General features: G+C 64.9%; 49 protein-coding genes (1 of these 49 running past the window's edge). 26 read left to right on the top strand and 23 right to left on the bottom strand.

What is annotated here, in order from left to right; genetic code table 11:
• Positions 1-1,847: excinuclease ABC subunit UvrB (gene uvrB / locus ACLV8F_RS11015; RefSeq protein WP_411884261.1), on the bottom strand; the 1,847-nt coding region annotated here is incomplete at its 3' end.
• 207 nt (positions 1,848-2,054) lie between these two features.
• Between uvrB and ACLV8F_RS11010 the strand changes: the two genes are divergently transcribed.
• Both ACLV8F_RS11010 and ACLV8F_RS11005 read left to right on the top strand, forming a co-directional pair.
• Complete coding sequence (locus ACLV8F_RS11010; RefSeq protein ID WP_411884260.1) at positions 2,055-3,251, top strand: amino acid aminotransferase; 1,197 nt, start codon at positions 2,055-2,057, stop codon at positions 3,249-3,251.
• A 5-nt stretch (positions 3,252-3,256) separates the two neighbouring features.
• Positions 3,257-3,835 (top strand): nucleotidyltransferase family protein, encoded by a 579-nt coding sequence (locus ACLV8F_RS11005; protein WP_411884266.1) that lies wholly within the window; start codon positions 3,257-3,259, stop codon positions 3,833-3,835.
• A gap of 4 nt (positions 3,836-3,839) precedes the next feature.
• Here ACLV8F_RS11005 and ygiD read toward each other — a convergent pair whose 3' ends face one another.
• Positions 3,840-4,694, bottom strand: a complete 855-nt coding sequence (gene ygiD, locus ACLV8F_RS11000) for a 4,5-DOPA dioxygenase extradiol (RefSeq protein ID WP_411884259.1) — start codon at positions 4,692-4,694, stop codon at positions 3,840-3,842.
• Between the two features lie 267 nt (positions 4,695-4,961).
• Between ygiD and ACLV8F_RS10995 the strand changes: the two genes are divergently transcribed.
• Together ACLV8F_RS10995 and rsxB are read left to right on the top strand one after the other, a co-directional pair.
• Positions 4,962-6,332, top strand: coding sequence for a polyhydroxyalkanoate depolymerase (locus ACLV8F_RS10995; protein WP_411884258.1), 1,371 nt, complete (start codon positions 4,962-4,964; stop codon positions 6,330-6,332).
• A gap of 49 nt (positions 6,333-6,381) precedes the next feature.
• Positions 6,382-7,071: an electron transport complex subunit RsxB gene (gene rsxB / locus ACLV8F_RS10990; protein ID WP_411884257.1), complete on the top strand. Its 690-nt coding sequence runs from the start codon at positions 6,382-6,384 to the stop codon at positions 7,069-7,071.
• Here the strand turns inward: rsxB and ACLV8F_RS10985 are convergent.
• From ACLV8F_RS10985 to scpA, 7 genes are all read right to left on the bottom strand, one after another.
• A complete protein-coding gene (locus tag ACLV8F_RS10985; protein ID WP_411884256.1) occupies positions 7,063-8,586 on the bottom strand; it encodes a methyl-accepting chemotaxis protein in 1,524 nt (507 codons plus the stop codon). The two genes, rsxB and ACLV8F_RS10985, sit on opposite strands and share 9 nt — an antisense overlap.
• A 138-nt stretch (positions 8,587-8,724) precedes the next feature.
• Positions 8,725-9,201 (bottom strand): VOC family protein, encoded by a 477-nt coding sequence (locus ACLV8F_RS10980; protein ID WP_411884255.1) that lies wholly within the window; start codon positions 9,199-9,201, stop codon positions 8,725-8,727.
• A complete protein-coding gene (locus tag ACLV8F_RS10975) occupies positions 9,198-11,249 on the bottom strand; it encodes an acetyl-CoA carboxylase biotin carboxylase subunit (protein WP_411884254.1) in 2,052 nt (683 codons plus the stop codon). Before ACLV8F_RS10975 ends, ACLV8F_RS10980 begins: the two co-directional genes overlap by 4 nt.
• Positions 11,250-11,269: 20 nt before the next feature.
• A complete protein-coding gene (locus tag ACLV8F_RS10970) occupies positions 11,270-12,802 on the bottom strand; it encodes an acyl-CoA carboxylase subunit beta (RefSeq protein WP_411884253.1) in 1,533 nt (510 codons plus the stop codon).
• A 48-nt stretch (positions 12,803-12,850) separates the two neighbouring features.
• Entirely contained in the window at positions 12,851-13,879 is a 1,029-nt protein-coding gene (gene meaB, locus ACLV8F_RS10965; protein WP_411884252.1) for a methylmalonyl Co-A mutase-associated GTPase MeaB, read from the bottom strand.
• 4 nt (positions 13,880-13,883) lie between these two features.
• Positions 13,884-14,372, bottom strand: a complete 489-nt coding sequence (locus ACLV8F_RS10960) for a hypothetical protein (RefSeq protein ID WP_411884251.1) — start codon at positions 14,370-14,372, stop codon at positions 13,884-13,886.
• A 32-nt stretch (positions 14,373-14,404) separates the two neighbouring features.
• Entirely contained in the window at positions 14,405-16,567 is a 2,163-nt protein-coding gene (gene scpA / locus ACLV8F_RS10955; protein ID WP_411884250.1) for a methylmalonyl-CoA mutase, read from the bottom strand.
• 198 nt (positions 16,568-16,765) lie between these two features.
• On the opposite strand from scpA, the gene ACLV8F_RS10950 reads away from it, so the two are divergent.
• Positions 16,766-17,401, top strand: coding sequence for a GntR family transcriptional regulator (locus ACLV8F_RS10950; RefSeq protein WP_411884265.1), 636 nt, complete (start codon positions 16,766-16,768; stop codon positions 17,399-17,401).
• 11 nt (positions 17,402-17,412) lie between these two features.
• Here ACLV8F_RS10950 and ACLV8F_RS10945 read toward each other — a convergent pair whose 3' ends face one another.
• From ACLV8F_RS10945 to ACLV8F_RS10935, 3 genes are all read right to left on the bottom strand, one after another.
• Positions 17,413-18,315: a DMT family transporter gene (locus tag ACLV8F_RS10945; protein ID WP_411884249.1), complete on the bottom strand. Its 903-nt coding sequence runs from the start codon at positions 18,313-18,315 to the stop codon at positions 17,413-17,415.
• The gene (gene dusA / locus ACLV8F_RS10940) at positions 18,308-19,354 is read right to left on the bottom strand and encodes a tRNA dihydrouridine(20/20a) synthase DusA (protein WP_411884248.1); all 1,047 of its coding nucleotides are present in this window, start codon (positions 19,352-19,354) and stop codon (positions 18,308-18,310) included. Before dusA ends, ACLV8F_RS10945 begins: the two co-directional genes overlap by 8 nt.
• 72 nt (positions 19,355-19,426) lie before the next feature.
• Entirely contained in the window at positions 19,427-19,912 is a 486-nt protein-coding gene (locus tag ACLV8F_RS10935) for a hemerythrin domain-containing protein (RefSeq protein ID WP_411884247.1), read from the bottom strand.
• 254 nt (positions 19,913-20,166) lie between these two features.
• On the opposite strand from ACLV8F_RS10935, the gene ACLV8F_RS10930 reads away from it, so the two are divergent.
• The 5 genes from ACLV8F_RS10930 (at position 20,167) to ACLV8F_RS10910 (ending at position 24,680) form a co-directional block, all read left to right on the top strand.
• Complete coding sequence (locus ACLV8F_RS10930; RefSeq protein ID WP_411884246.1) at positions 20,167-21,993, top strand: M14 family zinc carboxypeptidase; 1,827 nt, start codon at positions 20,167-20,169, stop codon at positions 21,991-21,993.
• A gap of 260 nt (positions 21,994-22,253) precedes the next feature.
• A complete protein-coding gene (locus ACLV8F_RS10925) occupies positions 22,254-22,649 on the top strand; it encodes an RNA-binding protein (RefSeq protein WP_411884245.1) in 396 nt (131 codons plus the stop codon).
• Positions 22,650-22,737: 88 nt separating this feature from the next.
• Positions 22,738-23,259, top strand: coding sequence for a cupin domain-containing protein (locus tag ACLV8F_RS10920; protein WP_411884244.1), 522 nt, complete (start codon positions 22,738-22,740; stop codon positions 23,257-23,259).
• 35 nt (positions 23,260-23,294) lie between these two features.
• A complete protein-coding gene (locus ACLV8F_RS10915; RefSeq protein ID WP_411884243.1) occupies positions 23,295-24,014 on the top strand; it encodes a glutathione binding-like protein in 720 nt (239 codons plus the stop codon).
• Positions 24,015-24,059: 45 nt separating this feature from the next.
• Positions 24,060-24,680 carry a 2-hydroxychromene-2-carboxylate isomerase gene (locus ACLV8F_RS10910; RefSeq protein ID WP_411884242.1) on the top strand — a complete coding sequence of 207 codons (621 nt, stop codon included), beginning with the start codon at positions 24,060-24,062 and terminating at the stop codon, positions 24,678-24,680.
• Here the strand turns inward: ACLV8F_RS10910 and ybaL are convergent.
• The gene (gene ybaL / locus ACLV8F_RS10905; protein WP_411884241.1) at positions 24,677-26,389 is read right to left on the bottom strand and encodes a YbaL family putative K(+) efflux transporter; all 1,713 of its coding nucleotides are present in this window, start codon (positions 26,387-26,389) and stop codon (positions 24,677-24,679) included. The two genes, ACLV8F_RS10910 and ybaL, sit on opposite strands and share 4 nt — an antisense overlap.
• 234 nt (positions 26,390-26,623) lie before the next feature.
• Between ybaL and ACLV8F_RS10900 the strand changes: the two genes are divergently transcribed.
• Positions 26,624-27,466 carry a hypothetical protein gene (locus ACLV8F_RS10900; protein WP_411884240.1) on the top strand — a complete coding sequence of 281 codons (843 nt, stop codon included), beginning with the start codon at positions 26,624-26,626 and terminating at the stop codon, positions 27,464-27,466.
• Positions 27,467-27,538: 72 nt separating this feature from the next.
• On the opposite strand, the gene phbB is transcribed toward ACLV8F_RS10900, so the two are convergent.
• The 3 genes from phbB to phaC all read right to left on the bottom strand — a co-directional run bounded on the left by phbB (position 27,539) and on the right by phaC (position 31,391).
• The gene (phbB, locus tag ACLV8F_RS10895; protein ID WP_411884239.1) at positions 27,539-28,276 is read right to left on the bottom strand and encodes an acetoacetyl-CoA reductase; all 738 of its coding nucleotides are present in this window, start codon (positions 28,274-28,276) and stop codon (positions 27,539-27,541) included.
• A gap of 135 nt (positions 28,277-28,411) precedes the next feature.
• Positions 28,412-29,590 (bottom strand): acetyl-CoA C-acetyltransferase, encoded by a 1,179-nt coding sequence (locus ACLV8F_RS10890; RefSeq protein WP_411884238.1) that lies wholly within the window; start codon positions 29,588-29,590, stop codon positions 28,412-28,414.
• Positions 29,591-29,648: 58 nt separating this feature from the next.
• On the bottom strand, positions 29,649-31,391 hold the full coding sequence (gene phaC / locus ACLV8F_RS10885; protein ID WP_411884237.1) for a class I poly(R)-hydroxyalkanoic acid synthase: 1,743 nt from the start codon (positions 31,389-31,391) through the stop codon (positions 29,649-29,651).
• 106 nt (positions 31,392-31,497) lie between these two features.
• On the opposite strand from phaC, the gene ACLV8F_RS10880 reads away from it, so the two are divergent.
• Positions 31,498-31,788, top strand: a complete 291-nt coding sequence (locus ACLV8F_RS10880) for a hypothetical protein (RefSeq protein ID WP_411884236.1) — start codon at positions 31,498-31,500, stop codon at positions 31,786-31,788.
• Positions 31,789-31,795: 7 nt separating this feature from the next.
• Here ACLV8F_RS10880 and ACLV8F_RS10875 read toward each other — a convergent pair whose 3' ends face one another.
• Positions 31,796-32,698: a LysR substrate-binding domain-containing protein gene (locus ACLV8F_RS10875; protein ID WP_411884264.1), complete on the bottom strand. Its 903-nt coding sequence runs from the start codon at positions 32,696-32,698 to the stop codon at positions 31,796-31,798.
• Positions 32,699-32,826: 128 nt separating this feature from the next.
• Between ACLV8F_RS10875 and ACLV8F_RS10870 the strand changes: the two genes are divergently transcribed.
• From ACLV8F_RS10870 to ACLV8F_RS10850, 5 genes are read left to right on the top strand one after another with little or no spacing between them, the layout of a single operon-like run.
• Entirely contained in the window at positions 32,827-33,702 is an 876-nt protein-coding gene (locus ACLV8F_RS10870) for an amidohydrolase family protein (RefSeq protein ID WP_411884235.1), read from the top strand.
• Positions 33,699-34,532, top strand: a complete 834-nt coding sequence (locus ACLV8F_RS10865) for an SDR family NAD(P)-dependent oxidoreductase (protein WP_411884234.1) — start codon at positions 33,699-33,701, stop codon at positions 34,530-34,532. The genes ACLV8F_RS10870 and ACLV8F_RS10865 overlap by 4 nt, the downstream gene beginning before the upstream one ends.
• A gap of 42 nt (positions 34,533-34,574) precedes the next feature.
• Positions 34,575-35,558: a Bug family tripartite tricarboxylate transporter substrate binding protein gene (locus ACLV8F_RS10860; protein WP_411884233.1), complete on the top strand. Its 984-nt coding sequence runs from the start codon at positions 34,575-34,577 to the stop codon at positions 35,556-35,558.
• 14 nt (positions 35,559-35,572) lie between these two features.
• Positions 35,573-36,094: a carboxymuconolactone decarboxylase family protein gene (locus ACLV8F_RS10855; RefSeq protein ID WP_411884232.1), complete on the top strand. Its 522-nt coding sequence runs from the start codon at positions 35,573-35,575 to the stop codon at positions 36,092-36,094.
• A gap of 1 nt (position 36,095) precedes the next feature.
• Entirely contained in the window at positions 36,096-36,716 is a 621-nt protein-coding gene (locus ACLV8F_RS10850; RefSeq protein WP_411884231.1) for a hypothetical protein, read from the top strand.
• A gap of 5 nt (positions 36,717-36,721) precedes the next feature.
• Here the strand turns inward: ACLV8F_RS10850 and pgeF are convergent, their stop codons facing one another.
• Both pgeF and maiA read right to left on the bottom strand, forming a co-directional pair.
• Positions 36,722-37,501 carry a peptidoglycan editing factor PgeF gene (gene pgeF / locus ACLV8F_RS10845; protein ID WP_411884230.1) on the bottom strand — a complete coding sequence of 260 codons (780 nt, stop codon included), beginning with the start codon at positions 37,499-37,501 and terminating at the stop codon, positions 36,722-36,724.
• Positions 37,502-37,508: 7 nt separating this feature from the next.
• Entirely contained in the window at positions 37,509-38,147 is a 639-nt protein-coding gene (maiA, locus tag ACLV8F_RS10840) for a maleylacetoacetate isomerase (RefSeq protein ID WP_411884229.1), read from the bottom strand.
• 122 nt (positions 38,148-38,269) lie between these two features.
• Here maiA and ACLV8F_RS10835 point away from each other — a divergent pair, with 122 nt between their 5' ends.
• On the top strand, positions 38,270-39,304 hold the full coding sequence (locus ACLV8F_RS10835) for an NADP-dependent oxidoreductase (RefSeq protein ID WP_411884228.1): 1,035 nt from the start codon (positions 38,270-38,272) through the stop codon (positions 39,302-39,304).
• Between the two features lie 3 nt (positions 39,305-39,307).
• On the opposite strand, the gene ACLV8F_RS10830 is transcribed toward ACLV8F_RS10835, so the two are convergent.
• Both ACLV8F_RS10830 and ACLV8F_RS10825 read right to left on the bottom strand, forming a co-directional pair.
• Positions 39,308-39,796: a DUF1566 domain-containing protein gene (locus ACLV8F_RS10830; protein WP_411884227.1), complete on the bottom strand. Its 489-nt coding sequence runs from the start codon at positions 39,794-39,796 to the stop codon at positions 39,308-39,310.
• A gap of 271 nt (positions 39,797-40,067) precedes the next feature.
• Positions 40,068-41,021: a LysR substrate-binding domain-containing protein gene (locus ACLV8F_RS10825; RefSeq protein WP_411884226.1), complete on the bottom strand. Its 954-nt coding sequence runs from the start codon at positions 41,019-41,021 to the stop codon at positions 40,068-40,070.
• A 133-nt stretch (positions 41,022-41,154) separates the two neighbouring features.
• On the opposite strand from ACLV8F_RS10825, the gene ACLV8F_RS10820 reads away from it, so the two are divergent.
• The gene (locus tag ACLV8F_RS10820) at positions 41,155-42,357 is read left to right on the top strand and encodes an MFS transporter (protein ID WP_411884225.1); all 1,203 of its coding nucleotides are present in this window, start codon (positions 41,155-41,157) and stop codon (positions 42,355-42,357) included.
• 7 nt (positions 42,358-42,364) lie between these two features.
• The gene (locus ACLV8F_RS10815; protein ID WP_411884224.1) at positions 42,365-43,636 is read left to right on the top strand and encodes an SGNH/GDSL hydrolase family protein; all 1,272 of its coding nucleotides are present in this window, start codon (positions 42,365-42,367) and stop codon (positions 43,634-43,636) included.
• On the opposite strand, the gene ACLV8F_RS10810 is transcribed toward ACLV8F_RS10815, so the two are convergent.
• Entirely contained in the window at positions 43,633-44,355 is a 723-nt protein-coding gene (locus ACLV8F_RS10810; RefSeq protein WP_411884223.1) for a GntR family transcriptional regulator, read from the bottom strand. The genes ACLV8F_RS10815 and ACLV8F_RS10810 overlap by 4 nt on opposite strands.
• A gap of 90 nt (positions 44,356-44,445) precedes the next feature.
• Between ACLV8F_RS10810 and ACLV8F_RS10805 the strand changes: the two genes are divergently transcribed.
• From ACLV8F_RS10805 to ACLV8F_RS10790, 4 genes are read left to right on the top strand one after another with little or no spacing between them, the layout of a single operon-like run.
• Entirely contained in the window at positions 44,446-45,861 is a 1,416-nt protein-coding gene (locus ACLV8F_RS10805) for a Rieske 2Fe-2S domain-containing protein (protein ID WP_411884222.1), read from the top strand.
• Positions 45,804-47,339, top strand: coding sequence for a glutamine synthetase family protein (locus ACLV8F_RS10800; protein WP_411884221.1), 1,536 nt, complete (start codon positions 45,804-45,806; stop codon positions 47,337-47,339). Before ACLV8F_RS10805 ends, ACLV8F_RS10800 begins: the two co-directional genes overlap by 58 nt.
• 18 nt (positions 47,340-47,357) lie before the next feature.
• A complete protein-coding gene (locus ACLV8F_RS10795; RefSeq protein WP_411884220.1) occupies positions 47,358-47,681 on the top strand; it encodes a 2Fe-2S iron-sulfur cluster-binding protein in 324 nt (107 codons plus the stop codon).
• Positions 47,682-47,709: 28 nt separating this feature from the next.
• On the top strand, positions 47,710-48,012 hold the full coding sequence (locus ACLV8F_RS10790; protein WP_411884219.1) for an antibiotic biosynthesis monooxygenase family protein: 303 nt from the start codon (positions 47,710-47,712) through the stop codon (positions 48,010-48,012).
• A 72-nt stretch (positions 48,013-48,084) separates the two neighbouring features.
• Here ACLV8F_RS10790 and ACLV8F_RS10785 read toward each other — a convergent pair whose 3' ends face one another.
• Complete coding sequence (locus ACLV8F_RS10785; protein WP_411884218.1) at positions 48,085-48,528, bottom strand: MarR family winged helix-turn-helix transcriptional regulator; 444 nt, start codon at positions 48,526-48,528, stop codon at positions 48,085-48,087.
• 139 nt (positions 48,529-48,667) lie between these two features.
• Between ACLV8F_RS10785 and ACLV8F_RS10780 the strand changes: the two genes are divergently transcribed.
• Both ACLV8F_RS10780 and ACLV8F_RS10775 read left to right on the top strand, forming a co-directional pair.
• Positions 48,668-49,867: a 3-hydroxybenzoate 6-monooxygenase gene (locus ACLV8F_RS10780; protein WP_411884217.1), complete on the top strand. Its 1,200-nt coding sequence runs from the start codon at positions 48,668-48,670 to the stop codon at positions 49,865-49,867.
• 25 nt (positions 49,868-49,892) lie between these two features.
• On the top strand, positions 49,893-50,118 hold the 5' end (the start) of the coding sequence (locus ACLV8F_RS10775) for a Bug family tripartite tricarboxylate transporter substrate binding protein (protein ID WP_411884216.1). The gene runs 755 nt beyond the window's last position; only the first 226 of its 981 coding nucleotides appear in the window; it begins with the start codon at positions 49,893-49,895; its stop codon lies beyond the right edge, outside the window.

The following is a 50,118-nucleotide window of genomic DNA, read 5'->3' as shown; positions in this document are numbered from 1 at the left end:
ATGCGCTTGACCACGCTGCGCGGCGTGATGCCGTTCTCGAGGTTGAAGGCGATCTGCTTGTTGCGCCGCCGCTCGGTTTCGTCCATGGCTTTTTTCATGGAATCGGTGATGCGGTCGGCATAGAGGATTGCGCGGCCGTTCAGGTTGCGTGCCGCCCGGCCAATTGTCTGGATCAGGCTGCGCTCGGCGCGCAAAAAGCCCTCCTTGTCGGCGTCCAGGATGGCCACCAGCGACACCTCGGGGATGTCCAGGCCCTCGCGCAGCAGGTTGATGCCCACCAACACGTCAAAAGCGCCCAGCCGCAGGTCGCGCAGGATTTCCACGCGCTCGACCGTATCGACGTCGCTGTGCAGGTAGCGCACCTTGACGCCGTTGTCGCTCAGGTAATCGGTCAGTTGCTCGGCCATGCGCTTGGTCAGCGTGGTGATCAGCACCCGCTCGTTCTTCTCGACCCGGATGCGGATTTCCTGCAGCACGTCGTCGACCTGGTGCGTGGCCGGCCGCACTTCCACCTGCGGATCCACCAGGCCGGTGGGCCTGACGACCTGCTCGACCACCTGGCCGGAATGCTCTTTTTCGTAGGCGGCCGGCGTGGCCGACACAAAAATTGCCTGCCGCATCTTGGCTTCGAACTCCTCGAACTTCAGCGGCCGGTTGTCCAGCGCGCTGGGCAGGCGGAAGCCGTACTCCACCAGCGTGGTCTTGCGCGCGCGGTCGCCGTTGTACATGGCGTTGAGCTGGCCGATCATGACGTGGCTCTCGTCCAGGAACATCACCGCGTCCTTGGGCAGGTAGTCGCACAGCGTCGAAGGCGGCGAGCCGGGCGGCGAACCGCTCAGGTGGCGCGTGTAGTTCTCAATACCCTTGCAATGGCCGATTTCGCTGAGCATTTCCAGGTCGAAGCGGGTGCGCTGCTCGATGCGCTGGGCTTCCACCAGCTTGCCGTCGGCGACGAACTGGGCCACGCGTTCGGACAGCTCCAGCTTGATGGTCTCCACGGCCGTCATGACCTTGTCGCGCGGCGTGACGTAGTGGCTCTTGGGGTAGACCACAAAGCGCGGGATTTTCTGGCGGATGCGGCCCGTGAGCGGGTCGAACAGTTGCAGCGACTCGATCTCGTCGTCGAACAGTTCGATGCGTATGGCCAGTTCGGAATGCTCGGCCGGGAAGACGTCGATCACGTCGCCGCGCACCCGGAAAGTGCCGCGGGCGAAGTCCTGCTCATTGCGCGTGTACTGCATGCGGATCAGGCGCGCGATCACGTCGCGCTGGCCCATCTTGTCGCCTATGCGCGCGATGAAACGCATCTGCGTGTAATCCTCGGGCGCGCCTATGCCGTAAATCGCGCTGACCGTGCCGACGATGATGGTGTCGCGCCGCTCCAGCACGCTCTTGGTGGCCGACAGCCGCATCTGCTCGATGTGCTCGTTGATCGCCGAGTCTTTTTCGATGAACAGGTCGCGCTGCGGCACATAGGCCTCGGGCTGGTAGTAGTCGTAATAGCTGACGAAATACTCCACCGCATTCTTCGGGAAAAACTCGCGGAACTCGCTGTACAGCTGTGCCGCCAGCGTCTTGTTGGGCGCGAACACGATCGCCGGGCGCCCCAGGCGGGCGATCACATTGGCCATGGTGAAGGTCTTGCCGGAGCCGGTCACGCCCAGCAGGGTCTGGAACACCTCGCCGTCGTTGACGCCTTCCACCAGCAGGTCAATCGCCTTCGGCTGGTCGCCCGCCGGCGGATAAGGCTGGAACAACTCAAATGGGGAATCCGGAAAACGGACGAACTGGCCCTCGCTGGGGGCCGGATCCACCACCTCGGTTATGACTTCTATTGCTTCTGGCATAAAACCTCGATCAAGCCCCGTTAAAATTCAGGGCAACCAAGCAGAATACGACATTCGGCCGAAAATGGGAATTGCAATCCCCAATCGCCCCGTAATGAACTTTTGATACCTCTTGTAGCGCTTTTTCCGGTCAACTTGTGACCTGAATGGAGCCTCTGAATTCAACACACCGCTTTCGCCTTTTTTCACTTTTTCTGAGGATATTTCATGTCTTTGTTTACCGCTGTCGAAATGGCCCCGCGTGACCCCATCCTGGGCCTTAACGAGCAGTTCAATGCCGATACCAACCCCGCCAAGGTCAACCTGGGCGTAGGCGTGTACTACGACGACAACGGCAAACTCCCCCTGCTGCAGTGCGTGCAGGCGGCTGAAAAGCAGATGATGGCCGACCCCAAGGCCCGCGGCTACCTGCCGATCGACGGCATCGCCGCCTACGACGCGGCCGTCAAGGGCCTGGTCTTCGGCGCCGACAGCGAACCCGTCAAGAGCGGCCGCGTCGCCACCGTGCAAGGCATAGGCGGCACCGGCGGCCTCAAGGTAGGCGCCGACTTCCTCAAAAAGCTCAGCCCCAACGCCAAGGTGCTGATTTCCGACCCGAGCTGGGAAAACCACCGCGCGCTTTTCAGCCAGGCCGGTTTTGTCGTTGAAAGCTACCCTTACTACGATGCAGCCAAGCGCGGTGTCAACTTCGACGGCATGCTCGCCGCCCTGAATGCGGCAGCCGAAGGCACCATCATCGTGCTGCACGCCTGCTGCCACAACCCGACCGGTTACGACATCACCGCAGCCCAGTGGGACCAGGTCATCGCCGCCGTCAAGGCGCGCAAGCTGACGCCTTTCCTCGACATGGCTTACCAGGGCTTTGGCCACGGCATCGCCGAAGACGGCGCCATCATCGGCAAGTTTGTGGCGGCCGGCTTGAACTTCTTCGTCTCGACCTCGTTCTCCAAGAGCTTCAGCCTCTATGGCGAACGCGTGGGTGCCCTCTCAGTGCTCTGCGAGTCCAAGGAAGAGGCCGACCGCGTACTGTCGCAGCTCAAGCTGGTCATCCGCACGAATTACAGCAACCCGCAGATCCACGGCGGCATGGTGGTGGCCATGGTGCTCAACACGCCAGCGCTGCGCACCCAGTGGGAGCAGGAACTGGGCGAGATGCGTGTGCGCATCAAGGCCATGCGCCAGAAGCTCGTGGACGGCCTTAAGGCCGCCGGCGTCAAGCAGGACATGAGTTTCATCACCGCCCAAATCGGCATGTTCAGCTATTCCGGCCTCAACAAGGACCAGATGGTGCGCCTGCGCAATGAGTTCGGCGTCTACGGCACCGACACCGGCCGCATGTGCGTGGCCGCGCTGAACAGCAAAAACATCGACTACGTCTGTGCGTCGATTGCCAAGGTCGTCTGATTCCCCTGACGCCTTTTGAGGCCCCAAGCCCGGATGGCTTCATCCGGGACGCCCTGAAAAACCGCCACAACCAGCGCATCCTGGCGCAGCTGCCCGCCCTGGGCCTGCCGGATGCGTGGCTGGTTGCGGGTTGCCTTTTTCAGACCGTCTGGAATGTGCGCTCGGGCCAGCCGCCCGAGGCCCATATCAAAGACTACGACCTGTTCTATTTCGACCCCACCGATCTCTCGGAGGCGACTGAAGCCCACGTCAACGAGCGGGCCCAGTCCTGTTTTGCCGGCCACGGCATCACAGTTGAAGCAAAAAACCAGGCCAGGGTCCACACCTGGTACGAGGACTTCTTCGGTTTCCCCTACCCCGCCCTGCGCAGTTCCCGCGAGGGAATCGACCGCTTCCTGGTCCGCTGCACCTGCGTGGGACTGAAAGCGGGCGGCTCAGACGTGGAGCTTTATGCGCCCAACGGTGTGGATGATCTGTACAAAGGCAGGCTCAGCCCGAACCCGCTGTGCCACCACCTGCCGCTGTTTGAGAAAAAGGCAAAGGCCTACCAGGAGCGCTGGACCTGGCTGCAAATCTGCGCGTGAACGCCTAGCCCCACACCACCGAGCGCATCGAAATCGACCCAGCCTGGAAGCTGGTGTTGAAAAAGCGCATGGGCTCCTTCGCATCGACGGCGCCGGCCGCATACAGCAAGGGCAGGTAGTGCTCGTAGGTCGGGTGCGCCATTTTGGCGACCTGGCCCAGCTTCTGGAAATTCTGCAGCGCATCGAGGTTGCCCTGTTGCAGGTAGCCGCCCGTGATCTGGTCGAATTCCAGCGCCCAGTCGTAGGCTTGGCTGCCCGACGCGCCGCGCTGCATCTGGCGCAGGTTGTGCACGATGTTTCCGCTGGCCACAATCAACACGCCGCGGTCGCGCAGGGCCTTGAGTTGTTTTGCCAGCGCATAGTGGTCCTCGGGCGCGCGGCCGTAGTCCATGCTGAGCTGGAGGACGGGAATCTCCGCATCCGGGAACATGGGCTTGAGCACCGACCAGGTGCCGTGGTCCAAGCCCCATTCACCTTCGTCCAGCCCCAGCGGCGCCGAGGCACGCTGCCGCACCAGTTGGCTGATAGCCCGCGCGGCGGCCGGGTCGCCGGGCGCGGGGTACTGCTGGTCGAACAGCTCCTGCGGAAAACCGCCGAAGTCGTGGATGGTTTTGGGTTTGTCCATGGCGGTCAGCCACCAGCCTTCGGTCAGCCAATGCGCGGAGATGCACAGGATCAGCTGCGGCCTCGGGTATTTCGAGCCAAGTTCGGCGCCCAGCGCCTGCCAGCTGCGCCGGTATTCGTTGTCGCCAATGGCATTCATGGGACTGCCGTGGCCCACAAACAGCACCGGCATCCTGTCGGATTTCTTCAGGGCGGCCAGTTGGTCCAGCGCGGAGGCGTCAATCGTGGGGAGCATCTTGTTTTTTCCTGTTCAGGGCTGCTGCCGCAGTGCCGGCAAAAACCGCCGACTGTGGGCAGAATGGTAAGTGTTCGTTCAATTCCGCAGGTGGCGGCGGTTTATCGCCAAACAAGCCCCGCCCCACTGTGGCGATTTGGCACCAAAGCCGTGAAAAGCGCCCGGAATTGGTGGTTGTCCTCAAAACAGTGCAGCCTTACGCCTGTTATATTGCACTGCAACATACTACGATTTACCTCATAACGACATAACCAAGGTTGACCCCCGATGCTGTACCAAGTCTATGAAACCCAGCGCACCTTGATGGAGCCCTTTGTCGACTTCGCACAGGCCGCCGCCAAACTCTACGGCAACCCCCTGTCGCCCCTCGGCCAAAACCCCTTCGCCCAGCGCGTCGCGGCGGGCTACAGCCTGATCTACCGGCTGGGCAAGGATTACGAAAAACCAGCCTTCGACATCCAGACGGTGGACGTCGACGGCACCAGCATCGCCATCCACGAACGGGTGGAAATCGACAAGCCCTTTTGCGAACTGCGCCGCTTCAAGCGCTTTTCGGACGACACCGCGACGCTGGCCAAGCTCAAGGGCCAGCCGGCTGTCTTGATCGTGGCGCCGCTGTCGGGCCACTACGCCACCTTGCTGCGCGACACCGTCAAGACCATGCTCAAGGATCACAAGGTCTACATCACCGACTGGAAGAATGCGCGCACCGTGCCGCTGTCCGACGGCGCCTTCCACCTGGACGACTACGTCAACTACGTGCAGGAATTCATCCGCCACCTCCAGGGCATTTACGGCAACTGCCACGTCATCAGTGTCTGCCAGCCCACCGTGCCGGTGTTCGGCGCCATTTCGCTGATGGCCTCGCGCGGCGAAACCACCCCGCTGTCCATGGTCATGATGGGCGGTCCCATCGACGCGCGCAAATCACCCACGGCCGTCAACAACCTGGCCATGAACAAGAGCTACGAGTGGTTTGAGAACAATGTGATCTACCGCGTGCCCAGCAACTTTCCGGGAGCCGGCCGCCGCGTCTACCCCGGCTTTTTGCAGCACACCGGCTTCGTGGCCATGAACCCCGACCGCCACGCCAACAGCCATTACGACTACTTCAAGGACCTGCTCAAGGGCGACGACGCCAGCGCCGAGGCACACCGCAAGTTCTACGACGAGTACAACGCCGTGCTCGACATGGACGCCGACTACTACCTCGAAACCATCAAGACCGTGTTCCAGGAATTCAAGCTGGTCAACGGCACCTGGGACGTCAAGAACGTGGACGGCGAACTGGAGCGCGTGCGGCCCCAGGACATCAAGACCACGGCCGTGATGACGGTCGAAGGCGAACTCGACGACATCTCCGGCGCAGGGCAGACCGAGGCGGCCCTGGCCATGTGCAGCGGCGTGCCGGCCGGCCGCAAAAAACACCTGGAAGCCAAGGGCGCGGGCCACTACGGCATCTTCAGCGGCCGCCGCTGGCGCGACATCGTTTACCCGTCCGTCAAGGCCTTCATCCTTGAGCAAAGCAAGGCCGCTCCCGCAAAGCCTGCGGCCCGCGCCGCCGCAAAAACGCCCAAGGCCGTTGCCAAGCCGGCCCGCAAAACGGCAGCCGCCAAGAAGACCGCACGCGCCAAATAAGGTGCGGCCGTGCCTTATTTGGCGCGGCCTGCGGTAGGACAATAGGCGGGTGACGTCTCACTCCCATACCAGCCTGGCCGCGCGCCTCAACGCCGCCCTGCCCCAAACCCAGTGCACGCGCTGCGGCTATCCCGACTGCGCGGCCTATGCTGAGGCCATGGCCTCTGGCGAAGCCGCCATCAACCAGTGCCCGCCCGGCGGCGCTGAAGGCGTGCAGCGCCTCTCGGCCATCACCGGCCTGCCCGCCCTGCCCCTGAACCCTGCCAACGGCACGGAAGGCCCGCGCGCCCTGGCCGTCATCGACGAGAACTGGTGCATAGGCTGCACGCTGTGTCTCAAAGCCTGCCCGACGGACGCCATCATGGGCAGCAACAAGATGATGCACACCGTGATAGAGCCCTGGTGCACGGGTTGCGAGTTGTGCATCCCGGTGTGCCCCGTCGACTGCATCAGCCTGGAGAACATCACCGGCGAGCGAACCGGCTGGGATGCGTGGTCGCCGCAGGAAGCCGACACCGCACGCACCCGCTATGAATTTCACGTACTCCGCTATCCGGGAGAGGGCGCCGCAAATCCTCCCGCAAGCGAAAGCGCGCAACCGCCTCAAGCGCAACACCAGCCCACCCTTCCCGCTGCGGCCCCGCAAACCGACAACGACGCCGCCGAACGCAAGCGCGCCGTGATCGAAGCCGCACTCGAACGCGCGCGCGCCAAGCGCGGCCCCGCAGCCTCAGGCTGACACGATGTTTTTGTAGACGCCGCAGCCCACGAAGATATCGCCGGCCTGCTGCACGAAAGACATCTTGGTCTGGACTTTGCCCGTCGCCGGGTTGGTGATGTCGTATTCGACCCAGCCCGGCTCTTCACCGGCCTGCGCAACTATGGCGTCCAGCAGGCCCTGGCCGTCAATGCCGGGGATGTCCTGAACGCGTGTGCCCAGCTTGGCCGGGTTGCCGCCGAAGGCCAGGTAGGTGCCCCGGCAGTCCAGCGCAAAGACGTACATGTCGCGGTCATGAAAGCCCTTGGCGGGGTTGGTCAGGTCGCGTAGAAAGGCATCCCTGGGGATGTTGCGGCCATGCGCAATCGCGCGCGCCACCATGGCGCACGCTTCTTCCGCCGATCCCTGCTGCAGCCTGAAACCGGCCACCGACCGCACCAGCGTGCCGGCCCGCCCTTCAAGCTGGGCGGCCTGCGCCACGGCGCGCTCCACCATCTGCGCATTGTGCTGGGTGATTTTGTCCAGCTGCCGCACCGCCATCGTGATTTCACCGAGGCTGGCGCTTTGCTCGGTGCTGGACTTCGAAATCTGCGCCATATTCGCCGCCACATCGCGGATGCCGGACACGATGCGCGTGATGCTGCTGCCCGCGGTGCGTATGGTCTGCACGCTCGCCTCCACCTGGCGGGAAGACTCGGCGATCAGCTGGCGAATCTCTTTGGCTGACTCCGCCGAGCGCTTGGCCAGCGATCGCACCTCAGCCGCCACCACCGCGAAACCCCGGCCGGACTCACCCGCGCGGGCCGCCTCCACCGCCGCATTGAGCGCCAGGATATTGGTCTGGAATGCCAGGCCGTCGATCACGCCGACGATCTCGCCCATGCGTTTGGCGCCGCCGTGAATGGCTTCCACGGACGCGACGGCTTCCGTCATGGCCGCCGCGCCGGTCTCGGCCAGGTCCCGCACCTGGGCGGCCTGCACGTTGGCCTGGCCGGCCCTGCCCGCGTTGTCCTGGACGGTGGAAGACAGCTGCTCCACGCTGGCGGCCGTCTGCTCCAGGTTGGCGGCCTGCTGCTCGGTACGGTCCGACAGCTCGCGGTTTCCCCTGGCCATGCTCTGGCCCGAGTGCGCCACAAAGGCGGCGTTGCTGCGCACATTGGCCACCATGCCCGACAAGGTGTGGCTGAGCGCCGCCGTGGATACCAGCAGGCGGCCCAGCTCGTCCGCACCGCCGCCTGCCGGACCCTGGCGCAAATCACCGGCCACCATCTTGCCCGTGGCGATGGCCAGTTGGGCCATGCCGTCGGCCAGAACACAGCGAAGGGCGAGCAGAAAATAAACCAGCACCGCGAGGATCAGGCCGCACGCCGCCGCCAGCGCAGCGAGGCCCTCGGCAGGTTTGACGGACAGGGTCAGCTGCAGCACGACCAGCACAGGCGGCAGCGCCGCCAGGGCCGCAAGCCATGCGAGCTTTCCCCCCAGCTGCAGGCGACAGAGCAGCCGGACGCCGGGATTCAACAGCTTGCCGGGATTCATCAAATGGGTTTCTTCCAGTGGAAACGCAGGGTGCGCTTCTCTTGAAACCATTGTGAAGAATTGCGCCACGGCCAATTGGCGGATGAGGGGGCTGAAGCGGCCCCTCATCAAAGGGAGCCAAGCCCCGCTTACCCGCGTTTACCCGAGGGCCGAAAACGCCTTGATGACTTCAGGCGGCGCCTGCACCATCTCGATCAGCACACCCTCGCCCGACACCGGAAACTCCTCACTGGCCTTGGGGTGTAAAAAGCAGATGTCAAAACCCGCCGCGCCCTTGCGGATGCCGCCGGGCGCAAAACGCACGCCCTGGACCGTCAGCCATTCCACGGCCTTGGGCAGGTCGTCTATCCACAGGCCCACGTGATTGAGCGGCGTGGTGTGCACTGCGGGTTTTTTGTCCACGTCCAGCGGCTGCATCAAATCGACCTCGACCTTGAACGGGCCGCTGCCGATGGCGCAGATGTCTTCGTCCACATTCTCGCGCTCGCTGACGAAGTTGCCGGTGACTTCCAGGCCCAGCATGTCCACCCACAGGGTGCGCAAACGGTCCTTGCTGGTGGCGCCTATGGCGATCTGCTGGATACCCAATACCTTGAAAGGACGGCTGGTGCTCATGCCTGGAACTCCACGATGGGCTGATCCACGCTCAGCGATTCACCCTTGGCCGCCAGCACCTTGCCGACTACACCGTCGGCGACCGCGAACAGCACGTTCTCCATCTTCATGGCTTCAATCACCGCCACGCGCTCGCCGGCCTGCACCTTCTGGCCCACCTGCACCGCCACGTCCACCAGCAGGCCGGGCATGGGCGACAGCACATAGCGGCTCATGTCGGGCGGCGCCTTGTAAGGCATCAAGGCATGCAGCTGCGCCGCGCGCGGCGTCAGCACCAGCGCGTCCAGCCGTGTGCCGTTGTGGGCAATGCGGATGGCCAGCGGGTTGCTGCCCACGCCGCGCTCCACCTGCGCCATAAAAGCCTGGCCGTTGGCCGTGCCGCGTATGCGCGCACCGCCCAGGTGCCAGTTGCTGCAGATTTCATAACTCCGCGCGCCCACCTCCACCGTGCCGGATCCGGTCTGCGCCTGGTAGTGGCGCACCGTCACCGGGTGCGGCGTGTTGGCCCCCGCTGCGCCCAGCCCGACCACGACGAACTCTTCGCCCACCGTCACGCCATGGCCTGGCAGTTGCCCGCTGATGCCGGCCGCGCGGCCCAGCATGCGGCGGTTGACGTAAGCGGCCAGCGCCAGCAGGAATGACGGGTCTTCATGCGGCACGTCCTCGGCGTGAAAGCCTTTGCCGTAGTTCTCGGCAATGAAGCCGGTGTTGAAATCGCCCGCCACAAACTTCGGGTGCGCCAGCAGGGCCGCCTGGAAGGGGATGTTGCTGGAGATGCCGCGGATCACAAACCCGTTGAGCGCCTCGCGCATCTTGGCGATGGCCTCCTTGCGGTCCTTGCCGTGCACGATGAGCTTGGCGATCATCGAGTCGTAAAACATCGGGATCTCGCCGCCGTCCTGCACGCCGGTGTCCACGCGCACGCCGTACAGCTGCGAGGTATCGGACGCGAACATGGTTTCCTTGGGCGGCTGGAAACGCACCAGCCGGCCCGTCGAAGGCAGGAAGCTGCGAAACGGGTCTTCGGCGTTGATGCGGCACTCGATGGCCCAGCCATTGCGCTGCACGTCTTTTTGTGCGATCGGCAGCTTCTCGCCGGCCGCGACACGGATCATCAACTCCACCAGGTCCAGCCCGGTGATGCATTCCGTCACCGGGTGCTCCACCTGAAGCCGGGTATTCATCTCAAGGAAATAAAAACTCTGGTCCTTGCCGACCACAAACTCCACCGTGCCGGCGCTCTGGTATTTCACGGCCTTGGCCAGCGCCACCGCCTGCTCGCCCATGGCCTTGCGTGTCGCGTCGCTGATAAAGGGCGATGGCGCCTCTTCGATCACCTTCTGGTGGCGCCGCTGGATGGAGCATTCGCGCTCATTGAGATACAGCACATTGCCCTGGCTGTCGCCGATCAGCTGGATCTCGATGTGGCGAGGTTCCTCGACAAACTTCTCGATAAAAACCCGGTCGTCGCCAAAGCTGTTGCGCGCCTCGTTGCGGCAAGAGGTAAAGCCTTCAAAGGCTTCCTTGTCATTGAAGGCAACCCGCAAGCCCTTGCCGCCGCCGCCTGCGCTGGCTTTGATCATCACGGGGTAGCCAATGCCCTTGGCAATCTCCACCGCTTTTTCGGCCGTTTCAATCGCATCGTTGACGCCGGGAATGCAGTTGACCCCGGCCGCACCGGCCAGCTTCTTCGATTCGATCTTGTCGCCCATGGCGGCAATCGAATAATGCTTGGGGCCTATGAAGATGATGCCTTCTTCTTCCACGCGCTTGGCAAAACCCGCGTTCTCGCTCAGGAAGCCATAGCCCGGGTGAACCGCTTGTGCACCCGTCTGCTTGCAGGCCGCGATGATCTTGTCGGCCTGCAGGTAACTGTCACGGCTGGGCGCCGGGCCTATGTTGACGGCTTCGTCGGCAAGCTCGACGTGGCGTGCATCCTTGTCGGCGTCGGAATACACGGCGACGGTTTGGATGCCCATCTTGCGGGCGGTGAGGATCACGCGGCAAGCGATTTCGCCGCGGTTTGCAATAAGTATTTTGGTGAACATGGTTGTCGTGCTCCTGCCGATCACAGCGGAATATTCCCGTGCTTGCGCCAAGGATTCTCAATCTTCTTGTCCCGCAGCATCACCAGCGAACGGCAGATGCGCTTGCGCGTTTCGTGAGGCAGGATCACGTCGTCGATAAAACCGCGCGCGCCGGCCACAAAGGGGTTGGCGAAGCGGGCCTTGTATTCGGCTTCCCTGGCAGCCAGTTTTTCGGGGTCACCCTTGTCTTCGCGGAAGATGATTTCCACCGCACCTTTGGCGCCCATCACGGCGATCTCGGCGTTGGGCCAGGCAAAGTTGACGTCGCCGCGCAAATGTTTGGAACTCATCACGTCGTAAGCGCCGCCATAGGCCTTGCGCGTGATCACCGTGATTTTCGGCACGGTGCATTCGGCGTACGCATACAGCAGCTTGGCGCCGTGCTTGATGATGCCGCCGTATTCCTGGCTGGTGCCTGGCATGAAGCCGGGCACGTCGACAAAGGTGATCACCGGGATGTTGAAGGCATCGCAAAAGCGCACAAAACGCGCGGCCTTGATGGAGCTCTTGATGTCCAGGCAGCCGGCGAGTACCAACGGCTGGTTGGCGACGATGCCTACCGTCTGCCCTTCCATGCGGGCAAAGCCGATGATGATGTTCTTTGCGTACTCGGGCTGGATTTCGAAGAAGTCGCCGTCGTCCACCGTCTTGACGATAAGTTCCTTCATGTCATACGGTTTGTTCGGGTTCTCGGGCACCAGGGTGTCCAGGCTCAGGTCCATGCGGCCGGCCGGGTCGGCGCTGGGGCGGATCGGCGCTTTCTCGCGGTTGTTCAGCGGCAGGTAGTTGTAGAGACGGCGCAGCATCAGCAATGCCTCAACGTCGTTCTCAAAGGCCAGGTCGGCCACACCGCTGCGTGTGGTGTGCGTGGTGGCACCGCCCAGTTCCTCGGCCGTCACTTCCTCGTGCGTCACGGTTTTCACCACCTCGGGGCCGGTGACGAACATATAGCTCGAATCCTTGACCATGAAGATGAAGTCGGTCATGGCCGGCGAATACACCGCGCCGCCGGCGCAGGGGCCCATGACCATGCTGATCTGCGGCACCACGCCCGAGGCCATCACGTTGCGCTGGAACACGTCGGCATAGCCGCCCAGCGACGCCACGCCCTCCTGGATACGGGCGCCGCCCGAATCGTTGAGGCCGATGACGGGCGCGCCGACCTTCATGGCCTGGTCCATCACCTTGCAGATTTTCTCGGCATGGGCTTCGCTCAAGGCGCCGCCGAAGACCGTGAAGTCCTGGCTGAAGACAAACACCAGGCGGCCGTTGATCATGCCGTAGCCGGTGACCACGCCGTCGCCGGGCACCTTGTTGTTCTCCATGCCGAAGTCGGTGCAGCGGTGCTCGACGAACATGTCCCATTCTTCAAACGTGCCTTCGTCCAGCAGCAGTTCCAGCCGCTCGCGCGCCGTCAGCTTGCCTTTGCCGTGCTGCGCGTCTATGCGCTTTTTCCCGCCGCCCAGGCGGGCCGCGGCGCGTTTCTTTTCGAGTTGTTCAAGGATTTCTTGCATGGCTTGCTTTCTCTTCTTTGTGCTCTGTGCGTTCTGGTGGTTGGGTATTTACGGATTGGCGTCTTGCGGCCGCCCTGATTGGGACGCCAACAGGCTTCTTGCCGCGGTGGAAGCCGGCATGCGGCCATCGGCCACCTCGGCCACCAGTGTGGGCAGCAAGGCGCTTACCGACGGGTCACGGCGGAAGGCCTGCTTGAGGCCCGCGTCTATGCGCTCCCACATCCATGACAGCGACTGCTGCTGGCGCCGGGCGGCCAGCCGGCCGTTGGCCGTTTGCAAAGTCTTGAACTGCGTCACGGCTTTCCAGAACACGTCCACGCCCTTGTTGTGCAAGGCGCTGAGCTGGATGACTTGCGGGTGCCAGTTCTTGTCATAGCTGGCCGCCTGCGTGCTGTCCATGGCGTTGTTGACCAGGCCGAACAGGCGCATGGCGGAGGTGATCTGCGCTTCAGCCCGCATGGCCGCGTCGGCATCGATGTCGGCCTTGTTGATGATGACGAGGTCGGCCAGCTCCATCACGCCCTTTTTGATGGCCTGCAGGTCGTCGCCGGCATTGGGCAGTTGCATCAGCACAAACATGTCGGTCATGTTGGCGACGGCGGTTTCGCTCTGGCCCACGCCCACGGTTTCGACGATGACCACGTCGTAGCCGGCGGCTTCACAGACCAGCATGGCCTCGCGCGTTTTTTCGGCCACGCCGCCCAGGTTGCCGCTGGAAGGGCTGGGTCGTATGTAGGCACGCTCATGCACCGAGAGCTTTTCCATGCGGGTCTTGTCGCCCAGGATGGAGCCGCCCGAGACGGTGGAAGACGGATCGATGGTGAGCACCGCGACGCGGTGGCCCTGCGCGATCAGGTGCAGGCCCAGCACCTCGATAAAGGTGGACTTGCCGACGCCGGGAACGCCGCTGATGCCCAGGCGGAAGGCCTTGCCGGTGTGCGGCAGCAGGGCCGTCAGCAACTCGTCGCCCTGGGCGCGGTGGTCGGCGCGGGTGGATTCGAGCAGGGTGATGGCTTTGGCGATGGCGCGGCGCTGGGCCATCGCATCGCCGTTTAGCAGGGCGGTCAGGGTACTCATTGCTTTACCGGCAGGCCTGGCAGTCAACATCAACACTGGTGACCCGCCCATTTCTGTGCTCCAGCAGCAGACCGGCACATTCCCCCAGCAGTTTTATCGGGGAGGGCATTGCGGAACTGATCGTCACTCCGAATTTCCAGCTCGCGGATGAAAGCGTCTCGCCAATTTGAACCTGCCTGAAAAAATGCCAATGGGGTTCATTCACCTTGAAGGTCAGAACGCTGATGTCCTGCGACTTCTTCGTTACCAGCAACCTGGCGTTCAACCCCGAAAAATCGAGCGTCCTTATCTCGCAGGAATTTTCTGGTTCGCAATACTCCCCAGCAGGCTCGACAGTTTGACTTTTCACCTTGCCCAAAGCGACAGCCTCGCTCAATCTTTTAGGAAATGAGGACTGTAATTCGCTACAAATCAATGCTGGATCGGCTTTGCTTGTCCTGATCCACTCTTCCGGCGGGTTTGCATATGCATTGAGCGCACCGGCAAGCAGCATGATCGAACTGAGCCTCAGAAACACACCAAAAATCACTTCAACGCAGCCCGAATCTGTTCCAGCACATCCTTCGCACTCGCCGGAATCGGCGTGCCCGGGCCGTAAATGCCCTTCACGCCGGCTTCGTACAACATCTCGTAGTCCTGCCGCGGAATCACGCCACCGACAAACACAATGATGTCGTCGGCGCCCTGCTTCTTGAGTTCGGCGATGATGGCCGGCACCAGCGTCTTGTGGCCTGCCGCCAGCGTGGAGACTCCCACCGCATGCACGTCGTTTTCAATCGCCTGGCGCGCGCACTCTTCAGGCGTCTGGAACAGCGGGCCCATGTCCACGTCGAAGCCCAGGTCGGCGAAGGCCGTGGCCACCACCTTGGCGCCGCGGTCGTGGCCGTCCTGGCCCAGCTTGGAGATCATCACGCGCGGGCGGCGGCCCTGCTCTTCGGCGAAGGCATTGATTTCGGACTTGAGGGTTTCCCAGCCTTCGGCCGAGTCATAAGCGGCAGCGTACACACCGGTCACCTTTTGTGTATCGGCGCGGTGGCGCCCGTAGATTTTCTCGAGCGCATCGCTGACCTCGCCCACCGTGGCGCGCAGGCGCACGGCCTTGATGCTGAGGTCCAGCAGGTTGCCGCTGTTGTTTTCGGCGGCCGCCGTCAAGGCGTCCAGCGCGGCCTGCACCGCGGCGTTGTCGCGTTTGGCCTTGATGGCCTTGAGCCGGGTGATCTGCCCGTCGCGCACGGCCACGTTGTCGATGTCGCGCGATTCAATCGCATCTTCGGTCTTGAGCTTGTATTTGTTGACGCCGACGATGACGTCCTTGCCGCTGTCGATGCGTGCCTGCTTTTCGGCCGCGGCGGCTTCGATCTTGAGTTTGGCCCAGCCGCTGTCGACGGCCTTGGTCATGCCGCCCATGGCTTCGACTTCCTCGATGATGGCCCAGGCGGCGTCGGCCATGTCCTGGGTGAGCTTTTCCATCATGTAGCTGCCGGCCCAGGGGTCTATCACATGGGGAATGTGGGTTTCTTCCTGGATGATGAGCTGGGTGTTGCGGGCGATGCGCGCGCTGAATTCGGTGGGCAGGGCAATCGCCTCGTCAAACGAATTGGTGTGCAGGCTTTGCGTGCCGCCGAAGACCGCGGCCATGGCCTCTATGGTGGTGCGCACCACGTTGTTGTAGGGGTCCTGCTCAGTCAGGCTCCAGCCGCTGGTCTGGCAGTGCGTGCGCAGCATCAGGCTCTTGGGGCTCTTGGCATTGAAGCCCTTCATGATGCGGCACCACAGCAGGCGGGCGGCGCGCATCTTGGCGACTTCGAGGTAGAAGTTCATGCCTATGGCCCAGAAGAAACTCAGGCGCCCGGCGAACTCGTCCACGTCCAGGCCCTTGCCCAGCGCAGTCTTCACGTACTCTTTCCCGTCGGCCAACGTGAAGGCCAGCTCCAGCGCCTGGTTGGCGCCGGCTTCCTGCATGTGATACCCAGAGATCGAGATCGAATTGAACTTGGGCATGTTCTGCGCCGTGTATTCAATGATGTCGCCAATGATGCGTATGCTGGGCTGGGGCGGGAAGATATAGGTGTTGCGGACCATGAACTCCTTGAGGATGTCGTTCTGGATGGTTCCGCTCAATTTGTCCTGGGCGACGCCCTGCTCTTCGGCCGCCACCACATAGCCTGCCAGCACCGGCAGCACCGCGCCGTTCATGGTCATGGAGACGCTGACCTTGTCCAGCGGGATCTGGTCGAACAGGATTTTCATGTCCTCGACCGAGTCAATCGCCACGCCAGCCTTGCCCACGTCGCCGGTCACGCGCGGATGGTCGCTGTCGTAGCCGCGGTGCGTGGCCAGGTCAAACGCCACCGACACGCCCTGCCCGCCGGCGGCCAGCGCCTTGCGGTAGAAGGCATTCGATTCTTCGGCCGTGGAAAAACCGGCGTACTGGCGGATGGTCCACGGGCGCACCGCATACATGGTGGCTTGGGGGCCGCGGATGAAAGGCTCAAATCCCGGCAACGTGTTGGTATAGGCCAGGTCCTTGGTGTCTTCGGCGGTGTAGAGCGGCTTGACGCTGATGCCGTCCGGGGTCTGCCAGTTCAGCGCACCCACATCGCCGCCGGGCGCCGATTTGGCTGCCGCTTTGGCCCAGGCTTCCAGGCTGGCGGCGGGAAATTCAGGTTCAGGAGGGCGCTTGGACATGGGATGTTTACCGTAACAGGATCTGCCCGGGCTGGCGATACGCGCCGGCACCCTGGTAGATGGAATTCATGATCCGGCCAAGTTTACATCATTTATAATTATTGATACAAAATTCAGTTTCGAGTAAGATCCCCTTCAGCGCTGACAGGCAGCAGCGCCATTTGACGTTTTGCCCATTCCAAAAACACCCCTATGTCCATGGCCGCCGTGTCCCTGACCCCCCGAGCGCTTTATGAAGAAGTCGCCGAGCTTTTGCGCCAGCGCATTTTCAGCCGCGAACTGACGCCGGGCAGCTGGATAGACGAACTCAAGCTCGCCGAGGAATACGGCATCAGCCGCACGCCCCTGCGCGAAGCCCTGAAAGTGCTGGCCACCGAAGGCCTGGTCACGATGAAGGTGCGGCGCGGCGCTTACGTGACCGAGGTGTCGGAGCGCGACCTGGCGGACGTGTACCACCTGCTGGCGTTGCTCGAGAGCGATGCGGCCGGCGTGGTGGCCGCGCAGGCGACGCCGCAGCAACTCAAGGAACTGCAAAACCTGCACGATGAACTTGAAAAAGCCGCGGGCAGCCGCGAACGCTTCTTTGAGATCAACGAGGCCTTTCACATGCGACTGCTGGAAATCGCCAACAACCGCTGGCGCGACCAGATGGTGGCCGACCTGCGCAAGGTGATGAAACTGAACCGCCACAACTCTCTGCTCAAAAGCGGCCGCATCGAAGAATCCTTGGCCGAGCACCGCGCCATCATGCAGGCGCTGGCCGCGCGCGATGCCGACGCCACCGCGCAGCGCATGCGCGAGCATTTCATGAACGGGCTGGAAGCGGCGGCCTGACGGTTACGGGCTTAGGGGCGCCTGCCCGTCACCAGGAATACACCGGGAAGGATCAGCAAGGCGCCGACCGCGTGGTGCAAGCCCAGCGGCTCGCCCAGCACACCCCAGGCGGCCAGCCCCGCATAGAGCGGCCCCAGGTAAAGCGACACCGCGACGCGGCTGGCCCCGAGGATTTTTTGCGCCCAGCCGTAAATCCAGTAGGCGCCCAGCCCCGGCACAATCGCCGCCACCACGATCAGCAGCAAGCCGTAGCCGCTCAGCGGCAAGGCATCGGCTTGCGACATTTCCCATACGGTCAGAGGCATCAACACCAGCGTGCCGCCAATACAGATGGCCGCCAGCCGGGCCGTGGCGCCCAGCGGGCTAGGCCACTGCTTTTGCAGCAAGGCATAGGCCGCCCAGGACACGGTGGCCGCCACGATCCACAAATCGCCCGCCGAAAACTGCACGCCGGCCAGCGCCGTCCACTGGCCTTTGACCACCACGTGCACTACACCGGCAATCGCCAGCGCCACGCCCAGCCCCTGGCGCGGGCCAAAGCGCTCGCCGAGCCAGATCACCGCGCCCAGGCCTATCAACACCGGCGATGCGGCGTAAATCAGCGCGATGTTCATCGCCCCCGTGGAGCGCGCGCCCTGGTAAACCCAGGCGCCGCAGATCACCATGCCCAAGGTGCCCAACACCAGGTACTGCCACCAGACCTTGGCGATGTCGGCGCGCTGGCGCCACAGCTCGGAGCGCGTCAGCACCAGCAGGAACAGGGCCGCCAGGCCCCAGCGCCCAAAGGCCAGCATATAAGGGCCGATCACGCCAGGCGCCTTGCGCGCCACGATGTAGTTGACCGTCCAGAGCGCCGGCACCAGCCACAGCAGGGCCAGCGCCTGGCGCGCCTGCTTCTGCGCGGAATCAGGCATCGGCCGTTGCGGGAGAGTCGGCAAGCGCAGATGAAGAGGCCGGCATTTCATGCGCCAGCGCCATCACCGCATGCGGCGCCATGTCGCGCAGGCGGTGGTCACTCCAGACCTGGCGCCAGCGCCGCGCACCGGGCAGTCCGTTGCGCAAGCCCAGCATGTGGCGCGCGATGGCGCTTTTGGGTGTGCCGTGCTCGGCGGCTTCGCGCACCATGTAGTCGCACATCTGCGCCTCCACCGCTTCACGGGTCAGCGGGGTTTCGGCCTCCGCAGCGCCGAAGAAGGCGCTGTCCCACGAGGCCAGCCACCAGGGGTTGTGATAAGCCTCGCGGCCAATCATCACGCCGTCCAGCGCGGCCAGGTGCCCGGCCACTTCTTCCTGCGTGTTGATGCCGCCGTTGATACAGATCACCAGCTGCGGGAATTCCTTCTTGAGGCGATGCACAAGCTCATAACGCAGCGGCGGCACCTCGCGGTTTTCCTTGGGGGAAAGGCCCTTGAGCCAGGCATTGCGGGCATGCACGATAAACACCTTGCAGCCGGCCTCGCTGACCGTGCCGACGAAGTCGCGCACAAACTCATAACTCTCGCCCTTGTCGATGCCGATGCGGTGCTTGACTGTGACCGGCACGTCCACCACGTCGACCATGGCCTTGACGCAGCCGGCCACCAGTTGCGGCTCGGCCATCAGGCAGGCGCCAAAGGCCCCACGTTGCACGCGCTCGCTGGGGCAGCCGCAATTGAGGTTGATCTCGTCGTAGCCCCATTGCTCGCCGAGTTGCGCGCAACGCGCCAGGTCAGCCGGTTCGCTGCCGCCAAGCTGCAGTGCCACCGGGTGTTCTTCGGCGTTGAAACGCAGGTGGCGCGCGACGTCGCCGTGGATCAGCGCGCCCGTCGTCACCATCTCGGTGTACAGCAAGGCATGGCGCGACAGCAGGCGGTGAAAGTGGCGGCAATGCCTGTCGGTCCAGTCCATCATGGGGGCGACGCTGAGGCGCCAGGGATGGCCGGACGGAATGACAGGGGAAAACGGGACAGACATGCCCCATTTTCCCAGAAAGGGCGGCGCCGGCGGTGACGCGGGGTCTTGCCGCCTGGCGCCGCGCGGGTGCGCTCAGACCTCGGCGGTCTTGTACTCTTCCATCAGTTCCATTTTTCGCTGGCTCAGTTCGTCGGCCAGGGCCACCAGGTCCAGCTCGGACTTGCGGGCTTTGGGGAACATTTCCTCGCGCTCTTCCTTGACGTGGTGGTCGATGTATTCGCCCAGCACCGTCACGCGGGCGTCATACAGGTCGTCTTCGGGGTCCATGCCGGAAATCTGCGCGATCAGGTCTTTGGCCGTGCCGTGCTCCACCTCGGCTTCGTCCAGCAGCGGGTCGTCGTTGATGGCTTCGCGAACCTGGGGGTAGAAGATTTCTTCTTCAATCTGCGCGTGCACCGTCAGTTCCTGGCATATCTTCTCGGCGATTTCGCGCTTGTCTTCGGCGGGCGCATTGTTGTCGCACAGCTTTTTGTAGGCTGTGAAAAGCTTTTTGACCGCAATGTGGTCGGCATCGAGCAGGTCAACGGCGTCGTGTTTTTTGGCGGGTGCTTTGCTCATGGGGTTCCTCTTTGGGGTTGGTCATCGGTTTGTGGGGCTCTGTCAACAAGCGGTGGCTGAAACCCGACCGCTGGCTTCAATTTAGATTCGGCCCGGCGGCTGCGGTGTGGGACGTGCCGGGGGTGTCATGTAGGAATGCGCGAAGCGGCCTATTTGCGCCCTTGCGTCGGTAAAAGCAGACATACCGCGAGCCGGCAAGGCGGTAACATGGCAACTCATCCATAGCACCAGGCCATGCTCGAGGCGCAGAACCCATGACGACCACCATGCCGCGAACCCCCACAACCCCGCCCAACGCCGCGCGCCTGTATCGCGCGCGGCCGCTTGCCTTGCTGGCGCCGCTGGCCTTGCTGGCCGCCTGCGGCACCTCCGTTCCCTTGCCGCCGTGGACGCCGCCCGCCACGGTGACGCCCGCACCCACCGTGCAACGCCCCTCCACACCGGTGGCTCCGCCAACCACCGTGCAGGTGACGCCCGTGCCTCCGGCCGCCCTGCCGTCCTCACCGTCCTCGCCCGCAGCGCAGGCTGAACAAACCGCGCCTTACAGCGCCGCCGTCGCGGCCCGCTTCCCCGCGCCCTCCGTGGTGTACAACACCCCGGGCCTGCAAGCGGGCCGCACCAGCTTCACCACCCAGGCCGAGATCCAGGCCTGGCTGCGCGAGCAGGCCGCGGCCGCTTCGCGCACGCCTGGCGTGCGGGCCAGCGTGCTGCCCTTCGGCCGTTCGCAGCGCGGCGAAACGCTGGAGGCGCTGGTGCTGACGCGCGCCGGCGGCACCGATGCGGCCGTGCTGCAGTCGGCCGGCAAGCCCAGCGTGCTGCTGGTCGGCCAGCAGCATGGCGACGAGCCCGCCGGCAGCGAAGCACTGCTGGTAATCGCGCGCGAACTCGCGCAGGGTCTGCTGCAGCCGGTGCTCGAACGCATCAACGTGGTGATCGTTCCACGCGGCAATCCCGACGGCGCCGCCAGCGACCAGCGCGCCACCACCGGCGGGCTGGACATGAACCGCGACCACCTGCTGCTCAACACACCCGAAGCCCAGGCACTGGCCCGGCTGGCGCGCGACTACAACCCGACCGTGGTGGTCGACGCCCATGAATACACCGTGGTCGGCCGCTACCTGCAGAAATTCGGCACGGTGCAGAAGTACGACGCGCTGTTCCAGTACGCCACCACCGCCAACCTGCCTGAGTTCCTGACCAAGGCCGCCGAAGAGTGGTACCGACGCCCGCTGCTGGCCGCGCTCAAGGGGCAGAACCTCAGCAGCGAGTGGTACTACACCACCTCCAGCGACCTGGCCGACAAAAAAGTCTCCATGGGCGGCACGCAGCCGGACACCGGCCGCAACGTGAACGGCCTGAAAAACGCCGTCAGCCTGCTGATTGAAACGCGCGGCGTCGGCATAGGCCGGCTGCACATCCAGCGACGCGTGCATACCCAGGTCACGGCCATCACCAGCGTGCTGGCCAGCACAGCCCAGCGCGCCAACGAACTGCACCAGCTGCGCCCCTACCTCGACAAGGAAGTCAGCGCTCAGGCCTGCAAGGAACAAGCCGTCATCGAAGCCGGCCCCACCGGCGCCCAGTACGACCTGGTGATGCTGGACCCGGCCACCGGCGCGGACAAAACCATCAGCGTGGACTGGGATTCCGCGCTCGCGCTGCGCACCCTGAAGGCGCGGGCCCGCCCTTGCGGCTATTGGCTGTCGGCGGCTTCCACCACGGCCGTCGACCGGTTGCGCCTGCACGGCGTGCAGGTGCTGCGTGTGGCCGAGCAGGGCTCCATGCTGGGCGACAGCTACCGCGAAACCGCCAGCACCTCAGGCGAGCGCCAGGACGTGCGCGGCGCGATCGCCGACGGCAACGCCATCATCAAGGTGCAGGTCAGCCTGGCGCGCGGCGTGGTCGACGTGCCGCGCGGCAGCTACTACGTGCCCCTCAACCAGCCCATGGCCAATCTCGTGATCGCGGCGCTGGAACCCGACACCCAGAGCAGCTTCTTCGCCAACCAGATCGTGCGCGGCTTGCAAAGCACAGTGCGTGTGATGGCCGAGCCCAGCGTGAAGCTTGAAGAGCTGAACTAGCGACCGCCCCCTCCGGCAGAGCCAACGAGAAGCGCTGGACATTCTTCACTAGCAGGGGCCGCGGGACTGGCTTTGCCAGACCGCAGGCGCAGCGGCCCCCTCGGGGGGGGCAGCGCATTACACGAAGTGAAAAGCGTGGAGGCCACATCCAGCTTGACGATGGCGTCTGACAGGAAGAGGATGTGATGGCTGACCGGAAAATTACAATTTCCGCGCCTTAATGATTCGTTGAAGCAACGCAATTCATGAAAGGACTCGCCATGAAGCACTTTGAACTGACAAAAAAAATGATCAGTATGGGCGGTGTGTTTTACCCCACCGGCTATGCCTTCATCATGTTCCCCGACGCCGAGGATGCGAAACAGGTGGCCCAGGAACTGGAAGTGGCCAGCGACGGCGTGATGCTGTTGACGCCGGAAGACATCCTCGCGGACCTGAGCCAAGCGGACGGCCACTCGGACGTGCGCCTTCCGCGCGTCGGCACCGAAGGCGCCACCGTCCACAAATACGTGGACCTCGCCCGCGAAGGCCACCATGCGCTGATGATTCCCGTGCCCAACAAGGATGCCACGGAGCGCATCATGACGGTAGTGCGCAGGGTGCCGTTTTCATATGCGCAGAAGTACCACAGCCTGGCCATCGAAGACCTGGAATAAAGCACTGGATTAGCGCCTGTCCCGCAGGGGTCAAAGGGCAATCGCCGGCGATTGAAAACCGCCCTGGCTTTGAGGCACACTGCGCCTCATGCCCAGCCAACCCGCACCCCTCACTACACCCCGCGCCCGGCAGCTGATTGAACAGCTGCAACTCCAGCCGCACCCCGAAGGCGGCTGGTACCGCGAGGTCTTCCGCTCCCAGGGCCAGGTCACGCCACAGGACGGACGGCCCGCGCGTAGCGCACTGACTTCCATCTACTTTTTGCTCGAAGCCGCGCAGCAGTCGCGCTGGCACCGCGTGCTCTCCGACGAGGTCTGGGTGCACCTCGAAGGCACTCCGCTGGACCTCTGGACCTGGGACGCGGCGGACAGCCGCCTGCACAACGCGGCGCTCGGCCCCGTCAGCGCGGCTACCCTTCCCCAGCATGTCGTCGAAGCTGGCCTCTGGCAAGCAGCCAGGCCGCAGGCAAACAACGCTGCGGGTTACACACTCGTCGCCTGCATGGTTGGGCCGGGATTTGATTTTTCCGACTTCCGCATGATGGAGCCGGGCGGCAGCGAAGCCCGCAAGGTCGCCGCCGACCATCCGCATCTGGCATCGTTGATCTAGACGCCCAACACGTTTCAAGAACCCCGAGGATTCCCATGATCGACCTGCACTACTGGCCTACCCCCAACGGATGGAAGATCTCCATCATGCTCGAGGAATGCGGGCTGCCCTACCGGCTGGTCCCGGTCAACATCGGCAAGGGCGAGCAGTTCGCGCCGGACTTCCTGGCCATCAGCCCCAACAACCGCATGCCGGCCATCGTCGATCACGCGCCCGCCGGCGGCGGTGCACCCGTGGCGGTGTTTGAAAGCGGCGCCATCCTGCTCTACCTGGCCGAAAAGACCGGCCGCTTCCTGCCCACAGCATTGCGCGAGCGCTACCAGGCGATGCAGTGGCTGATGTGGCAGATGGGCGGGCTGGGCCCCATGGCGGGCCAGAACGGCCACTTCCTTTTGTATGCGCCCGAGAAGATTCCCTATGCCGTCGAACGCTATGGCAAAGAGGTGGACCGGCTTTACGGCGTGCTCGACGCGCAGCTGGCGCGAACCGGCGCGTACGTGGCCGGCGCCGACTACTCCGTCGCCGACATAGCCATCTTCCCCTGGGTGCGCACGCACAGGGCCCAGCAGGTGGACCTGCAAAAATTCCCGCAGGTGCAGCGCTGGTACGACGCCCTGTTCGGACGCCCTGCCGTCAAGCGCGGCTTGGACCTGGGCAAGGAGTTGCGCGCACCGGCACTGACCGAAGAGGCGCGCAAGGCGCTGTTCGGGCAGACGGCGCAAAGCGTGCGTGAGGGCGCGCACAAGGCTTCCTGATTTTTTTCCTGATTAACGCCTGATTTCAAAACAAAGAGACAGACCATGATTGAATTTTTCTTCGACTGCTCCAGCCCCTGGACCTACATCGCCTTTCGCAACATCCAGCCGCTGGCGGCCGAACTGCGGGAGACCATAGACTGGAAGCCCGTGCTGGTGGGCGGCATCTTCAACAGCGTCAACAAAGGCATTTACGCGGCGCGCGAAGACATGGACACGCCCAAGAACCGCTACACGCTCAAGGACGTGCAGGACAACGCGCGCGAAGCGGGCCTGAAGATTGCCTTCCCGCCCAAGGTGTTCCCCGTCAACAGCGTCAAGGCCATGCGCGGCTGCCTGTGGATCGCGCAGGATGCCGCTGCCAAGCCGCATTACCTCGCATTTATTGAAGCCACCTTCGCGGCCTACTTCACGCGCGAAGAAGACATCTCGCAGGACGAGGTGCTGGCCGCGATCTGCCGACAGGTGGGCATAGACGCCGACGCGTTCCTGGCGGGCATCGCCAGGCCCGACGTGAAGGAGCAACTCAAGGCCAACACCGACGAGGCGATACGCCGCGGCGCCTTTGGCTCACCCACCTTCTTTGTGGGCGAGGACATGTATTTCGGCAACGACAGGCTGGCGCTGCTGCGCTCGGCCGTGCTGCGGGCCAAGGCCAAAAACTAGTGAGCTGAACCCGACGAGCCGGCCGCCACCCCGGAGCGCTCCAGCACATGGCGCGTCATGGACATCGCCAGTTCGTGCTCGCCCAGGAAAACCTTGCCGGCCTTCTCGGTGTCGAGCAGCCGTGCTTCAGCCTCGTTGTGCGTGCGCACCACGGTTTCAATCGCCGGGTTCAGAGCGCGCGCCGTGGCCACCATCTGCCGCACGTCCAGCGTGTCGGGCGTGGCGATCACCAGCATGCGCGCCTGCGCGATGTGCGCCTGGATCAGCACTTCGGCCTCCACCGCATCGCCGGACACGGCGGCCATGCCCTGCTCCCGCAGCCGCTCCACCGCCTCGCGGTTCTGTTCGGCCACCACAAAAGGAATGTGGTTGGCCTTGAGCGCGTCGGCAATGCGCCGCCCCACCCGTCCGTAACCCACCAGCACCACGTGGTTGGCCAGGTATTTTTCGTCCGTGGTGGCCGGCAGTTCGGCCGTCGGGTCGTCGCGCGCTTCGAGCTTGCGCGCCAGCGGCGACTTGGCCAGTATCCATTTGTGCAAGGGCGCAACCGCCTTGAACACCAGCTCGTTGAGCGCGATGGAGATCAGCGCGCCGGCCAGCACCAGGCTTTGGCCCTCGGGCGGCAACAAACCCAGCGAGGCGCCCAAGCCGACCAGGATGAAGGAGAACTCGCCGATCTGCGCAAGGCTCGCCGAGACCGTGAGCGCGGTGTTCAGCGGGTAGCGGAAGGCCATCACCAGCACGCCGGCCGCCAGCGTCTTGCCCACGATGATGATGCCCACCACCGCCAGCACCTGCAGCGGACGCTCCAGCAGCACCCAGGGGTCGAACAGCATGCCCACCGACACGAAGAACAACACGGCGAAAGCGTCGCGCAGCGGCAGCGACTCTTCGGCCGCGCGGTGGCTGAACTCTGATTCGCGCATCACCATGCCGGCGAAGAAGGCGCCCAGCGCGAAGGACACGCCGAACAGCGCCGTGGCGCCGAAGGCGATGCTGACGGCGGCAGCCACCACGCACAGCGTGAACAGCTCGCGCGAACCGGTGCGCTGCACTTGCCACAGCACCCAGGGGAAGAAGCGGCGCCCCACCACCAGCATCAGCGCCACAAAACCACCCACCTGGAGCAGCGTGATCCCCAGCGTTTTCCACAGCGCGTTGACGTCGGCATCGACCTTGCCAGACAGCCAGCCGCCCAGCGGCGGCAAGAGCACCAGCACCAGCACCATGGCCAGGTCTTCAACAACCAGCCAGCCCACGGCGATGCGCCCGTTGACGGAATCGAGGATGCCGCGGCTTTCAAGCGCCCTCAGCAACACCACGGTGCTGGCCACCGACAGCGACAGGCCGAACACCAGCGCGCCGCCCAGGTTCCAGCCCCACCAGTGCGCGAGACCCATGCCCAGCGCAGTCGCGACCGTCATCTGCACGACGGCGCCGGGCACGGCGATCTTGCGCACCGCGAGCAGGTCGTCGAGCGAAAAATGCAGGCCCACGCCGAACATCAGCAGCATCACGCCGATTTCGGCAAGCTGGCTGGCGATCTCCGCGTCGGCCACAAAACCGGGCGTGAACGGCCCGATGACCACACCCGCCAGCAGGTAACCGACCAGTGCGGGCAAGCGCAGCCGCACGGCGAGAAAACCAAAGATGAGGGCCAGGCCCAGGCCGGCGGCGATGGTGCTGATCAGTGAGACGCTATGGGGCATGCGAGAGGGATTCCTTTTGGAAATGGATTAAGGAAGGCCTGCGACGCAGCCCGGCAGGCGGGCTGTCCCCGTAGAACACGTGGCTTGAATTTACTACAGATGCCCGAGCGCCCCGCGGGCAAATCCCCACGCGCCGGCAGTATTTGCCGCGACGCGCCACCGGCCGTCCGGTGAATCCTGCCATTGAGGGTAAAACCAGGGGCCCGGCCGCAAGGCCCTGCCTACAATCGCGCCATGCTCAAGCCCATGCCTGCCATCAACCGCAACAGGCTGATCGGCTACTGGTGGGCGCCGGTGACGCTGATCGCCCTGGGTCTGGCGGTGGCCGCCTACCTGCATCCCTACCAGCCGCTGGAGCTCTCGGACCTTTCGCCTCAGGCCGTCGCCGGCGCGGCATCGCTGGACGCATCCTTCGGCAAGCCCGTCACACGCTCGTTCAAGTACGCCACCCGGCGCAGCTATTCCTCTTCGGCCGGCCTGCTGGAAGTGGAGATCCGCGTCAGCCTGCAACCCATGGGCAAGGGCCTGGTGCTGCGCCAGGACGACTGGTACGACCTGGGCGGCCGCAACGTGGTCTACCAGGAGCGCTACGTTCTCTTTCGCAACCTGTTTTCGGTGCACACGCGTAGCCGCGAAGTCGCGCCGCTGGTGCACGACCTGATGGGCCGGGTCGGCTGGTACAACGACTCCGCCGAATCCCTGAGCAGCACGCTGGAAGGAGGGACGCCCGACGCCGCCGCATGGAAGCTGGACCTCGTCATGGAGCGGCTCTCCGACACCGACGGCAAAGGCCTGACGCTGCAGACCACGCGCTACCAGCGCCGCCAGCATTGCGAACGATCCGGGCAGGTGGACGGCGCAGCGATAGGCGCCGGCTTCACCGGCTCCTACGCCAAGGTCAGTTGCACCAGCCATACCAGCGAGCAGTCGGCAGAGCGCCGGTCGGAGTACGTCTGGCTGCCGGAACACGGCATCTTCCTGTCGCTCGGGTTCCAGCAGGCGGCGGAAGCGCCGGAAAAACCCGGCACCGCACTCGATGTGAAGGGGCGCTACGTTTCCTTCGAAGCCCTGCCCTGAGTCTGAGTTCTTCCCGGGCAGGCAATAAAAAACCCGCCGAAGCGAGTTTTTCAACGAACGCCAAGGCGGCGCTCAGCCCATGTGCAGTCCGCCGTTGAGCGAGAAGTCTGCGCCCGTGGCATAACCACCTTCGTCGGAGGCGATCCACGAAATGATGGAGGCGATCTCTTCCGGTTGGCCCAGGCGCTTGGCCGGCACGCCCGCCACGATTTTCTCCAGCACGTCGGGACGAATGGCTTTGACCATGTCGGTGCCGATGTAGCCGGGGCTCACCGTGTTGACCGTCACGCCCTTGGCCGCGACCTCTTGCGCCAGCGCCATGGTGAAGCCGTGCAGGCCGGCCTTGGCGGTGGAGTAGTTCACCTGGCCGAACTGGCCCTTCTGGCCGTTGACGGAAGAGATGTTGACGATGCGCCCGAAGCCCGCCTCGATCATGCCTTCGATGACCTGCTTGGTCACGTTGAACATGCTGTTGAGGTTGGTGGAAATCACCGCGTCCCAGTCAGCCTTGCTCATCTTGCGGAACTGGCCGTCGCGTGTGATGCCGGCATTGTTGACCAGCACGGCAACGGGGCCGTGCTCGGACTTGACCTTGTCGAAAGCCGCGACGGTGGAGTCCCAGTCGCCGACGTTGCCGACCGAGGCGTAAAAGGTATGGCCCAGCGCCTTCTGCTCATCGAGCCACTTGGTGTAGTCGCGCGTCGGGCCGCAGCCCGCCACCACGAGGAAGCCGTCTTTCGCCAGGCGCTGGCAGATGGCGGTTCCAATGCCGCCCATGCCACCCGTGACGTACGCTACTTTTTTTGCCATTGCGATCTCCTTGATTGGTTTTGTGAATTATCTGAATGCCGTTTGACTTTGAACAGTTCCAAACCGGGCCCGTGCTATGAATCCTATAGCCTCATATGCATGATTTGTGCCGGTTACAGCATTGTTACTTCAAACTCAGCGTTCCAGTGTGAGGGCAACCCCCATGCCGCCGCCTATGCACAGGCTGGCGATGCCCTTCTTTGCGTCGCGGCGCGCCATCTCGTGCAGCAGCGTCACCAGGATGCGGCAGCCGGACGCACCAATCGGGTGGCCGATGGCGATGGCGCCGCCGTTGACGTTGACCTTGCTGGTGTCCCAGCCCATTTCCTTGTTGACCGCGCAGGCCTGGGCCGCGAAGGCCTCGTTGATTTCGAGCAGGTCTAGGTCCTGGGCTTTCCAGCCCGCGCGCTGCAGCGCCTTGGTCGAGGCGGGCACCGGGCCCATGCCCATGTAGGCCGGGTCCAGACCGGTGGTGGCGTAGCTGGCGATGCGCGCCAGCGGCTTGAGGCCCAGCGCGGCGGCCTTCTTGGCCGTCATCACCATCACGGCGGCGGCGCCGTCGTTCAGGCCGGAGGCATTGCCGGCCGTCACGCCGCCGGCCTTGTCGAAGGCCGGACGCAGGCCGGCGAGGCCTTCGGCGCTGGTCTTGCGGTTGATAAACTCGTCGGCGGCGAACACCACCGGGTCGCCCTTCTTCTGGGGAATGGTGATGGGGATGATTTCGTCCTTGAACTTGCCGGCGTCCTGCGCGGCCGCGGCCTTGGTCTGGCTGGCCAGGGCCAGCGCGTCCTGCGCCTCGCGGTCAATGCCGTACTTCTTGGCCACGTTCTCGGCGGTGATGCCCATGTGGTACTGGTTGTAGACGTCCCACAGGCCGTCGACGATCATGGAGTCGACCATCTTCCAGTCGCCCATGCGCTGGCCGTCGCGCGAGCCGTTGAGCACGTGCGGCGCGGCGCTCATGTTTTCCTGGCCGCCGGCGATCACGATTTCGCTGTCGCCCGTGGCCACGGCCTGGGCCGCCAGCATCACGGCCTTCAGGCCCGATCCGCAGACCGCGTTGATGGTCAGGCCCGGGATGCCGTTGGGAAAACCGGCCTTGATGACGGACTGGCGCGCCGGGTTCTGGCCGACGCCGGCCGCGAGCACCTGGCCCATGATGACTTCACCGAGCAGGTCGGCGCTCAGGCCCGAGCGCTCCAGCACGCCCTTGATGACGGCCGCGCCGAATTCGGTCGCGGGAATCTTGGCCAGCGAGCCGCCGAATTTACCCACGGCGGTGCGGCCGGCTGCAACGATAACGATGTCTTCCATGATGTGTTTCCTTGTGAAGTTTTTGAGGGAGTTTGAATAAAAGCTTGGCTTGGACGGTTCAGGACCTGGCCTTGACGTAGCGGCCCGGCGCGGGCTCGATGACCGGGTGTTTGCGGCTGCCGTAGGCCTTGGGGGCGGCGACCTGCTTGCCGGCGTGGCCCTTGAGCCAGTCCGACCAGTCCGTCCACCAGCTGCCGGGGTGCTCGGCCGCGCCCTTGAGCCATTCGGCCTGCGTGGCGGGGAATTTGCCCTGGGGCAGCTTGTCGCGCGTCCAGTAGCTGCGTTTTTTCTTGGCCGGCGGGTTGATCACGCCGGCGATGTGGCCCGAGGCCCCCATCACAAAACGCTTGGGGCCCGGCAGGTGCTGGGTGGAGGCGTAGGCGCCGCCAATCGGCACGATGTGGTCTTCGCGCGAGCCGTAGATATAGACCGGGATGTCGACTTTGCTGAGGTCGACCTTCTGCCCGCAGACCACGGCCTTGCCGGGCTTGATCAGGTTGTTTTCGAAATAGGTGTTGCGCAGGTACCAGGCGTAAAAAGGCCCGGGCAGGTTGGTGGAGTCGCTGTTCCAGTAGAGCAGGTCAAAGGGCGGCGGCGTTTCGCCCTTGAGGTAGTTGCCCACCACGTAGTTCCAGACCAGGTCGTTGGGCCGCAAAAAGCTGAAGGTGGAGGCCAGGTCCTGGCCTTTGAGCAGACCGCCCTGCCCCATCTCGGCCTCGCGGTACTTGACCGAGGTTTCGTCGATGAAGATGTCCAGGATGCCGGTGTCGGTGAAGTCGAGGAAGGAGGTCAGCAAGGTGGCGCTGGCCACCGGCTTTTTGCCGCGCGCGGCCAGCACCGACAGCGCCGTGCCCAGGATGGTGCCGCCCACGCAAAAGCCCAGGGCGTTCAGCGTTTTGGCGCCGGTGATTTCCTGCACCACCTCGATGGCCTTGATGGCGGCGTGCTCGATGTAGTCGTCCCAGGTCTTGCCGGCCATGGACTCGTCGGGGTTGCGCCAGCTGACCACAAAAGTGCGGTGGCCCTGGCTGACCGCGTAGCGGATCAGCGAGTTCTCGGGCTGCAAGTCGAGGATGTAGAACTTGTTGATGCAGGGCGGGATCAGCAGGAAGGGCTTTTCATAGACCTTGGGCGTGAGCGGCTTGTATTCAAGCAGCTGGAAAAATTCGTTTTCAAACACCACCGCGCCTTCGGTGGTGGCGACGTTCTTGCCGACCTCGAACACGCTTTCGTCCGTCATGGACACATGGCCCTGCTTGAGGTCGTGCAGCAAATTGGTCAGGCCCTGGGCAATGCTTTCGCCCTGGCTCTGGATGGCTTTTTGCTGGGCTTCGGCATTGAGCGCCAGGAAGTTGCTGGGCGCGGTGGCCGCCATCCATTGCTCGACGGCAAAGCGCACGCGCGCGCGCGTCTTGGCATCGGCCTGCACGGCGTCGGCCAGTTCCATCAGGGTTCGGGCGTTCAGCAGGTAGGTGGAAGCAGAGAATTTGGAGACCGGGTTGGCCTTCCAGGCGTCGTTGGCAAACCGGCGATCGGAAGCCACGAGGGTATCGGCGCCTTCCTGCAGTCCCTGGTTCCACAGGGCTGAAGCGTCCGCGATGTAGCGCTGCTGCAATTCCTTCAGCTTGGCCGGGTCGAACTGCAGCAGGGGCTGGCCCTGCGCACCGTTCGCACCGTTGGCAGGCCCAAAACCCGGCGGCATGCCGCCGCCTGCCATCGCGCCCAGGGCCTGTTGCAGGCCCGCGGCAAAGGTCTCTTGCATCTGACGGGCCGCCTGGGCCCGGTTTGCGTCAGAATTCATCTGTCTCCCCGATCATGTTGAGTCTCGGTGACTCTTTTGAGCACACCATCAGTATCGTAGGATTTGCTTTCAAAATTCCCGACCGCACGCAGAGTTTCAAGTATTTATGTATTTGGTTGTCATCGCCTGGATTTACGTCGTGCTCATGATGAGCGTGGCCGAAGCTACGAACAGCAACGGCACGCTCCTGGGTGCACTGTTTACCTTTGTACTCTATGGACTGGCGCCGGTGGCATTGGTGGTTTACCTGATGGGCGCGCCCGCGCGCAGCAAAGCCCTCAAGAAACGCGCCGCGCAGGAACTTGTGCAGCAAACTGCAGATGCGGACGCCAACGCAGCCCACGAAAAAACCGAAGAAGCGCACAAGCCCGCCGTGCAAGAGCCACCCAAGGGCTGACAGTTTCTCAGGGCTGGCGCGGTTTGGCCGCCTCACCGTAATGCTGCAGACACAACTGCCGCGTCAGCTGCACTAAAAAGCGGCTCACGCGTGTGGCCGGCCTGGCCTTGGGCACGGCGATGCATAAACGGTTGCGGATTTGCGGCGCATGGATGGCCGCCATGAAGGGCGGCGTAGCGTCCGTCCATTCATGCACCGCGCTGGCCGGCAGCACCGTGGCCGCCACGCCGCGCGCCACCAGCGACAGCACCGTCTTGATCGACTCGACCTCGGCCACCACCTGGAGGCGGTAGCCCCGGGGTTTGACCTCGCTTTCCAGCAACTGCCGCAGCGAATTGGGTTTGCTGGGCAGCACCAGCGGCCGCGCCGCGACGTCGGCCAGGCGTATGCGCGCGGGCAAAGGCGTCGATGCCATCAGCACCAGCGATTCACGCGCCACCGTTTCGATGTCCAGCAGCGGCGAGGCCGGCGGGTCGAACAGCACGGCCACGTCCAGCCGGCCCGCCACCAGGCCTTCGCGCAGGCGGATGCTCAAGCCCTCTTCCACGCTGATGGCCGCATCCGGAAACTCAGCCCGGAAGCGCTCCACCAGGTCAGCCGTCATGGCGTGCGCGACGCGGGGCGGCAAGCCCAAGGTGATGCGTCCGCTCGGGATCAATTGCCGCTCGCGCATGTCGGCGCGGGCGCGTTCGGCCAGCTCAAAAATGCCGCGCGCGTGCGCCAGCAGGGCCAGGCCCGCGGCGGTGGGCTCGGCGCCGCGGCCGGTGCGGGTCAGCAGGCGGTGGCCCGTTTCCTGTTCCAGCGTGGCGATCTGCTGGCTCAGCGCGGGCTGCGACATTACCAGCGCGGCGGCGGCTTTGCTGAAACTGCCGGCTTCGGCCACGGCGACAAAATATTCAAGACGGCGCAGGTCGATGGCGGCTTCCCCAAAAAATGCGGTTCAGCCCATTCTAGGAGTTATTGCTATTTCCGATAACTGATATCCAGAATAAGACACGCCAAACAGGGCGACGGGGCACCAGAATACGGGGCAGCACCATGAACACAGAACCCGTCCTCACTTACCTGCCGGAGCCTTCGCAGCCGGCCTTCCGCCCGCCGCCCGGCGCTTGCGACAGCCACGTCCACGTCTTCGGGCCGGCCGCGCGCTTCCCGTTCGCGGCCACGCGCAACTTCACACCGGCCGATGCGACAGCACGCACGCTGTTCAGCCTGCACCGCAAGCTCGGCATTTCGCGCTGCGTGATCGTGCAGTCGGCCGTCCACGGCTTTGACAACTCGGCGGTGGAAGACGCGATATCGGCCGGCCGGGGGAATTACCTCGGCGTGGCGCTGGCGCCGCACGACGTGCCCGATGCGGAACTACGGCGCCTGATGGCCGCCGGTTTTCGCGGCGTGCGCTTTAACTTCATGAAACACCTGGGCCAGGGCGCTACGGTGCAGCAGGCCGTTGCCCTCACCCATCGCCTGGCGCCTTTGGGCATGCATTTGCAGGTGCACTTCGACAGCAGCCTGATCCACGACCTGGCCCCGCTGCTCAAGACCTCGGCCGTGCCGGTGGTGATAGACCACATGGCCCGCGTCGATGCGCGCCTGGGGCCCGACCATGCGGATTTCCGTGCGCTCTGCACGCTCATGGAAGACCCGCTGTTCTACGTCAAGGTCAGCGGCGCGGACCGTATCGATTCCAGCCCGCCCCATACCTATGCCCACGGCGTGGCGCTGGCGCGCCGCCTGGTCGAGTCCTTCCCCGAGCGCTGCCTCTGGGGCACCGACTGGCCGCACCCCAACCACACGCACGTGCCGGACGACGGCGCGCTGGTGGACTTGCTGCCCGCCATCGCCCCCACGCCCGAACTGCAGGACAAGCTGCTGGTGCGGAACCCGCAGCGCCTTTACCAATTCCCCGCATGAACGCCACCGCTTTGAATACCCACCCACCCGTCGCCGGCCGCCTTGCCGGCAAGGTGGCCTTTATCACCGGCGCCGGCTCCGTTGGCCCGGGCTGGGGCAACGGCCGCGCGATTGCCGTGCGCTTTGCCCAGGAAGGCGCGCGCGTCTTCGCGGTGGACCGCGACACCGAGCGCATGCAGGAAACCGTGCGCCTGGTCGAGGAAGCCGGCGGCGAAATCGCCACCGCGCAGTGCGACGTGACGCAATCGGCCTCCATCGCCGAGGTGGTCGCTGCCTGCATCGCCCGCTTCGGCCGCATCGACGTGCTCGTCAACAACGTGGGCGGCTCGGCCGCCGGCGGGCCGGTGGAGATGGCCGAGGAAACCTGGGATGCCCAGCTGGACCACAACCTCAAGAGCGTGTTCCTGGCCTGCAAGCACGTGCTGCCGCTGATGGAAAAGCAGGCGGCAGGCGCCATCGTCAACATCGCCTCGACCTCGGGCCTGCGCTGGACGGGCTCGGCCCAAGTGGCCTATGCCTCCACCAAGGCCGGCGTGATCCAGTTCTCGCGCGTGGTGGCCGTGCAATACGCCAAGGCCGGCATACGCGTGAACACCGTCGTGCCCGGCCAGCTCTACACGCCCATGGTCGACGTGCGCCTGGCAAAGCAGCGCACGGGCGGCGACGTGACGGCCTTGCTGCAGCAGCGCCAGTCGCGCATCCCGCTGCCCTTTATGGGTGACGGCCGCGACACGGCGAATGCCGCGCTGTTCCTGGCGTCCGACGAAGCCCGTTTCATCACCGGCACCGAGATCGTGGTGGACGGCGGCATGTCGGTGCGCTGCGATTAAGAAGTTCAAACATTGAGATTCACGGAGACAAAGGAAAACACCATGACAAGCAAAAACATCCCCCGCAGGGCCGCCCTGCTACTGACGGCCGCCGCGCTGGCCCTGGGCTTTGCGGCGCCGTCCACCTACGCGCAAGCCAAAATCACCCGCCTCGTGGTCGCATTCCCGCCCGGCGGGCCGGTCGACTTTGTGGCCCGCACCATCGGTGAACAACTGGGCAAGGAGCTGGGCTCGCAGGTGATCATCGAAAACCGGGCCGGCGCCAACGGCGCGATCGCGGCCGAGTACGTGGCGCGCGCCACGCCGGACGGCAGCACGCTGTGGCTGACCAGCGTGGGCGCGGTGGCCATCAACCCGCCGCTCTATGAAAAGCTGCCTTACGACCCGGTGCGCGACCTGGCACCGGTCTCGCTGGTGGCCAACAACGTGGAGCTGCTGGTGGTGGGCGCCAACAACCCGGCCAACACCGGCGCCGAGTTCATCGCCAACGCCAGGCTGCGCAAGGACGGCGCGACCATGGCCTCGTCGGGCACCGGCAGCGTGCCGCACCTGGCCATGGAGCTGCTGGCCGATTCCACCAAGGCGCCGCTGGTGCACGTGCCCTACAAGGGCGCGGCGCCGGCCATCACCGACGTCATCGCCGGCCATGTGGACGGCTTTTTCGGCGACATCCCCGGCCTGGTCGGTTTCATCAAGGCCGGCAAGCTCAAGCCCATAGGCATCGCGTCGAACCGGCGCCACCCGCTGTTGCCCGAGGTGAAAACCTTCCAGGAAATGGGCATGGCCGGCGTGGATTCCGACAACTGGTATGCGCTGTTCGCCGGCAAGGCGACGCCGGCCGCCGACATCGCGCGACTCAACGAGGCCGTCAAGCGCACGCTGGCCAACGAGGGCGTGCGCAGCAAGCTGCTGGCGTCCGGCGCCGAGCCGGCGGCTTCCAGCCCCGCGGAGCTGGCCCTGCTGCTGAAAAATGACACGGCCAAGTGGGGCAAGGTCATTCGCGCCAAGAAGATCAAACCCGAATAAAGGCCGACGCCAACATGCGCATCACTCCCGTCACCCCCGGCAGCCGGCCGGAACTGGCCGCCATCGAGGCCGGCATCACGGCCGAACGCGGCCGCGTCTCACCGCTCTACCAGGTGCTGCTCAACAGCCCGCCGCTGGCGCAAGGCTGGGAACAGTTGCTGACCGCCGTGCGCAACCGCAGCTCTGTGCCCGCGCTGCTGCGTGAAATGGTCATCCTCCGGGTCGCGGTGCTGAACCGCGCGCCCTATGAATTTGACGCGCACGTGCCGCACGCGCTGGCCGCCGGCATGCCCCCGGAAAAAATCGAGGCGCTGCGCGACCCGCAAGCGGGCACGCAAGCCACCATGTTTTCGGAGCTGGAGCGCCACGTCATCGCGCTGACCGACGCTATGACGCGCGACATCGACGTGCCCGACAGCGTCTTCGATCCGCTCAAGCCCTTCTTCAACGAACAGCAACGCGTGGACCTGGTGGCCACCGTGGCTTCCTACAACATGGTGTCGCGCTTCCTGGTGGCGCTCAAGATCGGGCATTGAGGTGAGCGACGCAAGCCACCCCACCGATGCCTTGCTGGTGCAGGCCCGCGCCACTTCGCGCCACACCGTCGATTTTGCGGACCTGCTGGAACGCCTGCGCTGCGCCGCGAAAGCCACGGCCTTGCCGGCCCATGCGGCCTTCAACAAGGAACAGGGGATTTTTTACGCCTATGTGTTCCTGGATGCGCGCAGCGAGCTCGACAAAGCGCTCACCACCACGCTGGAATCCGACCTGCAGTTACGCTGGCCCGCGCTGACGGAACTGCGGATCTCCCGGCTGGAACGTGTGTTCGACACGGCCGGCGCCTCCGCCGGTGCAACGCCTGTATTTCATTACGTCGTGGAAATGGACCCCGAGGCGGGCTGGATGCCCCAGCTGGCCGACTGGTATGACACCGAGCACATGCCGGGCCTGGCCAAGGTCAGCGGCTGCATACGCGCCAGCCGTTTCCTGAACCATGACCACGGCCCGCTGTCGCTGGCCTGCTACGACCTGGTGAGTGAAGAAACGCTGGGCTCGCCGCCCTGGCTGGCCGTGCGCGGCACCGAATGGAGCAGCCGCATGCGGCCGCGCTTTACGAATACCCTGCGCACCATGTTTGAGGTCTTGCCGGGCCGCTGATAGCTTCAGTCGCGCCAGATGCACGCGGCCATGCGGCCGGTGGTGCCAAAGCCGTTGCCGGTGGGGCCGGCGTCGCGCCTGTGCGAGAAAAATTTCGAGGGATTGCGCACGGTGCACCAGTCATCGCTGCCGTCATTGCCGTACACCGCTGTAATGCCCAAGGCCTTGAGGTGCAACCGCGCCAGGCCTGGCAGGTCGGCCAGGTATTTATCCGCGCCGGTGGGCGTGAACAAACTGGCTGCCTCTGGCTGAACGGCTTCGAATGCCGCCTTGACTTCAGGGCCGACCTCAAAAGCTGAAGGCCCTATGCAAGGCCCCAGCCAGGCGAGGACGCGGGCATCAGTGTTCATCGCTGCATGCACAGACTCCAGAACGCCCTTCCCGTCTTTGCCGCCTGCCAGCCCGCGCCAGCCCGCATGCGCAGCGGCGACCATCGCGCCGTCTTCGGTGGCGAGCAGAACAGGAAGGCAGTCGGCAACCATGATGGTGCAGGCCACGCCGGTTTCCTTGGTCACACAGGCATCGGCTTGCAGGCCGTCTTCCGTGGCAGCATCCAGCGCGAGCACTTCATTGCCATGCACCTGCTGCAGGAAGACAGCGCGCTTGCCCAAGGCCTGGCGCAGCACAGCGCGGTTGGCCGCGACCTTGGCCGGCAGGTCGCCGACATGGTCGCCCAGGTTCAGGCTGTCATAAGGCGCGACCGAGAGGCCGCCGGCCCGGGTGGTGAAGACCGCGCGCACGCCGGCGGGCGCCGGCCAGTCGGGAATCAACCAATCCGCATGCACAGGGAGCTCAGGCTTCGTTGTCGGGGCAGGCCGAAGGCTGGGCTTTCTGGAAAGCCGGCAGCTTCATGCAGGCGTCATAGGCGGCCATGGTGCGCGGCAGGCCGTCAAAGCTCACGTTGAAGCGCTTGGCATTGAAGATCTGCGGCACCAGGCAGCAGTCGGCCAGCGTGGGCGTCTCGCCGTAGCAATAGGTCGACGGGGGCAGTTGGGCCAGCTGGCGCTCAAAGGCTTCCAGCCCTTCGCGGCACCAGTGCACATACCAGGCGTTCTTGGCGGCTTCGTCGAGCTTGAGTTCTTTCACCAGGTATTTGAGGACACGCAGGTTGTTGATGGGGTGGATTTCGCAGGCAATGGACTGGGCCAGGGCGCGCACCTTGGCGCGGCCCAGGGCGTCGGCCGGCAGCAGGGCCGGTGTGGGGTGTTTTTCGTCCAGGTATTCGATGATGGCCATGGACTGCGAGAGCTTTTCGCCGTCAACTTCGAGCAGCGGCACCAGGGTGTCGGCGGCCAGGGCGGCGTAAGGCGGTTGTTTGTGTTCGCCTTTGGCGATGTGCACGGGAAGGTAGTCGTAGCTGAGGCCCTTGAGTTCCATCGCGATGCGTACACGGAACGAGGAGGAGGAGCGGAAATAGTTGTGGAGTTTCATCTGCAAAGCATAAACCGAAACCGTGACGGCCCGCTGGCCGAATCGCCTGCGCGACTGACGCCGGGCCATGCCGCCGCTACCATGGCCCGGGCACCCTTTCAACAGATCCAGCGGAGACAACCATGAGCGCCATCACCAGCCTGAGCAACCACCAGATTCGCCTGGCCAGCCGCCCCGTCGGCCTGCCCACACGCGACAACTGGAACTTCACCACCGAGCCCGTCGCCGAACCCGGCCCAGGCGGCGTTCTCGTCAAGACTTTGTACCTGTCGCTGGACCCGGCCATGCGCGGGTGGATGAACGATGCCAAGAGCTACATCCCGCCGGTGGAAATCGGCGCCGTGATGCGCGCCGGCGGCGTGGGCAAGGTGATTGCCTCACAGAACCCGGCCTTTGCGGTGGGCGACTATGTGAACGCCGCGCTCGATGTGCAGGAGTACTGCCTGATCGCGGCCGACCAGGTCAAGCGCAGCGGCATGTTCAAGATAGACCCGCGCCTGGGCCTGACCTCCTGGCTCAACGTGCTGGGCCTGCCCGGCATGACGGGCTATTTCGGCCTGCTGGAAGTCGGCCTGCCCAAGCCGGGCGAAACCGTGGTGGTCTCCGGCGCGGCCGGCGCGGTGGGCCAGACGGTGGGGCAGATCGCCAAACTCAAGGGCTGCCGCGTGGTCGGCATCGCCGGCGGCAAGGCCAAGTGCGACTGGGTGGTGAACGAGCTGGGTTTTGACGCCTGCATCGACTACAAGAACGGCGACGTGCGCGCCGGCCTGAAGGAGCACTGCCCCAAGGGCATAGACATCTATTTCGACAACGTGGGCGGCGAAATCCTGGACATGGTGCTGGCGCGACTGGCGCGCGGCGCCCGCATCATCATCTGCGGCGCGATCAGCCAGTACAACAACACCACGCCCGTGAAAGGCCCGGCGAATTACCTGTCGCTGCTGGTGAACCGCGCCCGCATGGAAGGCATCGTGGTGTTCGACTATGCCGACCGCTACCACCTCGGTGTGGCCGAGATGGCGGGCTACCTGAAGGCCGGCACCATGAAGAGCAAGGAAGACATCGTCGTGGGCCTGGACACCTTCCCGGAAACGCTGCTCAAGCTTTTCAACGGCGAGAACTTCGGCAAGCTGGTGCTGCAGGTCGCGAAAGAATAGTTCTTACCTGCCGCCGCGCACCAGCCGCACTGCGGCCGAAGTGGCGCGCGGGGCCTCACCGGCGCTGCCGTCGCTGAACCCCACAAACGTGAAGTAACCGGGGCCGGTGCTGCTGGATGTCCAGAAGCGGGCGACCGGTGTGGCGGGAAAGGCGTTGGGTTCTATTGCCGCCTTGCCCTCTTCGGCTTCGCGCACCGAAACAATGCTGGAGAGTTCCTTGAGGATGGGCAGGCGCCATTCAGCGGCCGGCGTGGAAGCCGCCTTGGCACGCGCGGCCGCATCGGGCTGGGTGAAAAACGTCGCTTGCCCGGTGCAGGTTTTCCCCTTGAAGACCATGCCCTCGGCGCAGCGCCGCCAGACCAGGCCGGTGCGGCTGTCGGTGACTTCCTGGCCGTCGGCGGAGGGCGTGAAACGTTCCTGCGCGAAGCCGGCGCTGCATAGCGACAGCAGTAAAAGGCAAAAACCCAGGGTGTGAACGGGAACGCGATGCATAGGACTCCTCCATGGCCGGAACGGCTCTGACAGCCTTGTGGCTTGTCACGGATGCTAGGCAAGTCAGGCGCGCGCAGCTATAGGGAAGCTATGTAGTGGCTAGTACCTAGAGCGGCTCCCAAACCAGCGAAGCTGGTCCTGTACGGTTTTACCCCCTCGCCCTCTGGGAGAGGGCGGGGGTGAGGGCCGCGGCCTGTGCATGAAACCGGGGCCTATTTACCGCCGCCGGCCCTCACCCCAACCCTCTCCCAGAGGGCGAGGGAGTAAGACGTCAAGGCTGGTGTAGCTGGTAATCCAGCCCCAAGCCACCGGAATCCAGCACCTCCTGCGTGACCTGCTCCACCAGGAAATCCAGCAGCACGCGCACACGCGCCGGCAGGCGGCCGCCGCGGCCGACGAACACCGCGTGGATGGGCTCACGCTCGCCGGGGTTGAGTTCTTCGGCCACGGGCACCAGCCGGCCCGCCTCAATGTCGCGGCCGACGTGGAACATCGACATGCGGGCCAGGCCGGCGCCGGCCAGCAGCAGGTGGCGCAGCGCTTCACCGTCGCTGGCGCGCACATAGCCCGCGATGGGCAATTGCTGGATCTGCCCGTCCACGCGCACCGGCCAGTAATGCATGTTGCGCTTGAAGGTGTGGGCCAGGCGCTGGTGCGCCTCCAGCTCCTGCAGCGTATGCGGCATGCCGTGGCGCGCCAGGTAGTCCGGGCTGCCGACGATGACCTGCGCCGTGTCGCCCAGCTTGCGCGCCACCAGCTGAGACGAGGCCAGCGCGCCCCAGCGTATCGCCACGTCGGTGCGCTCGTCCAGCAGGTCGACGACGCGGTCGGTCAGGGTGATGTCCAGCGAGATGTCCGGATAGCGCTCGTGGAAGGCCGGCACCAGCGGCAAGAGCAGGCGGTGCGCGGTCGGCATGCTGGAATTGATGCTGACGCGCCCGCGCGGCATGGCGCCGGCGGCCGCGCCGCGCTCGGCTTCGTCCATGTCGGCCAGCACGCGCGTGCTTTGCTCGTAAAACGTCGTGCCTTCGGGCGTGAGCTGCAGCTTGCGGGTAGTGCGATTGACCAGCCGCGTGCCGAGCCGCGCCTCCAGCCGGGTGACCAGCTTGCTGACGGCCGAGGGCGTCATGCACAGCTGGCGGGCGGCGGCCGAAAAGCCGCCTTTTTCCACGACCTGGACAAAAGCCTCCATTTCGCCGGAGCGGTTGACGTCGTTGCGGGGCATGATGCGGGTATTTTGAGGTGGATCGAACTCGATTTATTGTGAATTCAATTCACAGATCATTGTCTCCAGGCCATTCTAGTCAAAGTACCGATTCGTTTCCATACTACCGGCATCCTCTTTTTAAGGCGATTCCATGGCCGCGCAAAAATCACTCCTCTCACTTCCTTTAGGCCTGCTGGCCCTCACCGTCGGCTCCTTCGGCATAGGCACGACGGAGTTCGTCATCATGGGCCTGCTGATGCAGGTCTCCGCCGATCTCGGCGTCACCATCGCCTCGGCCGGGCTGCTGATTTCCGGCTACGCCCTGGGCGTGGCGGTGGGGGCGCCGGTGCTGACGCTGGCCACACGCAAGCTGCCGCGCAAGACCGTGCTGCTGGCGCTGATGGCCATCTTCACGCTGGGCAACCTGGCCTGCGCGATGGCGCCCGACTACGGCAGCCTGATGGCCGCGCGCGTCATCACCTCGCTGGCGCACGGCACCTTCTTCGGCGTGGGCTCCATCGTCGCCACCGGCCTGGTGGCGCCCGAACGCAAGGCATCCGCCATTGCCATCATGTTCAGCGGCCTGTCGCTCGCCACCCTGCTCGGTGTGCCGGCCGGCGCCTGGCTGGGCCTGCACTACGGCTGGCGCTCCACCTTCTGGGTGGTGGCGCTGATCGGGCTGCTGGCCTTCCTGGTGCTGGCGGTTTTTGTGCCGCGCAGCGCGGCCGAAAACGGCAACGGCTCCATCCGCCAGGAACTCGCCGGACTCGCGCGCCCGCAAGTCATGCTGGGCCTGTTGATGACGGTGTTCGGTTTTGCCGGCGTGTTCGCCATCTTCACCTACATCCAGCCCATCCTGACCCAGCTCACCGGCTTCAGCGAAGCCGCCGTGTCGCCCATCCTGCTGGTGTTCGGCGGCGGCATCTTCATCGGCAACCTGCTGGGCGGCCGCCTGGCCGACAAGGGCCTGCGCATGTCCCTGCTGCTTACCCTGGGGGCGATGGCGCTGGTGCTGGGCGCGATGGGGTTTGTGCTGCACTCGCCCGTGACCACGGTGCTCTTCGTCGGGCTGCTGGGTGTCACGTCTTTCGCCACGGTGGCGCCGCTGCAGATGCGCGTGCTCCAGCAAGCGCACGGTGCGGGCCAGAACCTGGCGGCCAGCCTCAACATAGGCGCCTTCAACGTGGGCAATGCGCTGGGCGCCTGGCTGGGCGGCCTGGTGGTCAGCAGTTCCTTCGGCCTGGGGGGCTTGAGCTGGCTGGCCGCGCTGATCACCGTCACCGGCATCGCCGTCGCGCTCTACAGCCTCTCGCGCGACAAACCTGAACTGCCGGCCAACGCCGCCACCTGCTGAGGCTCACATGAATACCTTCCTGAAACTCCGCGTGTTTGGGTGCGCCTTCGCCATCACGCTGCTGTGCGCCGGTTTTGTGCCGCAAGCGCAAGCGGTCGATACCGGCACCTGGGTTCCGGCGTGGACGGCCAGCCCGCAGCCCATCTGGGCCGGCGACTTTGTGTTGCCGCTGGGCCTTCCGGCCAGCCTGCGCGACCAGACGGTGCGCCAGGTCGTGCGCGCCGGCATGGGCGGCTCGCGCGTGCGCATCGTGCTGTCCAACGAATACGGCACACAGCCCTTGCAGATAGGCGCGGCGCACATCGCGGCTGCGGGCGCCGACGGGGGCGGCAGCACCGGCCCCAGCCTGGCCCTGACCTTTGGCGGCCAGGCCACGGCCACCATCCCGGCGGGCGCGCCCCTGATCAGCGACCCGGTCGTGATGGACGTCGCGCCGCTGCAGCGCCTGGCCGTCAGCCTTTACTTTCCGCAAACGACGCCCGTCACAACCATCCACTGGGACGGCCTGCAAGCCGCGCAGATCGCGGCAGGCAATGTCACCGGCGCGGCCACCGTGAAAGCCGACAGCGTGGTGAACAGCCGCCTCTTTCTGAGCGCCGTGCTGGTGGAAGCCGCGCCCGGCACGCGCAGCGTGGTGGCCTTTGGCGACTCCATCACCGACGGCGCGGCCTCGACGCCGGGCACCGACCAGCGCTGGCCCGACTTCCTGGCGCGCCGCCTGGCCGGCCAGAAGGTGGCCGTGCTCAATGCCGGTATCTCGGGCGGGCGGGTGCTCAAAAACCACATGGGGCCCAATGCGCTGGCGCGCTTCGACCGTGACGTGCTGGGCCAGCCCGGCGTGGCCGGCGTGGTGCTGCTGATGGGCATCAACGACATCAGCTGGCCCGGCAGCACCTTTGAGCCGAATGAGCCGGCGACGCAGGCCGAGACCCTGATTGCCGGCTACCGCCAGCTGATCACTCGCGCCCGCAGCCGCGGCGTGCGCACGGTGGGCGCGACGCTGACGCCTTTCGAGGGCGCGCTGACCATGCCGGGATCGCCCATCGCCAACTACTACAGCCCCGCGAAAGACGCCCTGCGCCAGCGCATCAATGCGTGGATACGCGGCAGCGGTGAATTTGATGCGGTGCTGGATTTCGACGCGGTGGTGCGCGACCCGCAGAACCCGCTGCGCATACTTCCCGCGTATGACTCGGGCGACCACCTGCACCTGGGTGATGCCGGCAACAAGGCTGTCGCCGACGCGGTGGACGTCAAACTGCTGCTGGGCGAGCGCTAACCGCCCACGACCAAGCGCAGCCCCGGCATCACGCTTTCGGTTTCGGCGCGCCGCTCCAGCGCCATGCGCATGTTCATTTGCGCGACTTCGGTGTGCTCGACAGCCAGGGATTGGGCGCGCGCGCCCTCGCCGGCCTTGAGCGCCGCGAACAGCATGTGGTGCTGGCGGTGCGCGTAGTGCATCCAGTCGCGGTCCTGCTCCAGCGTCGATTGCATGGGCAGCATGGCCGAGGCTGAGGCAAACGGCAGCTTGTCGTTGAGCTGGATCGCGCGCTGCAAGGCGCGGTTGCCGCTGGCCTCCAGGATCAGCGCGTGGAAGCGGTCGTTCATGGCGGCATACGCCGCGTAGTTTTCATAGCCCAGCGGGTTGGCCGCCAGCGCGCGGTCGCCTTCGTCCAGGCAGGACTGCAAATCGAGTTGCAGCTGGCGCGACACGCCGTGCTCGGCCACCAGCCGCGCCGCCATGCCTTCGAGGTGGCCGCGCACCGCGATCGCGTCAGACACTTCGCGCGGCGTGAACTGGCGCACCAAATATTTGCCAGTGTCGTTGGCCTCGACCAAACCCTCCTGCTCCAGCGTGACCAGCGCGGCCCGCACCGGCGTGCGCGAGGCGCCCAGTTTTTCGGCCAACTGCTGCTCGGCCAGGCGCTGGCCGGGCTCGAACTCGCCGCGCAGGATCAGGTCGCGCAGCTGCATCAACACCGTTTCTTGCAAGTTCATGGCAGCGAATGTACACTGAATTTTAATTTCGGGATACCGTTTTACGGTTTGTCTCCAGAATCGCCCTCACAGCCACCTCACAAGGCCGCCATGAACGCTGAACAAAACGAGTTGTTGACCCGCATCACGCCGGGCACGCCCTGCGGCAAGTTGCTGCGACAGTACTGGCAGCCCGCTGCGTTGGTCGATGAATTCAACCCGGCGCTTGACCCGCGCATGGAGCTTCGCCCGGTCAAGGCGCTGAAGCTGTTCGGCCAGGACCTCGTGCTGTTCAAGGACGCCTCGGGCGCCTGGGGCCTGCTGGACCGCGACTGCGCGCACCGCGGCGCAGACCTGTCCTTCGGCCGCCGCGAGAGCGCGGCCCAGGGCGGCGGCCTGCGCTGCCCCTTCCACGGCTGGAAGTTCGCCACCGACGGCCGCTGCCTCGAAACCCCGGCCGAGCCCACGGGCAGCAAGCTGTGCGAGCGCATACGCCAGCGCAGCTACCCGGTCGTCGAAAAAGCCGGTGTGCTGTTTGCCTGGCTCGGCGACGAGGGCAGCACGCCGCCGCCCTTCCCGGCCTTTGACTGCTTCACCGCGCCGGCCACACACAGCTTTGCCTTCAAGGGCCTGTGGAACGCCAACTGGCTGCAGGCCTTCGAGGTGGGCATTGACCCGGCGCACCCGTCCTTCCTGCACCGCTTTTTGCAGGACGACCCGCTGGACGACATCGGCGAGAACCCCGCCGGCAAGCAGTTCCGCAGCGCCAGCGCCGGCAGCAAGGACGGCGAGCAGTGGCCGATGACGCGCATCATGCGCGAGTTCGCCCAGCCCGACATCAGCTTCGAGAACAAGCCCTGGGGCATGCAGCTGACCGCCCTGCGCGCCATGACCGACAAGCTGACCCACGTGCGCGTGACCAACGCGATCTTCCCTGCGACCTTTGTGATCCCGCTGTCGGAGACCATGACCATCACGCAGATGCATGTGCCGGTGGACGACACCCACACCTACTGGTACACCTTCTTCACCAGCTTTGCCGGCCCGCTGGACCGCGAAAGCATGCGCGCGCAGCGCCAGCAGTTCATCGCGCTGCCCGACTACATCCCCAAGTCCGGCCGCCACAACGGCTGGGGCTTCAATGCCGAAGAGCAGATGAGCAGCACCTACCTCGGCATGGGCGAGGAAGACATCAACGTGCACGACCAGTGGGCCGTGGAAAGCATGGGCGCGATCCAGGACCGCACGCGCGAGCACCTGGGCACCTCGGACAAGGTCATCATGGCGAACCGGCGCGTGCTGCTCAAGGCGATCGAGACCGTGCAAAACGGCGGCGTGGCACCCGGCATTGCCGACCCCGCGCAGGCCGCGATGATCACCGGCCCGGACACGGTGGACGGCATCGCACCGGCTGGCGAATGGGCCCAGTGGTGGCAGCACACCGCGCGCGCCAAGCGTGAAGCCGCACCGTGGCTGGACGCAAAGGCCAGCTCGCCAGCGCCAGCCGACACCGCCACGCAATCATGAGCTTCGCGGCGCAATGCGGCGTGCACGACGCCGCGAGGCAGGCCGCGCAGGCCGAAGCCATCCGCCGCATCGAAGCCGGCGGCCTGGAACTGGTGCGCTTTGCCTGGTGCGACCTGCACGGCATGCTGCGCGGCAAGACGCTGGTGGCGGCCGCGGCGGCGCAGGCCCTGGCCGACGGCGTGGGCATGGTCAGCACCCTGCTGCTTAAAGACACGGCCGACCGCACCGCGTACAAGGTGTTCGAGGCCGGCGGTGCGGCCGGCTTGCCGGGTTTTGAATTCGGCGGCAACGTGATGCTGCTGGCCGACCCGGCCAGCTTCAAGGAATTGCCCTGGGCCGAAACAACCGGCTGGCTGCAGTGCCAGCCCTGGTTTCCCGACGGCAGCCCGGTCGAACTCGACACACGCCGCGTGCTGCAAAACGCGCTGGCCAAACTGGCCGAAGCCGGCTACGGCATGAAATGCGGGCTGGAGATCGAGTTCCATATTTACCGGATCACCGGGGATGGACTGAATCCGCAGCTGGATCCCGAACTGGCCGCCTGGCCCGGCCTGCCGCCCGAAGTGCGCATGATCCACCCCGGCTACCACCTGCTGTCCGAGCAATGGGTGGACATGGCCGAGGAGCCGCTGCGCATCGTGCAACGTACGGCACAGGCGCTGGGGCTGCCGCTGCTGTCGCTGGAAATCGAACTGGGCCCCAGCCAGGTCGAGGCGGTGTTCGAGGCCACCGATGCGCTGGCCGCCGCCGACAACATGGTGCTGTTTCGCAGTGCGGTGAAACAAGCCCTGCGGCGCGCCGGCTACCACGCGACCTTTATGTGCCGGCCGCCCTTCCCCAACATCATGTCCAGCGGCTGGCATTTGCACCAGTCGCTGGTGGACCTGAACACCGGCGCCAACCTGTTCAGGCGGGACAGCCCCGCGGCCGGCAGCACACCGGCGGACGCGCAGTACACGCTCTCGGAAACCGGCGAACATTACCTGGCCGGGCTGCTCGCTCATGCGCGCGGCATGACGGCTTTCTGCACGCCCACCATCAATGGCTTCGGGCGTTTCCGGCCCAACGCGCTGGCGCCGCAATCGATTCTGTGGGGCCGCGACAACCGCGGCGCCATGCTGCGTGTGGTCGGCCAGTGCAAGGACAACAGCACGCGCATTGAAAACCGCCTGGGTGAGCCCGCCGCCAACCCTTACCTCTACCTGGCCTCGCAAATCCACGCCGGGCTGGACGGCATGGAACGCCGCCTCAGGGCCCCGCCGGCCACCGACGCGCCCTATGGCGGCGGCGCCGACAACATCCCCACCAGCCTGGGCGAGGCGCTGGAGGCGCTCCAGGCCGACGCCGCGCTGACGGCCGCCTTCGGCGATACTTTCGTCAGCTACCTCACGCGAATCAAGCAGGCCGAAATCACCCGCCACGCCGACGCCGAGGACAAGGACGACTGGCAAAGGCGCGAATACTTCAGCCGCATCTGACGGCACACCCCCTACTTCATGATCACCCTTCATTTCATCGCGGCCGACGGCCGCGCCACCGAGGCCCAGGGCAAACCCGGCAAAAGCCTGATGGAAGCCGCCGTGGCGGCCGGCGTGGACGGCATCGCCGCCGACTGCGGCGGGCTGCTGACCTGCGCCACCTGCCACGTGCACGTGCAGGAGCCCTACGCCTCCAGCCTGCCGCCGCCCGACGGCGAGGAGCTGGGCATGCTGGAATTCACCGCCGCGCCGCGCAGCGCCACCAGCCGCCTGAGCTGCCAGATCCGGCTCACACCCGCGCTGGACGGATTGACGGTAGAGTTGCCAGCTACCCAATACTGAGACATCAAACCAAAAGGAGCTTTTTCTCATGATTCTCGAACTCGCCGACATCCGCATCCACCCGGGCCAGCAGGCTGCTTTTGACGAAGCCATCCAGCGCGGCATCCGCGAAGTGATTTCCAAGGCCAAGGGCTTCCAGGGCTTCACGGTCAACAAGGGCATTGAGAGCCCTGAGCGCTACATCCTGCAGATTTTCTGGGGCACGCTGGAAAACCACACCGTCGATTTCCGCGAGTCGGCCGCTTTTGCCGACTGGCGCGCCATCGTCGGGCCGTTCTTCGCCGGCCCGCCCACGGTCGAGCATTTCAACCTGCTGGCCAAATCGGACTGAGGTTTCGCGAATCAAACAAAAACGGGGCTGAAAAGCCCCGTTTTTTATTGGCGTGCCACCTTGGGCGCTGCCCTAGCGGCCGTCGTTCTCGTGGCCGGTGACCAGCTTGGCCAGCAACTGGTTCAGTTGCACACGCTCGTCCTCGTCCAGCGGCGCCAGGATGCGCTGCTGGGTCCGGCTGACGGCGCGTTTCATCTGCAGCGCGAGTTTTTCGCCCTCGGGCGTGGTCCACAGCAGCTTGCGGCGCTTGTCGGACGGGTCGGCTTCGCGCTTGACCCAGCCTTTGGCTTCCAGCCGGCCTATCACCGAGCCGAAGGTGGCCGGGTCGAAGGCGACGCGGCCCGACAGCGTGATCTGGTCTTCGCCGGGGTCGTCCATGAGGGCGTTCAGGATAGCGAACTGCACCGGCGTGGCGTCAAAACCAGCCGTTTCCTCCATGAAGATCGCCACCGCAAGCTGCTGCGCGCGGCGAATCAGGTGTCCGGGGGCTTCGCTGAAATTAAAAGTTTTTGCCATGTGCGCAGTTTAACGGCCAGCTTTGCAATTCAGGGTATCTACTAGGGACGGAAATAATAAGTATACTTATCATTAGCGCATAAAACCCGGTTTTATCCTCTGCTCCCCCGGTTCAAACCCCACATCCATCCTCTCATATATGGCACAAACATCCCCACTCCCACTCCTCATCTCGGGCGGCGGCATTGGCGGGCTGGCCGCGGCCATGGTGCTCGCGCAAGACGGCCACCGCGTGACCCTGTTCGAGCAGGCCGCGACCTTCGGCGAAATCGGCGCCGGCATCCAGCTCGGCCCGAACATCTTCCGCATGTTCGACTACCTGGGCCTGACCGAAGCCATCAACCGCGTAGCCTTCTTCCCGCCCGGCCTGGGCATGAACGACGTGCGCACCGGCGAAAAAGTCGTGCGCGTGCCGCTGGGCGATGTCGCCCGCGCGACTTACGGCTTTCCTTATGGCGTGATTTACCGCGCCGACCTGCACCAGGTCTTCCTGGACGCCTGCCGCGCGCAGCCCAACGTCACCCTGCGCACCAGCGCCAAGGTGGAATCGTTCGACCAGAGCGCCGACGGCGTGACGGTGAAGCTTGAAGGCGGCGAAGTCGTTGAAGGCAGCGCGCTGATAGGCGCCGACGGCATGTGGAGCCGCATCCGCGAGGCCGTGGTCGGTGACGGCAAGCCCCGCGTGTCCGGCCACATCGCCTACCGCGCGGTGCTCAAGCGCGAGGACGTGCCGGCCCATTTGTGGAGCGACGACGTGACACTCTGGGGCGGCGAAAAAACCCACCTGGTGCACTACCCGCTGCGCCGCGGCGAGCTGTTCAACCTGGTGGCCGTGTTCCACAGCAACAAGTACGACGAAGGATGGAACACTTTCGGCGACACGGCCGAGTTGACCGAGCGTTTTGCCGAGGCCTGCTCGCAGGTCAAGGAGCTGCTTGGCAAGATCGAGACCTGGAAGATGTGGGTGCTGTGCGACCGCGAGCCGGTCAAGAACTGGACCGACAAGCGCGTGACGCTGCTGGGCGACGCGGCCCACCCCATGCTGCAGTACCTGGCCCAGGGCGCCGGCCAGGCCATCGAAGATGCGGTGGTCATGCGCGAAGCGCTGCGCCACACCCGCGGCGACCTGCCCCTGGCCTTCCAGAAATACCAGCAGGCGCGCTACCTGCGCACCGGCCGCGTGCAACTGACCGCGCGTTTTTATGGTGATATTTACCATGCGGCCGGCGTACAGCGCGAGCTGCGCAACCAGATGTTCCAGAGCGGCGCCGAAAGCGCGGGCTTCGCGGGCCTGAAGTGGATGTACGACGGCATCGAGCCTTCCAAACTGTTCCAATGAGGGTTTTATAGCCTCAGGGACTGTGATGAAGCCTCTTTCCACCGTGTCTTTCGCCTTGTTTTCCGCCGTACTCGTCGCTGTGTCTTCTGCCGCCTGCGCGCAGTCCGCCGCAGCGGCCTGGCCGACGAAGCCGGTGCGCATCCTCGTGGGCTTTCCCGGCGGCTCCACCCCCGACATGGCGGCGCGCACGCTGGCTGAACCGTTGAGCCGCGCGCTCGGCCAGCCGGTGATCATCGAGAACAAACCCGGCG

Source organism: Polaromonas sp. YR568, assembly GCF_943369675.1.
In the GTDB taxonomy this organism is placed as follows: domain Bacteria; phylum Pseudomonadota; class Gammaproteobacteria; order Burkholderiales; family Burkholderiaceae_C; genus Polaromonas.
Note: the sequence above shows the minus strand (reverse complement) of the source record. Positions and strands in the feature narration are given on the sequence as shown.

Excerpts from the sequence above, each read along its gene's own strand:
- ACLV8F_RS11010 (WP_411884260.1), top strand. The coding sequence starts at position 2,055 with ATGTCTTTGTTTACCGCTGTCGAAATGGCCCCGCGTGACCCCATCCTG.
- ygiD (WP_411884259.1), bottom strand. The coding sequence starts at position 4,694 with ATGCTCCCCACGATTGACGCCTCCGCGCTGGACCAACTGGCCGCCCTG.
- ACLV8F_RS10995 (WP_411884258.1), top strand. The coding sequence starts at position 4,962 with ATGCTGTACCAAGTCTATGAAACCCAGCGCACCTTGATGGAGCCCTTT.
- ACLV8F_RS10985 (WP_411884256.1), bottom strand. The coding sequence starts at position 8,586 with ATGAATCCCGGCAAGCTGTTGAATCCCGGCGTCCGGCTGCTCTGTCGC.
- ACLV8F_RS10980 (WP_411884255.1), bottom strand. The coding sequence starts at position 9,201 with ATGAGCACCAGCCGTCCTTTCAAGGTATTGGGTATCCAGCAGATCGCC.
- ACLV8F_RS10975 (WP_411884254.1), bottom strand. The coding sequence starts at position 11,249 with ATGTTCACCAAAATACTTATTGCAAACCGCGGCGAAATCGCTTGCCGC.
- ACLV8F_RS10970 (WP_411884253.1), bottom strand. The coding sequence starts at position 12,802 with ATGCAAGAAATCCTTGAACAACTCGAAAAGAAACGCGCCGCGGCCCGC.
- meaB (WP_411884252.1), bottom strand. The coding sequence starts at position 13,879 with ATGAGTACCCTGACCGCCCTGCTAAACGGCGATGCGATGGCCCAGCGC.
- ACLV8F_RS10960 (WP_411884251.1), bottom strand. The coding sequence starts at position 14,372 with ATGCTGCTTGCCGGTGCGCTCAATGCATATGCAAACCCGCCGGAAGAG.
- scpA (WP_411884250.1), bottom strand. The coding sequence starts at position 16,567 with ATGTCCAAGCGCCCTCCTGAACCTGAATTTCCCGCCGCCAGCCTGGAA.
- ACLV8F_RS10950 (WP_411884265.1), top strand. The coding sequence starts at position 16,766 with ATGGCCGCCGTGTCCCTGACCCCCCGAGCGCTTTATGAAGAAGTCGCC.
- ACLV8F_RS10945 (WP_411884249.1), bottom strand. The coding sequence starts at position 18,315 with ATGCCTGATTCCGCGCAGAAGCAGGCGCGCCAGGCGCTGGCCCTGCTG.
- dusA (WP_411884248.1), bottom strand. The coding sequence starts at position 19,354 with ATGTCTGTCCCGTTTTCCCCTGTCATTCCGTCCGGCCATCCCTGGCGC.
- ACLV8F_RS10935 (WP_411884247.1), bottom strand. The coding sequence starts at position 19,912 with ATGAGCAAAGCACCCGCCAAAAAACACGACGCCGTTGACCTGCTCGAT.
- ACLV8F_RS10930 (WP_411884246.1), top strand. The coding sequence starts at position 20,167 with ATGACGACCACCATGCCGCGAACCCCCACAACCCCGCCCAACGCCGCG.
- ACLV8F_RS10925 (WP_411884245.1), top strand. The coding sequence starts at position 22,254 with ATGAAGCACTTTGAACTGACAAAAAAAATGATCAGTATGGGCGGTGTG.
- ACLV8F_RS10920 (WP_411884244.1), top strand. The coding sequence starts at position 22,738 with ATGCCCAGCCAACCCGCACCCCTCACTACACCCCGCGCCCGGCAGCTG.
- ACLV8F_RS10915 (WP_411884243.1), top strand. The coding sequence starts at position 23,295 with ATGATCGACCTGCACTACTGGCCTACCCCCAACGGATGGAAGATCTCC.
- ACLV8F_RS10910 (WP_411884242.1), top strand. The coding sequence starts at position 24,060 with ATGATTGAATTTTTCTTCGACTGCTCCAGCCCCTGGACCTACATCGCC.
- ybaL (WP_411884241.1), bottom strand. The coding sequence starts at position 26,389 with ATGCCCCATAGCGTCTCACTGATCAGCACCATCGCCGCCGGCCTGGGC.
- ACLV8F_RS10900 (WP_411884240.1), top strand. The coding sequence starts at position 26,624 with ATGCTCAAGCCCATGCCTGCCATCAACCGCAACAGGCTGATCGGCTAC.
- phbB (WP_411884239.1), bottom strand. The coding sequence starts at position 28,276 with ATGGCAAAAAAAGTAGCGTACGTCACGGGTGGCATGGGCGGCATTGGA.
- ACLV8F_RS10890 (WP_411884238.1), bottom strand. The coding sequence starts at position 29,590 with ATGGAAGACATCGTTATCGTTGCAGCCGGCCGCACCGCCGTGGGTAAA.
- phaC (WP_411884237.1), bottom strand. The coding sequence starts at position 31,391 with ATGAATTCTGACGCAAACCGGGCCCAGGCGGCCCGTCAGATGCAAGAG.
- ACLV8F_RS10880 (WP_411884236.1), top strand. The coding sequence starts at position 31,498 with ATGTATTTGGTTGTCATCGCCTGGATTTACGTCGTGCTCATGATGAGC.
- ACLV8F_RS10870 (WP_411884235.1), top strand. The coding sequence starts at position 32,827 with ATGAACACAGAACCCGTCCTCACTTACCTGCCGGAGCCTTCGCAGCCG.
- ACLV8F_RS10865 (WP_411884234.1), top strand. The coding sequence starts at position 33,699 with ATGAACGCCACCGCTTTGAATACCCACCCACCCGTCGCCGGCCGCCTT.
- ACLV8F_RS10860 (WP_411884233.1), top strand. The coding sequence starts at position 34,575 with ATGACAAGCAAAAACATCCCCCGCAGGGCCGCCCTGCTACTGACGGCC.
- ACLV8F_RS10855 (WP_411884232.1), top strand. The coding sequence starts at position 35,573 with ATGCGCATCACTCCCGTCACCCCCGGCAGCCGGCCGGAACTGGCCGCC.
- maiA (WP_411884229.1), bottom strand. The coding sequence starts at position 38,147 with ATGAAACTCCACAACTATTTCCGCTCCTCCTCCTCGTTCCGTGTACGC.
- ACLV8F_RS10835 (WP_411884228.1), top strand. The coding sequence starts at position 38,270 with ATGAGCGCCATCACCAGCCTGAGCAACCACCAGATTCGCCTGGCCAGC.
- ACLV8F_RS10830 (WP_411884227.1), bottom strand. The coding sequence starts at position 39,796 with ATGCATCGCGTTCCCGTTCACACCCTGGGTTTTTGCCTTTTACTGCTG.
- ACLV8F_RS10825 (WP_411884226.1), bottom strand. The coding sequence starts at position 41,021 with ATGCCCCGCAACGACGTCAACCGCTCCGGCGAAATGGAGGCTTTTGTC.
- ACLV8F_RS10820 (WP_411884225.1), top strand. The coding sequence starts at position 41,155 with ATGGCCGCGCAAAAATCACTCCTCTCACTTCCTTTAGGCCTGCTGGCC.
- ACLV8F_RS10815 (WP_411884224.1), top strand. The coding sequence starts at position 42,365 with ATGAATACCTTCCTGAAACTCCGCGTGTTTGGGTGCGCCTTCGCCATC.
- ACLV8F_RS10810 (WP_411884223.1), bottom strand. The coding sequence starts at position 44,355 with ATGAACTTGCAAGAAACGGTGTTGATGCAGCTGCGCGACCTGATCCTG.
- ACLV8F_RS10805 (WP_411884222.1), top strand. The coding sequence starts at position 44,446 with ATGAACGCTGAACAAAACGAGTTGTTGACCCGCATCACGCCGGGCACG.
- ACLV8F_RS10795 (WP_411884220.1), top strand. The coding sequence starts at position 47,358 with ATGATCACCCTTCATTTCATCGCGGCCGACGGCCGCGCCACCGAGGCC.
- ACLV8F_RS10790 (WP_411884219.1), top strand. The coding sequence starts at position 47,710 with ATGATTCTCGAACTCGCCGACATCCGCATCCACCCGGGCCAGCAGGCT.
- ACLV8F_RS10785 (WP_411884218.1), bottom strand. The coding sequence starts at position 48,528 with ATGGCAAAAACTTTTAATTTCAGCGAAGCCCCCGGACACCTGATTCGC.
- ACLV8F_RS10780 (WP_411884217.1), top strand. The coding sequence starts at position 48,668 with ATGGCACAAACATCCCCACTCCCACTCCTCATCTCGGGCGGCGGCATT.